Source organism: Methylibium sp. T29-B, from assembly GCF_000576225.1.
In the GTDB taxonomy this organism is placed as follows: domain Bacteria; phylum Pseudomonadota; class Gammaproteobacteria; order Burkholderiales; family Burkholderiaceae_C; genus Methylibium; species Methylibium petroleiphilum.
In genome coordinates this window covers 1-54,337 of record NZ_AZSN01000008.1, presented here as the reverse complement: position 1 = coordinate 54,337, position 54,337 = coordinate 1, and the positions used below count along the sequence as shown (strand labels likewise).

Below are 54,337 nucleotides of genomic sequence, written 5' to 3'. Positions count from 1 at the left end.
CGCCGGCGGCCACCTGCAGGCCCAGCCCGAGGAACTTCTGCCCCGACTGGATGGCCGGGTCCTCGGTGTAGCTGACCACCACGCAGGGCGCCTGGAAGCCTTCGGCCGCCACGCTGCGCAGGCCCTTGCGCACCAGCAGCGCACGCACCTGCTCGCCCAGTTGCTGCTGTTCCGCGCGCACCTTCTCGAAGCCATAGGCCTCGGTCTCGCGCATCACATCGCGCAGGCGGGCCAGCGAATCGGTCGGCATCGTGGCGTGATAGGCGTAGCCACCGGCCTCGTAGGCCTCCATGATCTGTAGCCACTTGCGCAGGTCGCAGGCGAAGCTGGTGCTCTGCGTCCCGTCGATGCGCTCGCGCGCCAGAGCGCTCATCGCGATCAGCGCACAGCAGGGCGACCCGCTCCAACCCTTCTGGGGCGCGCTGACCAGCACGTCGACACCGGTCGCCTGCATGTCGACCCACAAGGTGCCCGATGCAATGCAGTCCAGCACGAACAGCCCGCCGACCTCGTGCACGGCGTCGGCCACGGCGCGCAGGTAGCCATCGGGCAGGATCATCCCGGCCGAGGTCTCGACGTGCGGCGCAAACACGACCGCCGGACGCTCCGCGCGGATCGTGGCCACCACCTCGTCGATCGGCACCGGCGCGAAGGGCGCCTGCGCGCCCGGCCCGGTGCGGCGAGCCTTCAGCACCGTGGCGTCGGAAGCGATGCGGCCCATGTCGAGAATCTGCGTCCACCGGTAGCTGAACCAGCCGTTGCGGATGACCAGAACCTTGCGGTCGGTAGCGAACTGTCGCGCCACCGCCTCCATGCCGAAGGTGCCGCTGCCGGGCACGACGACGGCCGACTTCGCGTTGTAGACGCGCTTGAGCGTGGCCGAGATGTCGCGCATGACCCCCTGGAAACTCTGGGACATGTGGTTGAGGGCACGGTCGGTGTAGACCACCGAGTACTCGAGCAAACCCTCCGGGTCCACGTTCGGCAGCAAGCCAGGCATCGATCACTCCACTGAGAAAAACTGTCTCTGTTGTAGGGGCTGTGGCCGCCATGCGGGCCACGGGTGCCACACGAAAACCTGCCGTCGGCGCAGAGCGCTGCCGAGAGCCGTGCCGGGAGAGGCACACCGCCCACTGTGTACCAAAACATCACTGCAGCACGCTGAGGTCAACCCGAATGACCCGGCTCCCGTTTCGAGCCGTCGCGCTGCGTTGACTGGCCCGCCAACCTCTGCATTGTCTCCTCGGCCGAGAAACCGCGCACGGCGCGGCCCATCCGATCGGACCTCGCATCAGGTGCGGCCTGCGCCCGGAAAGTACTTGCGGATCAGCGCGGGCGTGAACTCGAAGGGTTCGGCGGTGAAGGTGGCCGTGAAACACGACCGCTGCGCATCGCCGTCGACCGGCAGCACGCTCACGTACACCCACTCTCCCGGCCCCTTGTCCCACAGCATGATCTGCACCGGCGCGAACGCGCTGCGGTCGAGCACACGGTAGAGCGACAAGGCCGCGCCCTGGAATCGTTCGCGATCTTCGGGATCCAGCAGCGCGCGCGGGTCGCCCCTGGCGAAGACCAGCGGCGGACTGCCCTCCACGCAGCTGGCCATGACGAGCGCACCGCCATCACGCGCTGCCCCTGAGCCGTTTTCAGCCGCGGAGACGCGAAGCGCCGGCAGAAGGACCAGTGCCGTTGCCACCAGCAGGCCACTCAGCGTGGCAACCGATTCCTTGCTTCCCATCGCGCGCCCTCCGCCGGCAGATCCCCTCGTCGGGTCGATCTTCAGCCGCGGCACCGGAGAAAGCAATGAGGAGTCACGCCAGCGACGGCGCCTCGTTCTATCACTCCACCGTCACGCTCTTCGCGAGGTTGCGCGGCTTGTCGACATCGGTTCCCCGCGCGCAGGCTGTGTGATAGGCCAGCAGCTGCAGCGGCACCACGTGCAGTAGCGGCGACAAGGCGCCGTAGTGCTCGGGCATGCGGATCACGTGCACGCCTTCGCTGCTTTCGATCCGCGTGTCCGCATCGGCAAACACGAACAGCTCGCCGCCGCGTGCGCGCACTTCCTGCAGGTTGCTCTTGAGCTTCTCGAGCAACGCGTCGTGCGGCGCCACGGTGACGACCGGCATCGCGCTGGTCACCAGCGCGAGCGGGCCGTGCTTCAGCTCGCCGGCCGGGTAGGCCTCGGCGTGGATGTAGCTGATCTCCTTGAGCTTGAGCGCGCCTTCCAGCGCCACCGGGTAATGCAGCCCGCGGCCCAGGAAGAGCGCGTTCTCCTTGCGGGCGAACTCTTCCGCCCAGGCCATGACCTGGGGCTCGAGCGCCAGCACGGCCTGCAGCGCCACCGGCAGGTGGCGCAGTGCCTTCAGGTGCCCGGCCTCGGCGTCCTCGCTCAGGCGCCCACGGGTCTTGGCCAGCATCAGTGTGAGCAGGAACAGGCCCGCCAGCTGCGTGGTGAAGGCCTTGGTGGAGGCCACGCCGATCTCGACGCCCGCCCGCGTGATGTAGGCCAGCGAGCACTCGCGCACCATCGCGCTGGTGGCCACGTTGCATACGGTGAGCGTGTGCTTCATGCCCAGCGAGCGGGCATGCTTCAGCGCGGCCAGCGTGTCGGCGGTCTCGCCGCTCTGCGTGATGGTGACGACCAGCGTCTTGGGGTTGGGTACGCTGTCGCGGTAGCGGTATTCGCTGGCCACTTCCACCTGCGTCGGAATCTGCGCGATGGACTCCAGCCAGTACTTGGCGGTGCAGCCGGCGTAGTAGCTGGTGCCGCAGGCCAGGATCAGCACCGAGTCGATCTCCTTGAACACGCGGTGCGCGCCGTCGCCGAACAGCTCCGGCACGATGCCCTGCACGCCTTCGAGCGTGTCGGCAATGGCGCGCGGCTGCTCGAAGATCTCCTTCTGCATGTAGTGGCGATAAGGCCCGAGTTCGGCCGCGCCGGTGTGGGCATGCACGGTGCGCACTTCGCGCTGCACGCGCTCGTGGCGGCCGGTCGTTGCATTGCGCGCCACGATCCAGTGCTTGCCGAGTTGGAGGTCGACCACATCGCCCTCTTCCAGGTAAACGATCTGGTCGGTCACGCCGGCCAGCGCCATGGCGTCCGACGCGAGGAAGCTCTCGCCCTGCCCCACGCCCAGGATCAGCGGCGAGCCTTCTCGCGCACCCACCACGCGGTGCGGTTCGTCGCGGCAGAACACGGCGATGGCGTAGGCGCCCTTGAGCCGCTGCGTGGCCTGCTGCACGGCGTCGAACAGGTCGCCGTCGTACAGCGAATCGATCAGATGGGCGATGACCTCGGTGTCGGTCTGGCTCGCGAAGACGTAGCCGCGCGCCTGCAGTTCGGCGCGCAGGTCGTCATGGTTCTCGATGATGCCGTTGTGCACGAGGGCGATACGCGCCGGCCGCGCAGCATCGGCGCCCGGGCCGCTGGAGAAATGCGGGTGGGCGTTGTGCACCGCCGGCGCACCGTGCGTGGCCCAGCGCGTGTGGGCGATGCCGGTCGTTCCCTGCACTGCGTCGGCGGCCACCTGCACGTCGAGTTCCGCAACGCGCGACGTACTGCGGCTGCGGCGCAGCGCGCCGTCCTGATGCACCGCGACTCCGCAGGAGTCATAGCCCCGGTACTCGAGCCGCTTCAGGCCTTCGACGAGGATGGGGACGATGTTGCGCGCGCCTACCGCGCCGACGATGCCGCACATGAGATGGCCTTGCTGAGCTGTGGATGGCGCATCCTAGGGACGGCAGCAACAAATATGCTTTCTAAATTCATCATGAAACGGCATAAAAATCTCAAAACTTTCTACAATGAAAATTTAGAGCAAAATTTATTTAATTAGATATAATTTATTTCGTGAACAAGATCACGCTGGATCCCCTCGACCTCCGGCTGCTCGCGCAACTGCAGCGCGACGCGTCGCTCTCGAATCAGGCGCTGGCGGCCGAGGTCCACGTGGCCACGGCCACCACGCACCGCCGCGTCCGACGCTTCCATGCGCTGGGATTGATCGAGCGCGTGACCGCCCAGTTGTCGCCGCAGCGCCTGGCCGACGCCGGCCTGCCGCAACTGCATGCGCTGCTCGAGGTCACGCTCGACGTGCAGACCAGCGAGGGCCTGGACGCGTTCGAGGCACGCGCCGTGGCCGACGCCAGCGTTCAGCAGTGCTGGCGGGTCTCTCCAGGGCCTGACTTCATGCTGGTGGTGGGTGTGCGCGACATGGAGGCCTACCAGGCCTTCACCGCGCGGCTGCTGACGGCCGATGCCAACGTGCGCAACGTGCGGGCCTTCTTCAGCATCAAGCGCGCGAAGTTCGGCAGCGAACTGCCGCTGCCCGCGCGGTGAGCTGCGCCGACCGGCGAGCGCCGCCGCGGCGACCACTCCTCAGTTCGACGCGGATGCCGCGCCTTCCGCCGCGGAAAGCGACTTGTGCAGCGCGGCCGGCGACGTCAATCCGCTCAGCACGTCGTCGTGCGGCAACAGCATCACCACCAGGCCACCGAGACCGAGCCCCAGGGCCACCACGCCGACGGCACCGACCGCCAAGCGCTGGGCGCCGGTGAGGTAGGTGAGCCAGGCTTCCCCGAACGACAAGCCGCCCTCCCGCACGCCGGACGCCAGCAACTGCAATCGCACCCGCAACCCGGGTGCCGGTTGATCTTCAGGATCGCGATAACCCAGGCGGATCTCCTCGCGCCGGATCCACTGGTCGTGGGCGGCACGCCGGTCGGGGTCGAGCAGCACGTCCTGCGCCTTGTTCAAGGCCGTCAGCACCAGCTCATGGCGGACGCTGCCGTGATGGCGATCGGGTGGTACTTCTGCACCAGCGCCTTGTAGGCGGCACGGATCACTTCGGGCGGCGCGTCGGGCGCCACCTTCAGGCGGCCGTAGTAATGGGGGATCTTGGGGCGTCGCATCGGTTTCCGATGCTACTGGCGCGATGTCACGGCATGTCGTGCAGAGTTGGCGCGTCTGCAACCGGAACGATATCCTCCAACCCGCTGTTGCAACTGTGCCGCCGGCGCGCCCACCGTGCCCACGCAAGGCCGCGCGCCCGCTCGGCCCGCCGTTACCGGCGTAACAACTGCTAGCGTTTTTCTGCGGCCGTTGCCAGCCTGCGATCACGGTCTGCCGCGCCCGGGCCACACCCAGTTGCCCAGCCGGCACGTCCTTGCTGATCGTGCTGCCGCCGCCGATCGTGGCGCCCGCGCCCAGCGTGACCGGTGCAACGAGCACGCAGTTGCTGCCCACATGCACGTCGTCGCCGATCACGGTGCGGTGCTTGTTCGCGCCGTCGTAGTTGGCGGTGATGCTGCCGGCGCCGTAGTTCACGCGTTCGCCGACCGTCGCATCCCCCAGGTAGGCCAGGTGGTTGGCCTTGGCGCCGCGCGCGAGCGTGGAATTCTTGACTTCGACGAAGTTGCCGATGTGCACCTCGGCGCCCAGTTCGGCGCCCGGCCGCAGGCGCGCGAACGGCCCGACCAGCGCGCCCGCACCGACCTCGGCACCGTCGATGTGCGTGAACGGATGGATCACCGCACCCGCGGCGATGCGCGCGTCGCGGATCACGCAGTGGGCCCCGATGCGCACGCCGTCGCCGAGTTCGACCCGACCTTCGAAGACGCAGTTGACGTCGATCTCGACATCGCTGCCGCAGCCCAAGGTACCGCGCAGGTCGAAGCGCGCCGGGTCGGCCAGCCGCACGCCGGCCTCGAGCAGTGCCTCGGCCTGCTTGCGCTGCAGACGGCGCTCCAGATCCGCCAACTGCAGCGGGCTGTTGACGCCCAGCACCTCGGTCTCGCTGGCGGGCTGCGCAGCGACCACCGCCACGCCGTCGGCAACGGCCATCGCGACCACGTCGGTGAGGTAGTACTCGCGCTGGGCGTTGTCGTTGGACAGGCGCGCGAGCCAGCGCTTCAGCAGCGCGGTAGGCGCGGCCATCATGCCGGTGTAGACCTCGCGGACGGCGCGCTGTTCCGCGCTGGCATCCTTGTGCTCGACGATGCCGAGCAGCTTCTCGCCCCGCCCGTCGCCGTCACGGAGGATGCGGCCGTAGCCGGTGGGGTCGGCCAGGTCGATGGTCAGCAGCGCGAGCCGTGTGCCGTCGCAGGCATCGACCAGCGCACGCGCCGTCGACGCCTCGATCAGCGGCGTGTCGCCGTTGAGGATCAGGGTGGTGCCGGCATCGTCGAGCAGCGGCACCGCCTGCTGCACGGCGTGCCCGGTGCCGAGCTGCGGCTCCTGCCGCACGAAGGCGAGCGGCGCCGCGGGAAAGGCCGAGCGCATGGCCGCCTCCACCTGCTCGGCGCCATGACCCGTGATCGTGATGAGTCTTTGCGCCCCCAGACCGGCGGCCGTGGCCAGCACGTGCTGCAATAAGGTTCGCCCGGCCAGGGTGTGCAGCACCTTGGGCCGACTCGACTTCATGCGGGTGCCCTTGCCGGCGGCCATGATCACGATGTCCAGCATGCTGATGGTCAGGTGGTTGAGAGGTTGGAGAATTATCGCGGCCTGTGTGCTGTTGGCACTGGGCGGCTGCAGCGCGCTGCGGTTGGCTTACACGCAGGCCGGGGAATTCGCGTACTGGTGGCTCGACGGCTACGTCGATTTCAACGGCGATCAAACGCTGCGCACGCGCGACGCGATCACCCGGTGGTTCGCCTGGCATCGCAGGACCGAGCTACCGGACTATGTGGCGCTGCTCGACCGCGCGGCGGCCGAGGCAGGCCAGGACGCCACGCCCGCCCAGGCCTGCCGCTGGTTCGACGAGGTGCGCCTGCGCATCGATCGCGCTGTCGACCACGCACTGCCCGACACCGCAGCCATTGCCATGAGCTTCAGCCCGGAGCAATTGAATCGCCTGGAACGCAAGCAGGCGAAGAACAACGCCGAGTTCCGAGACGACTTCCTGCAGCCCGACCCGGCCGAGCGGCGCGCGGCGGCGGTCGAGCGCGTGGTCGATCGGGCCGAGCAGCTGTATGGCCGGCTCGACCGCTTGCAGCGCGAGCGCATCGCGCAATCCTTGAGCAAATCGCCGTTCGAGCCGGAACGCTGGCTGGCCGAGCGGCAGCGTCGGCAGCGCGACCTGCTGCTGATCCTGCGGCAGGCGCAGTCCGGCGCACTGTCGGTCACCTCGGCCACCGACGCACTGCGGACTCACTGGCAAGAGGTCAAGCGCTCGCCGGACGACGCCTACCAGAGCTACCAGCGTCGCCTCGACGCGGCGAACTGCGAACTGCTCGCGCAGATCCACAACCGCACGACGCCCGAGCAACGGCACGAGGCCCAGCGCAAGCTCAGAGGGTGGGCGGCCGACCTGCGGCGTCTCGCGACGCCCGCCTGATCGATCAGCGCGCCGAGGGGGGCAACGCCACCGTCACCGTCCGCGGCGTCAGCGCCGGCAGCGGAAAGTCCTTCATCGCCGCCTCGAACATCGCCGGCAGCAGCGCCTCCGAGGTCCAGCGACTCGAATAGGCGGCACGCGTCTCGTAGACGATCTGCTGGCTACGCCGATCACGGATCAGGATGCCGACCTCGCGCTGGTAATCCGGGATGTCGTAATAGTCATAGCCGAACCCCGGTGCATAGCCGAAGCCCGGCCCATGGAAGAACGGTCGGCGCGCGCCGTAGAACCACCAGTCGTTGCGCCAGGCCCAATGGCTCATGTAGGGATCGCGGCGCGCCACCTCGAACACCCGGGCCCCGACCTGGATCAGCACATCGGCCTGCTCGGACGGGACGCGAGTGAAGCCGGCTGCCTCGAGCGCCGGCAGGGCCGCGGCCTCGATGCGGTCCTGCTCGGCCGCGTTCGCCTGTTGCGACGGCAGGCGTTCGACCGCGTAGCTGCCCGGCTTGCGATCGGCCGGCCAGCTCCCTTGGCTGGACACGTCAACGGCCACGCTGTTGAGGCTGGCGCAACCGGCGACGAGCAGCGCCGCGGCGCATGCCGCCAGCGATGCCATGGCGGATCGGGTTCGATGCATGCGGACTCCTTGCCCTGACTCAGCCTTGCCCATGCCAACGGATAGGCATCGCGGCCTCGATGACCGACGCCGCGCCGGGCGGCGCACAGGTCTCGTCGTCATCGAAGGCCTTGTCGCCCAGTTCGTCGGCTCTTCCGGTGGCTTGGAGGGTGGTGAAGGGGTAGAGGTTCCGGTCCTGCAGATGAGAAGGCACCACGTTGGCCAGCGCGCTGGCCATGTTGTCGAGCCGGCCGGGGTGCTGGCGCTCCCAGTCGCGCAGCATCTGCGCGATCTGCTTGCGCTGCAGGTTCTCCTGGCTGCCGCACAGGGTGCAGGGGATGATGGGGAACTGGCGGTGCGCGGCCCACGCTTCCAGGTCGTGTTCGGGCACGTAGGCCAGCGGGCGGATCACGACATGCCGGCCGTCGTCGCTGACCAGCTTGGGCGGCATGCCCTTGAGCTTGGCGCCGAAGAACATGTTGAGGAACAGCGTCTGCAGCATGTCGTCGCGGTGGTGGCCGAGCGCGATCTTGGTCGCCCCCAGCTCACCGGCCACACGGTACAGGATGCCGCGCCTCAGCCGCGAGCACAGGCTGCACATCGTCTTGCCTTCTGGCACCACGCGCTTGACGATGGAGTAGGTGTCCTGGTTCTCGATGTGGAAAGGCACACCGCGGCTCGCCAGGTATTCGGGCAGCACGTGCTCGGGAAAGTCGGGCTGTTTCTGGTCGAGGTTGACCGCGACGAGCGAGAAGTCGATCGGCGCGCGCTGCTGCAGGTTCAGCAGGATGTCGAGCAGCGCGTAGCTGTCCTTGCCGCCCGACACGCAGACCATGAGCTTGTCGCCGGGCTCGATCATGTTGAAGTCGCCGATGGCCTGGCCGACCAGCCGGTGCAGGCGCTTGCTGAGCTTGTTGGCCTCGAAGGCGGGCTTGCCGGCCTGACGTTGCGTGACGCCGGGCTCGATGACGACGGCACTCATGCGTCGCTCTCCTTGATGTGGAACACCTCCACGCCGACCGCAGCGCAGTCGGCGTAGACGTCGGGTTTCTCGGTCGACACGCGTACCGCGCGCACCTGTGGATGGGCCAGCATGCGCGCGGCGATCTCGTCGCACAGCGTTTCCTGCAGCCCGATGTGGCCCTGCGCCACGCGCTCGGCGATGGCGTGGCGGATGAAGTCGTAGTCGACCACCTCGTCGAGCCGGTCGTCGCGCGGCGTGCTGGCCACCAGCGGCACGTACAGATCGACGTCGATCAGCAGCCGCTGCGGACCCACGCGCTCGAAGTCGTGCACGCCGATGCGCACCGGCAGCGCATACGACTTCAGGAACACACGCCGGCACGCCGCCAGCCGGGGATGCAGGGTCCAGTGCGGCACCTCAAACCCCCTCGCGCGCAAGGAACAGCACGTCGCGCGGCTGCGCGGACAGGTGCTGCCCGCCGTCGACCAGCAGCGTGGTGCCGGTGATGGCCGGCGACTCGATCAGGAAGCGCACGGCACGGGCCACGTCCTCGGGCGTCGATGAACGGCGCAGCGGCGTCATCGCGTGTGCGCGCACGAACTCCGTGCTGTCCATCGGGCCCGACGGCAGCGTGACGCCGGGCGCGACACCAACCACGCGCAGCGTGGGCGCGAAGGCCTGCGCCTGCAGCGTGGTCGCCGCCTCCAGCGCGGCCTTCGACAGCGTGTACGAAAAATGATCCGGATTCGGGTTCCACAGCTTCTGGTCGAGCAGGTTGACGACACAGCCACGCCCCGCGCTACCGCTCAGCCGCTGGTGCAGCGCGGCCGCCAGCAGCACCGGCGCGGCGGTGTTGACCTGCCAGTGCTCGGCCATCGACGCGTAGCTGCAGTCCCCTGCGCCGTCGTACTCGAAGCGCGAGGCGTTGTTCACCACCGCGTCGATGCGCCCCATGCGCTCGGCCACGGCAGGCAGCAGCGCGCGGCAGGCGGTCTCGTCGGCCAGGTCGGCCACGAAAGCCTCGGCGCGCGCACCGGCCGCGCGGGCTGCCTGCAGCGTGTCGATCGACTCGTCGCTGGCCCGATGGCTGTGCACCGCCACGTCGAAGCCGTGCGCGGCCAGTTCGAGCGCGATGGCGCGGCCGACGCGCCGTGCGGCACCGGTGACGAGCACCACGGGACGGGAATCGACGCTCATGTCGTGCGGGACAATGGAGGGGTGGAATCGAGCCCCGTCAGTGTAGCCAGCCCCCCTTTGCCGAGCCTGCAAGAGGCCTTGAAAGCGCGGATCGCAACGGAGATCGAGCGCGCCGGAGGCTGGCTCGGCTTCGAGCGCTACATGGAGCTCGTACTGTATGCACCCGGTCTGGGCTACTACGTGCGCGGCGATCGCCAGTTCGGCCTGATGCCGGGCTCGGGCAGTGATTTCGTCACCGCACCCGAGCTGAGCCCGGTGTTCGGCCGCGCCCTGGCGCGCCAGATAGGCCAGGCCCTGGACGCCACCGGTACGCGCGAAGTGTGGGAGTTCGGCGCCGGTTCGGGAGCGCTGGCCACGCAGTTGCTGGAGGCACTGGGCGAACGGATCGACCGCTACGTCATCGTCGACCTGTCCGGAGCGCTGCGCGAGCGTCAGCGAACCACGATCGCCGCGCGGGTGCCGACGCAGCACGCGGCGAAGGCCGTGTGGCTGGACCGCCTGCCGGAGCGGATCGACGGCGTGCTGGTCGGTAACGAGGTGCTCGATGCGATGCCGGTGGCCCTGCTGCACTTCGATGGCCGCCAGTGGCTCGAGCGCGGCGTGGTGTTCTCCGACGGCCGCTTCATGTATGCCGACCGCCCGACCTCACTGCGCCCGCCGCTGGCCGCCGACCGCGTACCTGGCACCACCGTCGAACTGCAGCGCCAGGGCGAGGCCTTCATCCGCACGCTGGCCGCCACGCTCCGGCGCGGTGCGGCCTTCTTCATCGACTACGGTTTCCCCGAGGCCGAGTTCCATCATCCGCAGCGCATCGGCGGCACGCTGATGTGCCACCGCGCGCACCAGGCCGACGGCGACCCGCTGAGCGACGTGGGCGACAAGGACATCACCGCCCACGTCGATTTCACCGGCATCGCGCTGGCCGGCCAGAACGCCGGGCTCGCGGTGCTGGGCTACACCACCCAGGCGCGTTTCCTGATGAATTGCGGCCTGCTCGACGACCTGCAGGGCGCCGACCTGCGCGCCATCGCCGCGGCGCAGAAGCTGCTGACCGAGCACGAGATGGGCGAGCTGTTCAAGGTGATCGGCTTCGCGGCCTGCGAGCCTTTCGATGCGATCGGCTTCGCCCAGGGCGATCGCAGCCACATGCTCTGAGACCGGAACCCCACCATGCTGCGCTGGCTGCTCGTTGTCGTCATCACGCTGGTCGTCTTCAACGGCCTGCGGCCCTGGCTCCAGAAGTTCGGCCTCGGCCGCCTACCCGGCGACCTGAACTTCCGCCTAGGCGGCCGGGAATGGTCGCTGCCGATCGCGACGACGCTGCTGCTGAGCTTCCTGGCCATGGCCGTCGGCGAACTGATCTGACAGGCGCTCCTCAGCGCGTGATCGTCCACTCCTGCCCGCAGCCACGACATCGGACGGCGACCGCATCGGCCTCGGCCTGCGGCCCGGCAGCCACATCGAAGCGGGCATAGGCATCGCACTGCGGGCACACCGCCTGGTTGGCGGTGGTTTCCGCATGCAGCAACAGGAACAGGTAGCGGCGCAACGCCCACAAGCCGATCCCCGCCGACAACAGCACCGAGATACCCGTCACCATCTGGTCGCTCAACGGCGCGCGGCGGTCGTAAACCTCCAAGCCGCCCAGCAGCCCGACCATGCACATGAAGGTGAGCACCAGATGCGCATGGCTGGAGATCAACTCGCGCTCGTACCACTTGCGGAATCCGCGCTTGCGGATCCCATCCGCGAGGTCTGATCGCCACCAGCCCATGGAACACCTCGTTCGATGCGTGCTGCGCATCGCGGCCCGATGCTGGCACAGGCAGGGCGCTGCCCCGAAAACCGTGCGGCACTCGCAAGCCAAGAGAAGGCTCGCTATAATGCGCGGCTTTGGCGCTTTAGCTCAGTCGGTTAGAGCGACGGAATCATAATCCGCAGGTCCGGGGTTCGAATCCCTGAAGCGCCACCAAGACACCCGAGCCCCGCCCCGTGCGGGGCTTCTCGTTTGCGGCGTGGCGTCGGTCCACCCGCATCTGCGGGGCCCGCGAGCGCGGGATTCAGCACGGCTGGGTGCAGGCAGACACTGCGCGCATGCGCCACGACACTCAAGCCTTCAACTGGGACCGCGAGCGGACCGACGACCGGCCGAGCGAGTTCAAGACCTCCACGTCCTATTCGCTGCTGCATGGCGAAGATGACCATGCGCATCGACAACGCCGGGCCCCACCGTCGCGTCACCACAGGAGCGGTGCGTTCAATGCCTGGCGTGCGCTATCCGTGGTGCTGTTCGCCGGCACGGTCGCCATCTATCTGCTTGCCAAACATGTCCGTGGCTGAACAGCTCGACCTCCCCCATTCGGGGCGGACGCCAGTGAGGGATGGTTCGCTGCCGGCGAATCACCGATGCTTCGATTCAACTTTGGCGACCGCCGCCGAAAAGGAGCTCTGGATGAACCTGCAAGAACGTGAGGTCGGCGATTTCCGCATCTACGCCGGCGCCCTGGACGCCGCCCGCGGCGGCTACACGGCCGCGGTCGAGGTGCATCGCGTGCGCGGTGCTGACCAACCGCCCGAAGTGGTGTTCAGCAGCGACCGGGTCTCCGGCGGCCACCGCTTCGAGGCGCCGGCCGCGGCGCTGCGGCATGCGCTCGACATCGGTCACCAGGCGATCCGGCTGCGCGAGGCCGTGGCCTCCTGACATCCGCCGTCAAGGTCCCGGGCAAATGCTCCGGATCACAGTGAGCCCGAAGCCCTGACCAGGTAGCTGGTGGTCGCGGCCTTGGCACGCTTGTCGGCCGCCGCCATGGCGCGCTCGGTCTGCTCGACGATCTCCTTCGCCGTGGCGGCATCGTGGACGAACAGGTTGCGCTTCGCCGAAGCGCGCATCTGCGTCGTGGACTTGCTCATCGCCTCGAGTTCGACCTCGATGCTGCGATCCGCAGAGTTGCCCTTGATCAGTTCACCACTCTCGGTCTTGGCGATGCCTTCGACGGTGACGCCCATCTTGCTCAGGGCCGCGAGCGAGGCCGCCTTCACCTGCGTGGCGCTGGCTGTGAAAGTGCGGTAGCTCGTGCCGCTCGCCGTGTGCGAGACGCCGGCCGAGGCGCCGACGCCGAGTGCGGTGATCGCCAGCGCGCCGCAGCCGGACAGCGACGCCCCCATCCCCACCAAGGCCAGCAAGCGCATCCACGACGCCAGGATCCGACCAGGGTTCGATGACATTCCGCGCTCCGGCACTTGAGAATCGAAGGGGCAAGGCAACTTCCGCGCCATGAGGCGGCATGCGGCCAGGGTCGTTCAAACCTCCCGAAACCTGCCAGCGTTCGTGACGGATCTGGCATCCGCGAAAGTCACCGCCGGTACGTTTTCGAACAAGTCCGACAGGCTCTGCGGGTCACTACAATTTCGAGCTTCCCCCTCTGCAGCCACTGGATCCACACCATGTACCGCTGTGCCCTGCTCGTGCTCGCTCTGAGTGCCCCGTTCGCCGCGTCTGCCCAGGTGCAGCGCAACTTCCCCTACAACGCGCTGCGCGGTGAGATCGCGATGGTGAATCCCCCGACGTGCTGCTCAACGGCAAGCCGGCTCGGCTCGCGCCCGGGGCCAGGCTGCGCGACACCAACAACCTCGTGCAGGTGTCCGGGGCACTGATCGGCCAGCGTTTCATGGCGCACTACACCGTCGACACGCTGGGCCTGGTCAAGGACGTATGGGTGCTGCGCGCCGAAGAGAAAACCGGCCTCTGGCCGAAGACCGCCGACGAGGCCGCGCGCTGGTCCTTCGACCCGGCCGCGCAGGCCTGGACCAAGCCATGAGCGCCGCCGGCACCGGCAAGAAGGTCTTCATCAAGACCTTCGGTTGCCAGATGAACGAGTACGACTCGGACAAGATGGCCGACGTGCTGCGCGCGGCCGAGGGCTATGAGCCCACGACCGACGTGGAGCAGGCCGACCTGATCCTCTTCAACACCTGCTCCGTGCGCGAGAAGGCACAGGAGAAGGTGTTCAGCGACCTGGGGCGCGTGAAACACCTGAAGGCCAGGGGCGTGAAGATCGGCGTGGGCGGCTGCGTTGCCAGCCAGGAAGGCGCGGCACTGATCGAGCGTGCGCCTTACGTCGACGTGGTGTTCGGTCCGCAGACGCTGCACCGCCTGCCGGAAATGCTGGCTCGTCGCGATGCGCAGCAGCGCCCGCAGGTCGACATCAGCTTCCCCGAGATCGAGAAGTTCGACCATCTGCCGCCGGCGCGCGTCGACGGCGCGACCGCCTTCGTCTCGATCATGGAAGGCTGCTCCAAGTACTGCAGCTACTGCGTCGTGCCCTACACGCGCGGCGAGGAAGTGTCGCGGCCGTTCGACGACGTTCTCACCGAAGTGGCCAGCCTGGCCGACCAGGGCGTCAAGGAAGTGACGCTGCTGGGCCAGAACGTCAACGGCTACCGCGGCCGCATGGGCGACACGGCCGAGATCGCCGACTTCGCGCTGCTGCTGGAGTACGTGGCGGAGATCCCGGGCATCGCCCGCATCCGCTACACCACCAGCCATCCGAACGAGTTCTCGCAGCGGCTGATCGACGTGTACGCCCGCGTGCCGCAGCTCGTGAACCACCTGCACCTGCCGGTGCAGCACGGCAGCGACCGCATCCTGAGCGCGATGAAGCGCGGCTACACGTCGCTGGAGTACAAGTCTTCGATCCGCAAGCTGCGCGCGATCCGGCCCGACATCAGCCTGTCGACCGACTTCATCGTCGGCTTCCCCGGCGAGACCGATGACGACCACGCGCGCACGATGAAGTTGATCGAGGACGTGGGCTTCGACCACAGCTTCAGCTTCATCTACAGCGCCCGCCCCGGCACGCCGGCCGCGGCACTGCACGACGACGCGCCGCGCGAACTCAAGCTGGCCCGTTTGCAGCAGGTGCAGGAAGCGATCGAGGCCAACGGCCGGCGCATCGGCCAGAGCCGCGTCGGCACCGTGCAGCGCATCCTCGTCGAAGGGCCGTCGCGCCGGCCTGATCTCAATGCCGGCCACGAGTTGATGGGCCGCACCGAGTGCAACCGCATCGTCAACTTCGCCGGTCCGGCCCGCCTGACCGGACAGCTGATCGACGTGACGATCACCGAGGCCTACCCGCACTCGCTGCGCGGCGAGGTGCTGCTGCGGGAGCGCAGCCCGCAGCCGGCCTGACGGCTGCTGCGCGGCCGCTCAGACGGCCGGCCCCAGCACCGCAAAGAAGTGGCAGGTGCTGCCGGCCAGCACGAACAGGTGCCAGACGAAGTGCCCGAAGCGCAGACGCGAGTCGAGCACGAAGAACACGACGCCCACCAGGTAGGCCAGGCCGCCCGCCAGCAGCCAGGCCAGCATGCCCAGCGGCAGGTCGCGCAACACCGGGCCGGCGGCAAACACCGCGAGCCAGCCCATCGCCACGTAGAGCGCGGTCGACAGCAATGGATTCGCCAGCCGCCGGGTGATCTTGAGCAAGGCGCCGATGACGGCCAGCGCCCACACCAGACCCAGCAGCGTCCAGCCCGGCCCGTCGGGCAGCCGGCCCAGCGCGACCGGTGTGTAGCTGCCTGCGATGAAGAGGTAGATCGCCACATGATCCAGCGTGTTGCACCATCGCTTGGCCCGCCCCGGCGGCAGCGCGTGATACAGCGCGGACGCGAAGTACACCAGGATCATCGTCGCCGAGAACACGCTGACGCCGACCAGCTTCACCGGGCTGCCGTGCCGCGCCGCGAACTCCACGACCACCGGCAAGGACGCCAGCGCCAGCAGCAGCCCGAGGCCATGGCTGACCGCGTTGGCCAACTCCTCGGCGGCAGTCTGTGGGCGCTCGGGCAGGACCATGGCGCACGCTCCGGCTTCTCTGCATCACGGTGCTGCGATGCGATGCCTTGATTGTGCGAAGCGCCGTGCGCAGCGGCGCGGCTCACCCCCGCGAAACGGGCAGCTCAGACAGGGGGCCGGGCGCTGGCCGCGAGCAGCGCGGCGCACAGACGATCCACGTCATCCGGCGTGTGAGCGGCCGACATCGAGATGCGCAGGCGCGCGGTGCCGTCCGGCACCGTGGGCGGGCGGATCGCCGGCACCCAGATGCCCTGGGCATCGAGCGCGGCCATCACCCGCAGCGCCGTGCCGTTGTCGCCCAGCAGCAGCGGCTGGATGGCGCTTTGCGAAGCAGGCGCCGGCCAAGGCAGCGCGGCCAGTCCGCAAGCCAGGCGCGTGCGCAGCTGCAGCAGCCTTTCGCGCCGCCAGCCTTCCGACTCGATGACCTGCAGGCTGGCGCGCAGCGCCTCGGCGATCATGGGCGGCGCACCGGTGGCGAAGAAGAAGGTGCGTGCCTTCTGCACCAGCCACTCGATCACGGCGGGTGCGCCGGCGATGAAGGCCCCCGCAACGCCGGCGGCCTTGCCCAGCGTGGCCATGTAGATCAAGCGTGACGACATCGCGTCGGTCGGCACGCGCCAGTGCGACAGGCTTCCGCGCCCGCCCTCACCGAGCACGCCGAAACCGTGGGCGTCGTCGACGTAGAGCCAGGCGTCATGGCGCTCGCACAGGGCGAGCATCTCCGGCAGCGGCGCCAGGTCGCCGTCCATGCTGAACACCGCGTCGGCCACGACGAGCCGCCGGCGCGCGCCACGCGTCGCGACCAGCGCCCGCTCCAGCGCCGCCAGGTCATTGTGCGGGTAGACCGTGAGGTCGGCCCGCGACAGGCGGGCGCCGTCGATCAGGCAGGCGTGGTTCAGGGCATCGGAGATCAATGCATCGCCGCGCTCGACCAGCGCCGGGATCGCACCGGCATTGGCCGCGTAGCCCGCGTAGAAGTACAGCGCGCGCGGCAGACCGACGAAACGCGCCAGCTCCTGCTCCAGCGCCTCGTGCGCCGGGCTGTGACCGCAGATCAGCGGCGAGGCTGTCGCACCGACACCATAGCGCGCCGCGCCCTGCCGGGCGGCCTCGATCAGTGCCGGGTGCTGCGACAGGCCGAGGTAGTCGTTGCCGGCAAAGGCGAGGCGCGGCTGCGTGTCGGCCTGCACCATCGCGCCGTCGAGCGCCGAGACCACGCGGCGGTGGCGGCGCAGTTGCTGCGTGTCGAGCGCGGCGAGCGCCGACACGAAAACGTCGTGGATGTCAGGCGGCATCGAGAACTGGCTCAGGGGGAAGTTGCAACAGCAGCGTGCCCGGGTCGGCATCGGGCTGCCAGGGCCAGTCGGCCAACAGGGGTGCATCGAGCTGCCGGCGCAGGTAGTCGACGTTGGCGTCCTGCTCCGGCATCGCGGGATCGAGCCGGCTGACGATCCAGCCGGCCAGTGGCAGGCCACGTTGCCGGATCGCGTCACGCGTCAACAGCGCGTGGTTCAGGCACCCCAGGCGCAGGCCGACGACGAGGATCACCGGCAGGCCGAGCGCCGCGGCGAGGTCGGCACCGGTCAGCGTGTCGGACAACGGCACGAGAAAGCCTCCTGCGCCTTCGACCACCACCGCATCGGCTTGCGCGGCCAGCGCGCGGTAGGCCGCGACCAGCGGTTCGATCTCGATCGTTCGGCCGGCGCGCCGCGCGGCGAGGTGCGGCGACATCGCGTCGTGGAGACGCACCGGGTTGTCGAGCGCAGCGGCCACGCGTGCCGTGCCCGCGGCACGCAGCGCCAGCACATCCTCGTTCTCTCGCTCGCCGCCATCGGGCGCCGGCTCGGTGCCTGCCGCGACCGGCTTCATGCCGACACAGCGCGCGTGTCGCGCGCGCAGCGCCCGCAGCAGCGCGACGCTCGCGCGGGTCTTGCCGACCCCGGTGTCGGTGCCGGTCACGAACCAGCCGCGCGCGGCGGGTGTCTGCTGTGCCGTCATGCCAGCGCGACCTCGAGCGCGCGCAGCGCACCGCCGGCCAGTTGCTCCAGCGCCCCGTCGTCCAGCACATAGGGCGGCATGAAGTACAGCGTGTTGCCTATCGGTCGCAGCAGCAGGCCCTGCTCACGCGCCGCGAGGTGGTAGGCGCTGGAGAAACCCGCCACGCCGTCGTCGTCGATGTCCCAGGCCCACAGCATGCCGAGCTGGCGCACCGCGCGCACGCGCGGGTGGGCGTTCAGCGGCTCGCACAGCGCGGTCAGTCGCGCGGCGGTGCGGCGGTTGTGCGCCAGCACCGGCTCGCCTTCGATCGGCTGCTCGAACAGATCGAGCACGGTCAACGCCGCGCGGCAGGCCAGCGGATTGCCGGTGTAGGAGTGCGAATGCAGGAAGCCGCGCGACGCCAGGTCATCGTAGAAGGCCTCGTAGACCGCGTCGGTCGTCAACACCGCCGACAGCGGCAGCGTGCCGCCGGTCAGGCCCTTGGACAGGCAGATGAAGTCGGGCCGGATGCCGGCCTGCTGGTGCGCGAACAGCGTGCCGGTGCGGCCGAAGCCGACCGCGATCTCGTCGCAGATCAGGTGCACCTGGTAGCGGTCGCACAGCGCGCGCGCCAGCCGCAGGTACTCGGGGTCGTGCATGCCGAAGCCGGCAGCGCACTGCACCAGCGGCTCGACGATCAGCGCTGCGGTGCGCTCGTGGTGCCGATCCAGATAGGCCTCGAGCGTCGCCGCACAGTGCCGGGCGTGGGCCACGGCGTCCTCGCCCGGCGCGGCATGACGCGTGTCCGGTGACGGCAGCGCGGCACTCAGGCGCACCAGCGGCGCATAGGCTTCGCGGAACAGCGCGATGTCGGTGACCGACAGCGCACCCACGGTCTCACCGTGATAGCCGCCGGCCAGTCCGACGAACTCGCACTTCTGCGGCCGGCCGCGGTTGCGCCAGCTGTGCGCGCTCATCTTCAGTGCGATCTCGGTGGCCGAGGCGCCGTCGCTGGCATAGAAGGCGTGGCCCAGGCCGGTCAGCGCGGCGAGGCGCTCCGAGAGCTCGACCACCGGCTCGTGCGTCAGGCCGGCGAGCATCACGTGGTCGAGCGTCGCCAGCTGCTCGGCCAGTGCGTCCCGCAGCTGAGGGTGGCCGTGGCCGAACAGGTTGACCCACCAGGAACTGACAGCGTCGAGGTAGCGATGCCCGTCGGTGTCGAACAGCCACGGTCCCTGCGCGCGTGCGATCGCCAGCAGCGGCTCGCGCTCGTGGCGCTTCATCTGCGTGCAGGGGTGCCAGACCGCGCGCCGGCTGCGCTCGGCCAGGGTGTCGGGTCCGCGCGTCATCGCCGGCGATCCGCGAGCACCGGCCGGAAGGTACAGCGGTCCCCACTGCTCTGCCGCCCGACGCTGACGCTGGCGATCGCCGGCACCGTGGTCAGCAGCCGCTCGTGGATGAAGCGGCACAGGTTCTCCAGCGTCGGCAGCCCCAGGCCGGGCACCTCGTCGAGAAAGTGATGGTCGAGCTGCTCACGCACCGTGGCGATGGCGGAACGCAGCAGCGCCAGGTCCACCACCATGCCGGTGGCAGGATCGGCCTCGCCACGGACGGTGACCTCGGCCGTGTAGGTGTGGCCGTGGACACGCCGGCTGCCGTCGGCCTCGTTGCGCTCGACCTGGCGGCGAAGCGTGTGCGCCGACTCGAAATAGAAGGACTGGCTCAGTTCGAACATCTCAGAGGTCCATTGCGCTCTGCGCCACCCGCGACGCACGAGGCGGCAAGGTCCGAGCAGCCGCCGCGGACCGGCTCTGCCGGGCCGCCCCAGCGGCTCCCCCTCGAGGGGAAGCGGCATAGCCGCAACGGGAGTGATTCATATGTTCAGCGGATGCCGAGAAGTTTGTGGGTTTGCAAGCTGAGCTGCCAGCGTGGATGCGCCAGGCACCAGCGCACGGCCCAGTCGGTGTTGGCGGCCAGATCGGGACCGTCCATCGGCTGCACGCGGCGCTGCGCGAAATCGAGTGCGTCGAGTTCACCGAGATCGATGCCGTCCTGCGGCACCACCACCTTCAGCTCCTGGCCCGAGCGCTGCAGCAGCGGCGCACCAGCCTTCGGACTGACGCAGAGCCAGTCGATGCCGGGCGGCGCCGGCACGCTGCCGTTGGTCTCGACCGCGATCTCGAAGCGCTGTGCGTGCAGCGCGTCGATCAACGCGGCATCGACCTGCAGCAGGGGTTCACCACCAGTCAGCACGACGAAGCGGGGACCCGCATCGCCCACGGGCCAATGCGCCGCCACATGCGATGCGAGCGATTCGGCGATGGTGAACTTGCCGCCGCCGGTGCCGTCGGTACCGACGAACTCGGTATCGCAGAAGCGGCAGACCGCATCGGCCCGGTCCGCCTCGCGCCCGCTCCACAGGTTGCAGCCGGCGAAGCGGCAGAACACCGCCGGGCGGCCGGCATGGCTGCCTTCTCCCTGAAGGTATAGAAGACTTCCTTGACCGAGTAAGTCATCGGTTGCGCCTCAATGCCGGCCCCAGCCGGCCCAACCCAGCGCCGCGGCACAAGCCAACACCATGGCGCCGTAGGTCAGCATCGCGCCGTCGCGGCCCGTCAGCAGCAATCCGCCGACCAGGGCCGCCGTGGCAGCCGCGCTGGCCCAGCCGGCCAACCGCCGCAACGGCACGGATTTCAGTGCACGGAACCACACCAGCTTCGCCAGGCCCGCGGCCAAGCCCCCGAGGAGAAGGGCCGGCAGCACGAAGTTGAGCAGATGGGTCAGGGCGTCAAGCGCGGTCATGGGGTGTGCGGGCGGCATCAGAGCCGGGGCCGCTGGCCGTTGCAGAAGGCGCCGATGGCGCTCGAACTGCTGGTAAGTACGGCCGTTGAAGTCGACATCAATTTTATAATCAGGCCATGTCAGTGTTTGCCCTGGGCCTGAACCACACGACCGCGCCTGTGGATTTGCGCGGTCGTTTTGCGTTCACGCTCGAACAACTGGCTCCCACGCTGCAAGGATTTCGCGAACGCCTGACCACAGGGCAACGCCCCGGCACGCCCGAGGCCGCCATCCTCTCGACCTGCAACCGCACCGAGCTGTATTGCGCCGCCGAGCCGCAACTGGTGCGCCCGGCGCTCGAGTGGCTGGCCGGGGTGGGCGGCGTCGGCGCCGACACGCTGAGCCACCACGCCTACATGCTGGAGGGGGGCGAGGCGGCCCGCCACGCCTTCCGCGTGGCCAGCGGACTGGACTCCATGGTGCTGGGCGAACCTCAGATCCTGGGTCAGATGAAGCAGGCGGTGCGCGAGGCCGACGCCGCCGGCACCCTGGGCAGCACCTTGCACCAGCTGTTCCAGCGCAGCTTCGCGGTGGCGAAGGAAGTGCGGACGGCCACCGAGATCGGCACCCACTCCATCAGCATGGCGGCGGCGGCCGTGCGCCTAGCCGCGCAGTTGTTCGAGGATCTGCGCGAGATCCGCGTGCTGTTCGTCGGCGCCGGCGAGATGATCGAGTTGGCCGCCACGCATTTCTCCGCGCGGGCACCGGCCCGCATGGCGGTGGCCAATCGCACGTTGGAACGCGGCGAGCGACTGGCCTCGCGCTTCGGTGCCGAATCGATCCGGCTGTCGGATCTGCCGCAGCGGCTTCACGAGTTCGACGCGGTGGTCTCCTGTACCGCCAGCTCACTGCCGCTGATCGGCCTGGGCGCGGTCGAGCGCGCGCTGAAAGTGCGACGCCACCGCCCGATCTTCATGGTCGACCTGGCCGTGCCGCGCGACATCGAGCCCGAGGTGGCGCGGCTCGACGACGTCTACCTGTACACCGTCGATGACCTGTCGGCCATCGTCCAGAGCGGCGGCGAGAAGCGTCTGGCTGCCGTGGCGCAGGCCGAGGCCATCATCGAGACCGGCGTGCAGAGCTTCGTGCACTGGCTGGGTCAGCGGGGCACGGTGCCGCTGATCCAGGCGCTGAACGCCCAGGCCGACAGCTGGCGCGAGAACGAACTGGTGCGCGCGCGCAAGCTGCTGGCCCGCGGCGAAAGCGTCGACGCCGTGCTCGACGCGCTGTCACGCGGGCTCACGCAGAAGATGCTGCACGGCACGCTGGCCGAGCTGCATGCCTCGGACCCGACCCAGCGTGCTCAGCTCGCCACCACAGTGTCGCGCCTGTTCCTGCGCGGGGCGATCCCGCCCGACGCGGTGCGGCCCAGCGGGCCCCGCGAAGACGATCATCTCGACGGGGTGTAGCCCGCCGGCCGTTGCCGGCTACCGGGAGCCGCAGCGGCTGCCGGTCTGGCGCTCCCCTGCCCACCGATGAAACCCGCCCTGCGCCTGCAACTCGACCGCTACGTCCGCCGTCTCGCCGAGCTCGATTCGCTGCTCGCCGATCCCGCGGTGATGCGGGACGCCGGCGGCTTCCGGGCTCTGAGCCGCGAACACGTCGAGGTGTCGGGCATCGTCGAGCGCCAGCGCCGCCACGCCCAGCGTGAGCGCGACCTGGCGGCCGCCGCGGAAATGGCCTCGGACCCGGAGCTGGCCGCCATGGCCGCGGAGGAAGCCGCGAGCGCGCAGGCCGAGCTCGATCGCCTGGCCACCGAGCTGCAGCGCCTGCTGTTGCCGCGAGACCCGGACGATGCGCGCTCGGTGTTCCTGGAGATCCGCGCCGGCACCGGCGGCGATGAATCGGCCCTGTTCGCCGGCGACCTGCTGCGGATGTACACCCGCTACGCCGAGCGCAAGGGCTGGCGCGTCGAGCTGCTGTCGGCGAGCGACAGCGAGCTGGGCGGCTACAAGGAGGTCGTGGCGCGCATCGAGGGCGACGCGGTGTTCGGTCACCTGAAATACGAATCCGGCGGCCACCGCGTGCAGCGCGTGCCCGCTACCGAGACGCAGGGCCGCATCCACACCAGCGCCTGCACCGTCGCCGTGCTGGCCGAGCCCGACGAAGCGCAGGAGGTGACGCTGAATCCGGCCGACCTGCGCATCGACACCTACCGCGCCAGCGGGGCCGGCGGGCAGCACGTCAACAAGACCGACTCGGCCGTGCGCATCACCCACCTTCCGACCGGGCTGGTGGCCGAATGCCAGGACGACCGCTCGCAACACCGCAACAAGGCCAAGGCCATGGCGGTGCTCGCAGCCCGCCTGCGCGACAAGGACCGGCTGGAGCGGCAAGCCAGGGAAGCAGCCACACGCAAGAGCCTGATCGGCAGCGGCGACCGCAGTGACCGCATCCGCACCTACAACTTCCCGCAAGGGCGACTCACCGACCACCGCATCAACCTCACGCTCTACCAGCTCGGCGCAATCATGGACGGTGACCTCGACCCGGTCGTGAAGGCGCTGGTAGCGGCGCGCGAGGCCGAGTTGCTGGCCGAGCTGGAAATCGGCTGAGGATGAGCTGCCCAGTGCCGCCCCCCGACAGCGTCGCCGCCGCGCTGCTGGCGGCCCGCGAGCGCGGCATCGACCGGCTCGACGCGCAGTGCCTGCTCAGCGCGGTTCTCGCACGCCCCCGCAGCTGGCTGCTGGCGCACGCGGACGAGGCTCTCGATCCCCAGGCAGCCCGTCACTACGACGCCTTGCTGGCGCGCCGCGCTGCTGGCGAACCCTTGGCCTATGTGCTGGGCGAGAAGGAGTTCTTCGGCCTGAGGCTGGAGGTGACGCCCGATGTCCTGATCCCCCGCGCCGATACCGAGACCCTGGTGGAATGGGCGCTCGAGCTGCTGCCCTGCAATGTCGAGACTGCCGTGGCCGACCTTGGCACGGGAAGCGGCGCGATCGCGCTGGCGCTGGCCGCGCGACGCCCCACGTGCCGTGTGACCGCCGTGGACGCCAGCTCGGACGCCCTCGCGGTCGCCGAGCGGAACGGCGGCAGACTTGGCTTGGCGGTCGAATGGCGGCTCAGCGACTGGTTCTCGGCCCTCGAAGGCCGCCGATTCGCGCTGATCGTCAGCAATCCGCCCTACATCGCCGATGGCGACTGCCACCTCGATGCCCTGACACATGAACCGCAGCGTGCGCTCACCTCCGGACCTGACGGCTTGGCAGCGATCCGTCACATCGTTGCGAGCGCCGCGAGCTTCCTGACAGCGGGCGGCTGGCTGCTGATCGAGCACGGCTATGACCAAGCCGAGGCGGTCCAGGCTTTGCTCGGCGTGGCGGGCTTCGAGCACATCGCCATCCGGCATGACCTGGGCGGCCAGCCACGCTGCTCGGGCGGTCGCTGCCGCGACTGAGCCTGGGAGGGCCCCGGCCCCGGTGCGCGGACCGTGCGAAAGATCGCACCGCCACGTGCGTGCCTGTTGCGATCCGACGACCCCGATCCCACAAACCGTCGCAGCGGCGTAGGATCGATTTTCGGAAGGCCCGGATGCAATGCCCGGCGCTTTCCCGGTCTGCCCGAGGAGCTCGCCATGCCTGTGTGCCGCACCTTGTTCCGCCCGACACTGCCCCTGGTCTTCGTGATGGCGGCGGGCGTCACGCCCGCCTGGAGCGGCGAACCCATCACGTCCTCCCCCCACGCCGGTGGCCTCGGACTGCGCGGCAGCGACAGTATCTGGCCCCGTTGGCAAGGCCGGCTCGGACTCATCAGCGGCAGCCCAGCGGCCTTGGCCGGCGGGCGCTACGACCCGGGGCTGGACACCATCACCGCCTACGGCGGGGAACGTCCGCAACAGAGTCTGAGCCTGTTCGGCGACTATTACTTTTTTCAGCGAGGCATCGCCGGCGCAGGCTACAGCGGTGGGCTGCGTGCCACCGGCGGGCTGATCTACGGACCGCGTAGCGCAGCATGGTCCTCGCTGCCGTCAGGCCTGACGGCATTGAGCGGCAGCTTCAGCGCGGTGCGACGCAACTTCAGCCTCGCGAACCCAGGGCTGGGCACGGAGGAGGGCAACAGTTCGGTGCCTTATGTGGGCGTGGGTTACACCGGGCTGCAGTCCTTGCGCGCCACCGGTGGCGGCTGGGGCTTCAGCGCCGACGTCGGTCTGGTGGCGCTGCAACCGCGCTCGGCCGTGCGCTTCGGCCAACAGGGCCTGAGCGACAGCCTGCGCGATCTGCAACTGAGTCCGTTGCTGCAACTCGGCGCCTCATACTCATTCTGACCCGGGTGGGGATTTGCCGCGGCGGCGGCCGACAGCGGCCCGCTTTGCCGTATAACCGCGGCTGTTTCCGAATTCTTGCCGCGAGCCATCATGACCCAGACCACCTCCTCCGACGTCCAGCAGCGCATCGACCAGTTGGTCAAGTCCCACCGCGTGGTGCTGTTCATGAAGGGCAGCGCGCAGTTTCCGATGTGCGGCTTCTCGGGCCGCGCCGTGCAGATCCTGAAGGCCTGCGGCGTCACCGACCTGGCCACGGTGAACGTGCTCGAGGACGACGGCATCCGCCAGGGCATCAAGACTACGCCAACTGGCCCACGATCCCGCAGTTGTATGTGAACGGCGAGTTCGTCGGTGGCTCGGACATCATGGCCGAGATGTACCAGTCCGGTGAACTGCAGCCGCTGTTGAGCACCCAGGCCTGAGGCCCCGCTCCGCACGGCCACCGTCCTGGCCGCCGTCGTCCTGCCTCGCAGGACGACCCTTCACCTGAAGGTACAGCACATGACCCGACGCCTCGTGGTCGGCATCACCGGAGCGACCGGCGCGGTCTACGGCACACGCTTGTTGGCACGCGCTCGCGCGCTGGGCGCCGAGACGCACCTCGTCGTGACGCCGGCCGGCGTGCTGAACGTGCATCACGAACTCGGCCTGGACCGGCAGGCGCTAGAAGCGCTGGCCGATCACGCGCATGCGCCCGGTGACATTGGCGCCTGCATCGCCAGCGGCAGCTTCGCGACCGCGGCCATGGTCATCGCGCCGTGTTCGATGAAGTCGCTGGCCGCCATTGCGCATGGCTTCGGCGACAACCTGCTGACGCGCGCTGCCGACGTGACGCTGAAGGAGCGACGCCGGCTTCTGCTGCTGGTGCGCGAAACACCGTTCAACCTGGCACATCTGCGCAACATGACCGCGGTGTCCGAGATGGGCGGCATCGTGTTCCCACCGTTGCCGGCCTTCTACCACCGGCCGGCGAGCATCGACGAGCTGGTCGACGACACGGTGGAACGAGTGCTCGGCCTGCTGGGGCTCGACGCCGCGACGCCCAGGGCGTGGTCGGGTCTCTGAGGTTCGGAGCCGCTCAGCCGGGCTTGTATTCCCACCGCTTGCGCGCGGCGAACACGGCGTTCGGATACTCGGGGCGGCCGCGACTGCCGTTGTAGCGGCCCAGCGCGAGGTACAGGTCACCGCGCTCGCGGTCGAGGTAATGCCGCAGGATCACGCAGCCGAAGCGCAAGTTGGTCTGCAGATGGAACAGACGGCCGACGTCGCCATCGCCGATGGTTCGCATCCAGAACGGCATCACCTGCATGTAACCGCGCGCGCCGGCCACCGACACCGCGTACTTGCGAAAGCCACTCTCGACTTCCACCAACCCCAGTACCAGCCCCGGATCGAGTCCGGCGCGGCGGCTTTCATACCAGAGGGTTTCGAGGAACTCGACGCGCGTGAGGTGTTCGGCCTTGCGCTTCTGCAAACGCTGGCTCATCGCACCAAGCCAACGCAGGTAGGCGAGCCGTTCCTCGGTGCTGGCGAAGCTCGGGCGCGGCGGTGCCCCGCGAGAGACCGCCGCGGACAGCGCGGTGCGCACCGCATCAGCCAGAGGCTCCTCGATCTGCGATCCGGCACGGGCCGGCGCGGGCGACAGGCCTGCGGCGAGGCCCAGGCCAGCGAACAGGACGAGCCGGCGGGTGCCCTGCATCAGTCGCGCAAGCGCGCACGCAACTGCGCGACCACCTCGCGACTGCCAGCTTGCCGGCCTCGGCCTCCTGCCGGCCCTGCAACTCGACCTGCCCCTCCTTCAGCCCGCGGTCCGAGATCACCACGCGCTGCGGAATGCCGATCAGTTCCCAATCGGCGAACATGGCACCGGGACGCTCACCGCGGTCGTCGAGCATCACGTCCATGCCGAGTGCCTGCAGTTCGTCGTGCAGAGTGTCGGCGGCCTGCCTGACCTCGGCCGAACGGTCGTAACCGATCGGGCAGATGACCACCTCGAAGGGCGCGATCGCGGTCGGCCACACGATGCCTCGCGCGTCGTGGCGCTGCTCGATCGCCGCGCCGAGGATGCGCGTGACGCCGATGCCGTAGCAGCCCATCTCCATCAGCCGCGGCTTACCGGTCTCATCGAGGTAGGTGGCGTTCATCGCGGCGCTGTACTTGGTGCCGAGGTAGAACACGTGGCCGACCTCGATACCACGCTGGATCGCCAGCACGCCCTTGCCGTCCGGCGAAGGGTCGCCCACGACGGCATTGCGGATGTCGGCCACGAGGTCGGGCTCGGGCAGGTCGCGGCCCCAGTTGACGCCGGTGTAGTGGAAGTCGGCGTCGTTGGCGCCGCAGACGAAGTCGCCCATGTGCGCCACCGTCCGGTCGGCGATCACACGCACCGGCTGCTTCAGGCCGATCGGTCCCAGGTAGCCCGGCTTGCAGCCGAAGTGCGCATCGATCTCACCGACGGTCGCGAAGCGAAAGCCCGCCTTCAGGCCTGGCAGCTTGCCGGCCTTGACCTCATTGAGCTCATGATCGCCCCGCACCAGCAGCAGCCAGACGGTGGTCTTGACGATGTCGCCGCCGTCATTGCGATCGTCAGTCGCCAGCACCAGCGATTTCACTGTCTGCGTCAGCGGCAGATTCAGCAGGGCCGCCACATCGGCGCAGGTCGCCTTGCCGGGCGTCGGCGTCTTGGTCAGCGGCTGAATCGGCACCGGCCGTTGCGCGGCGAGCGGCAGACACTCGGCCAGCTCGATGTTGGCCGCGTAATCGCTGGTCGGGCAGTAGACGATCGCATCCTCACCCGTCTCGGCGATGACCTGGAACTCGTGCGAGCGGTCGCCACCGATCGCGCCGGTGTCGGCCGCCACCGCACGGTAGCTGAGGCCGAAACGGTCGAAGATGCGTCCGTAGGCAGCGTACATCGCGTCGTAGCTCCTGCCGGCAGCCGCTTCATCACGGTCGAAGGAGTAGGCATCCTTCATGGTGAACTCGCGCCCGCGCATCACGCCGAAGCGCGGCCGTCGCTCGTCACGGAACTTGGTCTGGATGTGATAGAAATTCTTCGGCAGCTGACGGTAGCTGCGCAGTTCCTGCCGCGCGATGTCGGTGACGACCTCCTCGCTGGTCGGCTGGATGATGAAGTCGCGGTCGTGGCGGTCCTTCACGCGCATCAGCTCGGGCCCCATCTTCTCGAAGCGACCGGTCTCCTGCCACAGCTCGGCCGGCTGCACCACGGGCATCAGCAGTTCGACGGCGCCCGCCCGGTTCATTTCCTCGCGGATGATCGCCTCGACCTTGCGGATCACGCGCAGCCCCATCGGCATGTAGCTGTAGATGCCGGCTCCGAGCCGCTTGATCATGCCGGCGCGCATCATCAGCTTGTGGCTCGTGATCTCGGCATCGGCCGGTGCTTCTTTCAAGGTGGAGACGAAGAACTGGGAGGCTTTCATGGCGTCGGCCGGGGCATGCGAGAGGGAGGCTGCGTGATGAACTGAGGGAGCGATGCCGCCGGGCCGACCCCGCAACCTGGGGCGGAGCGGGCTTGCATCGCGGAAGCCCGGTGCAATAATGAATTCAAGACTGAATTCGAGGTTTCATTATGCTCGACCGTGAAGGCTTCAGGCCCAACGTCGGCATCGTTCTGCTCAACTAGCGGAACCAGGTGTTCTGGGGCAAACGCATACGCACCCACTCCTGGCAGTTTCCGCAAGGCGGCATCAAGTACGGTGAGACGCCCGAGCAGGCGATGTACCGTGAGCTGCACGAAGAAGTGGGCTTGCAGCCCGAGCATGTGCGCATCCTGGCGCGCACGCGCGATTGGCTGCGCTATGAGGTGCCCGACCACTACATCCGCCGCGAGGCCCGCGGTCACTACCGCGGCCAGAAGCAGATCTGGTTCCTGTTGCAACTCACCGGCCGCGACAACGACATGAACCTGCGCGCCTGCGACCATCCGGAATTCGACGCGTGGCGCTGGAACGAGTACTGGGTACCGCTCGAGGTGGTGATCGACTTCAAGCGCGATGTCTACCAGATGGCGCTAACCGAACTGGCGCGCTTCCTGCCACGCGCCAACCACCACAACCGCTACCTGCGCTCGGGCATGCGGGCGCACCGGCGTGAGGACGAAGAGCGCTCCAACGGCGAGGCGCCCATGGAAGCCGCCGACGGTGAGACGACGCCCGAAGGTCCGCGCTGAGGCTCTGCGTCGGCGTCAGCGGTGCCGGCGGTTGAGCAGGCTCAGCCCCACAGCCACCGCCACGAGCGCCACCAGCAACTCGACGCCCACCGGCTCCTCCAGCAGGCCGGCGGCGAAGGCCGCGCCGAACACCGGCGTGAGGAACACGAAAGCCTGCACCTTGGTCGCCGGATAACGCGTGAGCAACCCGAACCACAGCAGATAACTGGCGAAGGTGACGATCACCGCCTGATAGAACAGCGAGCCGATGGCCAGCGCGCTCCAGGCGGCCGGCCAGGGCGCGCCGCTCACCCAGGCAGCCGCCGGCGACAGCAGCGCCGAAACAAGCAGTTGGTAGGCCAGCGTCTTCTCGGGCGCAGCATGGCGCAGCGAACTGAAGCGGATGATCACAGTGGTCAACCCCCACAACGCCGCCGCAACGAGGATCAGCGCATCGCCCAGCCACGGCCAACCGTCCGCTCGAGGCGCAGGCTCGGCAAACGCGAAAGCGACCCCACCGAAGGCGATGGCCAGGCCGAGCGCCTGCAGGGGCCGCAGCCGCTCGGCCGGCACCAGCCACGCGAGCACCAGGGCAACGACGAACGGCGAGGTGTTGATGAACACGACTGACCGGGCGGCCGTCGTGTACTGCAAGCCGACGAAGATGCACCCGAATTCGATGGCGAACAGCAGGCCGGCGAGCAGGCCGGGCCACAGCGTGCCGTCACGCCAGTGCCAGGGAATGCGGCGCCAGCGCATCCAGGCCAGGACCAGCACCAGGGCGACCACGCTGCGAACGGACAACTGGATCAGCGACCCGACCTCGGGCAGCGCGGCTTGATGGCGACTTGGTTCAATCCCCAAAGCGCGCAGCAGCAGACCAGCGCCAGAGCCGCCGGCGCATCGATGCGCGCGGCGCGGGGTTCGCGCTCCGTCGTCACGCGGGGTGCTCCGCACCGCGTCGGGAGCACCGGATGCGGGGGATTCGGGGACAGCCAGAGCGCAGACGCAAGAGTTCTCGTCAGGCCAGCACGAGATTCGTGCGGTGGATCATCTCGGGCTCGTTGCTGTAGCCCAGCAGACTCTCGATCTGTGACGACGGCTTGCGCGCGATCAGCCGCGCCTCGCTGCTCGCGTAGTTGGCCAGGCCCCGCGCGATTTCGATACCGACCTGGCTCCGAACCGCGATCACGTCGCCTCGCACGAACTCGCCCTGCACCTCGACCACGCCGATCGGCAGCAGACTCTTGCCTTCGTCGCGCAGCTTGGCGACGGCGCCGTCGTCGATGACGACCGTGCCGCGCATCTGCAGGTGGTCGGCCATCCACTGCTTGCGCGCCGCGAGCTTGGCAGTGCGAGCGACCAGCAGCGTGCCGATCGCCTCACCGTCAGCGAGTCGCAGCAGCACGTCGGGTTCACGACCCCAGGCGATAACGGTCGAGGCCCCGCTGCTGGCGGCACGCTTGGCGGCCAGCACCTTGGTGATCATGCCGCCACGCCCGAGGCTGGAGCCCGCACCACCTGCCATCCGCTCGAGTTCCGGCGTTCCGGCGACAGCCTCACCGATGAACCGGGCCTGCGGGTCCTTGCGCGGATCGGCGGAGTACAGGCCAGGCTGATCGGTCAGGATCACCAGCGCATCAGCGTCGACGAGGTTGGCGACCAGTGCGCCCAGCGTGTCGTTGTCGCCGAACTTGATCTCGTCGTTGACGACCGTGTCGTTCTCGTTGATGACCGGGATCACCTTCAGTGACAACAGGGTGAGCAGGGTCGAGCGTGCGTTCAGGTAGCGCTCGCGGTCCGCGAGGTCGGCGTGCGTCAACAGCACCTGCGCGCTGCCGATGCCATGCTCCGAAAGCTTGCTCTCGTACATCTGCGCCAGCCCCATCTGTCCGACGGCGGCAGCGGCCTGCAACTCATGAATCTCCTTCGGTCGCGCGTTCCAGCCCAAGCGCTTCATGCCTTCGGCGATCGCGCCGCTGGACACCATCAGCACCTCGCGCCCCTGACCCGCCAGCGACGCGAGCTGGCGGCACCAGTTGCCGATCGCGGCGGCATCGACACCGCGCCCCTCGTTGGTCACGAGGCTGGATCCGACCTTGACGACGATGCGCCTCGCTCCACGCAGCACTTCGGACATGCGGCCTCTACTCTCTCGGTCCGAAACAGGCGCGCTTCAACGGAAGCGCGGGTCATCCGCCTGCGGTGCAAAGCGGGGCTCGTCATCGCTCTCGTCGGCCTCGGGCTCGGCGAAGCGCACGTCGGGATCGACATAGTGGGTCTGATAGCTGGCCACGTGCTGGTAGATCGCCTGCACCAGCGTCTCGCAGCCCTCGCGCGTCAGCGCCGAGATCTCGAAGACCGGCCCCTTCCACTTGAAGCGCTTGACGAAATCCTTCACGCGCGCGGCACGCTCCTCGGCCGGCACGACGTCGAGCTTGTTGAGTACCAGCCAGCGCGGCTTGTCGTACAGCGCCGGGTCGTACTTCTTCAACTCGGCGACGATCGCCTTCGCCTGTGCGACCGGATCGGTGTCGTCGAACGGCGCCATGTCGATCATGTGAAGCAGCAGCCGGGTGCGCTGCAGGTGACGCAGGAAGCGGTGGCCCAGCCCGGCGCCCTCGGCCGCTCCCTCGATCAACCCGGGCACGTCGGCAACGACGAAGCTCTGCTCCGGTCCGACGCGCACCACGCCAAGGTTGGGATGCAGCGTCGTGAAGGGATAGTCGGCAATCTTCGGCCGGGCGTTCGAGATCGCGCTGATCAGCGTGGACTTGCCGGCGTTCGGCATGCCCAGCAGGCCCACGTCGGCGAGCACGCGCAGTTCCAGCTTGAGCTTCTTCTGCTCGCCGGGCCAGCCCGGTGTCTTCTGGCGGGGCGCGCGGTTGGTGCTGGTCTTGTAGTGAAGGTTGCCGAAGCCGCCGTCGCCGCCCTTGGCGATCAGGATGCGCTCGCCCGGCTCAAGCAATTCGGCGACCGGCGCGCCGGTCTCGGCATCGCTGATGATGGTGCCCACCGGCATGCGCATCACGATATCTTCTGCGGCCGCGCCGAACTGATCGGAACCGCGGCCGTGCTCACCATGGCGGGCCTCGTGTCGCCGAGCGAAACGGAAATCTATCAGGGTGTTGAGGTTCCGGTCGGCCACTGCGTAGACGCTACCGCCACGCCCGCCATCGCCACCGTTCGGACCGCCGAATGGGATGAACTTCTCGCGCCGAAAGCTCACGCAGCCGTTGCCGCCGTTGCCGGCGATCACGTCGATGTAAGCCTCGTCAACGAATTTCATGGGGAATGCCTGTTGCTCGAACGAGCCAGTGAGATGTTATCTGGAGCTCTGCAACGAAAAAGCCCCGGCGGGCCGGGGCTTCGTCGCGGCGCCAAGCGCGCTGTCAAACGGGATCGATCGCCACCGTGCGGCGATTGCGCTCGCCCTTGACGGCGAAGCTCACCTTGCCGTCGACAAGCGCGAACAAGGTGTGATCCTTGCCGATGCCCACGTTGCTGCCCGCGTGGAACTGCGTGCCACGCTGACGGACGATGATCGAGCCGGCCTGCACGGCCTGGCCGCCGAAAGCCTTGACGCCGAGCATCTTCGGTTGCGAATCGCGGCCGTTCCGGGTGGAACCGCCACCTTTTTTCTGTGCCATTTCCTAACTCCTTCTCGGTTGCCGTGTCAGCCGTTCACCGTGCTGATTTCCAGCTCGGTGAAGTTCTGGCGGTGACCCTGCCGCTTCTGATAATGCTTGCGGCGACGCATCTTGAAAATGCGCACCTTGTCGTGCCTGCCGTGGGCCACGACCGTGGCCTTGACAGTCGCGCCGGCAACCAAGGGAGTGCCAACTTTGAGGTCCGCGCCGCTTCCGACGGCGAGCACCTGGTCGATCACGATCTCTTGGCCAACGTCCGCAGCAATCTGTTCTACTTTGATTTTTTCGCCGGCAGCAACCTTGTACTGCTTGCCACCGGTTTTTATGAGCGCGTACATATCAGCCCTTTCACTCGAATGACCCGCCTCGGTGCCTGCCGGCCCCCAGACGGTCCCTGCGAAATGCGCAGAGCCTGAGATTGTAGCATCGCTCGGGAGGTCGGCATGCACCGGGTACGCTGGGCGCCCTGAGCCGCAGGTCGCGCGCGATCCCCCTCCCTATAATCGAAACGCTCGAAATTCCTCGAGTTCCTCCTCCTTCAGCGTGACTGCCGTCTCGAACGTCTCCGGGTCGACACTTTCCTTCGCAGACCTGGTCGCCGCCGACATGGGCGAGGTCGATGCGTTGATCCGGCGCCGACTGGCTTCGGATGTCGCGCTGATCAACCAGATATCGCACTACATCATCAGCGCCGGTGGCAAGCGGTTACGTCCAATGCTGGTGCTGTTGTTCGCGCAGGCACTCGGCTTCCGGGGTCCGGAGCGCTTCGAACTGGCGGCGACGGTCGAGTTCATCCACACCGCGACCTTGCTGCACGACGACGTCGTCGACGAGTCCGCGCTGCGGCGCGGACGTGACACGGCCAATGCGCGTTTCGGCAATGCAGCGAGCGTGCTGGTTGGCGACTTCCTTTATTCGCGCGCCTTCCAGATGATGGTCTCCGTGAACCGCATGAGGGTTCTGGAAGTGCTGGCCGACGCCACGAATGTGATCGCCGAGGGCGAAGTCCTGCAGTTGATGAACATGCACGACCCCGACCTGTCCATCGACGACTATCTCCGGGTGATCCGGTTCAAGACGGCCAAGCTGTTCGAGGCCAGCGCTCGGCTCGGCGCCATGCTGGCCGACGCCTCCCCCGGCGTCGAAACCGCGTGCGCCGATTACGGGAGGGCGCTGGGCACCGCATTCCAGTTGGTCGACGACCTGCTGGACTATGAAGGCGCCACGTCGGCACTGGGAAAGAACATCGGCGACGACCTGCGGGAAGGCAAGCCGACGCTGCCCTTGCTGGTGGCCATGACGCGAGGGACGCCGGCGCAAAGGGACGTCGTGCGTGCGGCCATCGAGCAAGGCGAGGTGCAGCGCCTGCCGGAGATCATCGAGATCGTCCGATCCACCGGCGCCTTGGAGGCCACCAGGGAAGTGGCGCGCGCCGAGGTCGCCCGAGCCTGCGAAGCCTTGTCGGTCCTGCCAGACTCGCAGTACCGCGAAGCTCTGCTACACTTATGTGCTCAGTCGACAGAGCGTTCCTCGTGAACCGTTGACCTGAGCAGTCAGCATCGATCTGACCCAATCGGGGTGTAGCTTAGCCTGGTAGAGCGCTACGTTCGGGACGTAGAGGCCGGAGGTTCGAATCCTCTCACCCCGACCATCTTCTGACAGGTTTTGCCAACACAGTCGTGGCGTCTGCACGGCATCGCGTGGTGGATGCTCACATCCGCGGACCTCGGTCGTTTACAGGGCCGCATGAATCGGCGATCATGATTCGGTTGCAGCCCTGACTTCGCCGATTGCCCTGTGGATACCCTCGCCGATGCCCCGCAGAGTTCGCTGTCCGGCGTCGCGCGCGTGCTCGTGCACGCGGGCAAGCTCAACGTCAAGACCGCCGAAGATCTGGTCCGCAGCGCCAAGGAGCAGAAGCGCAGCTTCATCTCGGCGGTCCTGAGCGCTGGCGCCGTCAACCCTTCGGATCTTGCCCATACGCTGTCCAGCGTGCTGGCGATGCCCTTGCTCGATCTGGCGGCGGTCGATCCGCAGCGCCTGCCTCGCAACGTCATCGATGCCAAGCTGGCCACCCAATATCAGGTATTGGTGCTGGGCAAGCGCGGCAACCGCCTCTTCATCGCCGGGGCCGACCCCACCGACCAGGAGGCCGCTGAACGCATCAAGTTCGCAACGCAGCTGACGCCCGAGTGGGTGATCGTCGAGCACGACAAGCTGTCCCGGCTCGTCGATGCAGCTACGACAACGGCCAGCGAGTCTCTCGAGTCGCTGGTCGCCGGTGATTTCGAGTTCGACGTCACCGAGGAAGACACCAGCGCATCCGACGCCGCCGAGGTCACCACCGACGTCGAGGACGCACCGGTCGTTCGCTTCCTTCAGAAGATGCTGATCGATGCGATCAACGCACGAGCCTCCGATCTGCACTTCGAGCCGTTCGAATACAACTACCGGGTCCGCTTCCGCGTCGATGGCGAACTGCGCGAGATCACGCAACCGCCGATTGCCATCAAGGACAAGCTCGCCTCCCGCATCAAGGTGATTTCCCGGCTCGACATTGCCGAGAAGCGCGTGCCGCAGGACGGCCGCATGAAGCTCAAGTTCGGCAGCAAGGCGATTGATTTCCGGGTCAGCACCCTGCCCACGCTGTTCGGCGAGAAGATCGTGATCCGTATCCTCGACCCGTCGAGTGCCAAGCTCGGCATCGAGGCGCTCGGCTACGAGAAGGTCGAGAAAGACCGCTTGCTGGAAGCCATCAAGCGCCCCTATGGCATGGTGCTGGTCACCGGTCCCACAGGCTCCGGCAAGACGGTGTCTCTGTACACCTGCCTGAACATCCTGAACCAACCCGGCGTCAATATCTCCACGGTGGAGGACCCGGCCGAAATCAACCTCCCGGGCGTCAACCAGGTCAACGTCAACGACAAGGCAGGACTGAACTTCTCGGTCGCCTTGAAGGCCTTCCTGCGGCAGGATCCGGACGTCATCATGGTCGGCGAAATTCGCGATCTCGACACGGCGGACATCGCCATCAAGGCGGCGCAGACCGGGCACATGGTGATGAGCACGCTGCATACCAACGACGCGCCGACGACGCTGACCCGCCTGATGAACATGGGCGTCGCGCCGTTCAACATCGCCTCCAGCGTGATCCTGATCACGGCGCAGCGGCTGGCGCGCAAACTCTGCGAGAACTGCAAGGCGCCGGCCGATTACCCTCGCGAGGCGTTGCTTCGCGCCGGCTTCGCTGAATCGGACCTGGATGGCAGTTGGAAGCCCTATCGTGCCGTCGGCTGCTCCAGTTGCAGCAATGGCTACCGGGGGCGTGTCGGCATCTACCAGGTCATGCCGATCAGCGAAGAGATCCAGCGCATCATCCTGACGCAGGGCAATGCGGTCGACATCGCAAAGCAGGCACAGCAAGAGGGCGTGCGCGATTTGCGTCAGTCGGGTCTGGTCAAGGTGCGAGCGGGTGTGACCACCCTGGAAGAAGTCATCTCGGTCACCAACGAGTAAGCCCATTAGGCGGCGGGGAGAGTCGGAGACACCATGGCCACAGCAGCAACGGCTTCGGCGCGAGACATCAAGGAATTCGTCTTCGAGTGGGAAGGCAAGGACAAGAACGGCAAGGTCGTGCGCGGCGAGATGCGAGCCGGCGGCGAGTCGGTCGTCAGCGCGTCCCTGCGCCGCCAGGGCATCCTCGTCAACAAGGTGAAGAAGCGCCGCATGAGCGGCGGCAAGTCCATCAAGCCGAAGGATATTGCGATCTTCACGCGCCAGATCGCGACGATGATGCGCGCCGGCGTTCCCTTGCTGCAGTCCTTCGACATCGTCGCGCGGGGCAGCACCAACCTCGCGTGACCAAGCTGCTGACCGACATCCGCTCCGACATCGAGACCGGCACCAGCCTGTCGTCGGCCTTCCGCAAGCACCCGCTGTACTTCGACGCGCTCTACTGCAACCTCGTCGAGGCCGGTGAAGCCGCAGGTATCCTGGAAACACTGCTCGAGCGGCTGGCGACCTACCAGGAGAAGACGCTCGAGATCAAGCGCAAGATCAAGTCGGCGCTGATCTACCCGGTGGCCGTGCTGGTGGTGGCCTTCGTGGTCGTCGCGGTCATCATGATCTTCGTGATCCCGGCCTTCAAGGAAGTCTTCACGTCCTTCGGAGCCGACCTCCCGGCCCCGACGCTGTTCGTGATGTCCATGTCCGAGATCTTCGTCAGCTACTGGTGGCTGATCTTCGGCGTCATCATCGGCGGCACCTACTTCTTCTTCGAGTCGTGGAAGCGATCCGAGAAGATGCAGAAGACCATGGACAGGCTGCTGTTGAAGCTGCCGGTGTTCGGTGATCTGATCTTCAAGTCGGCCGTCGCTCGCTGGACGCGCACGCTCGCCACGATGTTCGCGGCCGGCGTACCGCTGGTCGAGGCGCTCGACTCGGTCGGTGGCGCCTCTGGCAATGCCGTGTTCGCCGAAGCGACGGAGCAGATCCAGAAGGACGTCTCCACCGGCACGGCACTGACCACCTCGATGCAGGCGACCGGCATCTTCCCCGTGATGGTGCTGCAGATGGCTGCCATCGGTGAGGAATCGGGCGCCCTCGATCACATGCTGTCCAAGGCTGCCGAGTTCTACGAGGCCGAGGTCGATGAGGCCGTCAAGGGCCTGTCGAGCCTGCTCGAGCCGATCATCATCGTCGTGCTGGGCACCATCATCGGCGGCATCGTGGTCTCGATGTACCTGCCGATCTTCAAGCTCGGCCAGGTGGTCTGAGCACGCCCGGAGGCATGTCGTCCGACCTGCAGGGCGTGCTGCTGTCGCCCTGGGCTCTGGGGCTGCTCGGGCTGTGCATCGGCAGCTTTCTCAACGTCGTCATCCACCGCCTGCCACAGATGATGGAGCGGGCCTGGCGACTCGAAAGCGCCGAGCTGCTCGGGGTCACGGCCCCAGAATCTCCCGCGCTCACGCTGGCGAAACCCGCCTCGCGCTGCCCGCAATGCGGTCATCGCATCCGCTGGTTCGAGAATGTCCCGGTGCTGAGCTGGCTGCTGTTGCGCGGACGCTGCTCAGCCTGCAAGACGCCGATCTCTCCGCGCTATCCTCTCTTCGAGATCGCGACAGGGCTGTTGTTCGCCTCGCTGGCCTGGCGTTTCGGCGCGCAACCGACGGTGCTGGCCTGGTGCGCCTTCGTCGCCGTCCTGCTGGCACTGTCCGGCATCGACTGGGACACGACGCTCCTGCCCGACAGCCTCACCTTGCCACTGCTCTGGGCCGGGCTGGTGGCTGCCGCGCTCGGCTGGACGCTGCCGCTCTCGACGTCCGTCTGGGGCGCGGTGTTCGGTTATTTGTCGCTGTGGTCGGTGTACTGGCTGTTCAAGCTCACGACTGGCAAGGAAGGCATGGGCGCGGGCGACTTCAAGCTGCTGGCCGCCCTCGGTGCCTGGCTCGGATGGCAGATGCTGCTTCCCATCGTGCTCGGAGCTTCGTTGATCGGTGCCATCGTCGGCATCGCCATGAAGCTGGCTGGCGCTCTGCACGAAGGTCGCTACGTGCCCTTCGGCCCCTTCCTGGCCGGTGCCGGACTGGTCGTCCTGTACGCAGGCGCCGAGCGCGTGATGGGCTGGCTCGGCTGGGCCTGAGGCTCGATGGGCAGCGAACGCATCAGCTTGCGCATCGGTCTCACCGGCGGCATCGGCAGTGGCAAGAGTACGGTGGCCGCGCTGCTCGAAGGGCGCGGCGCGCTACTGGTGGATACCGATGCCATCGCACGCAGGCTTTCCGCGCCGGGTGGCGCCGCGCTTCCGGCGCTGCGCGCGCAGTTCGGGCCGGACTGCATCGACCGCGCTGACGGAGGTCTCGACCGGGTCTGGATGAGGGCCCAGGCCTTCGCCGACCCCGCCGTGCGTCTGCAGCTCGAGGCCATCCTGCACCCCCTGATCCGCGACGAGACGGAACAGTTCGCACGCGCCGGCGTCGACGCAGCCTGCGTCGTGTTCGACGTACCCTTGCTGGTCGAGTCGGATCGCTGGCGTGATCGCGTCGATCGCGTGCTGGTGGTCGATTGCCCCGAGGAAGTCCAGGTCGCGCGCGTGGCGCGACGGTCCGGCTGGACTCCCGACGAAGTGCGGCGCGTGATGGCTCAGCAGGCCCCGCGGCCCCTCCGCCGAGCTGCGGCCGACGCCGTGATCGACAACCGGGGGGACTCGCTCGATGCGCTACGGACGGTCATCGATGTCCTCTGGAAGCACTGGATGGCTGTAGACCGCTGAGGCTGGGCATTCGCTCGGGGCGAACCCTGTGGAACAATCGGACGCGTTGCAGCGCGCAGGTGGCCCGCCTTGATCCTCTACGAGTACCCTTTGAACGAGAGCATCCGCACGATGCTGCGCCTCGAACACCTGTTCGAGCGGCTCACGGTGCTGGCGGACCGCGAGCCGGCGATCGATCATCACTTCGCCATCGCGACGATCTTCGAGATCATGGATGTTGCATCCCGGGCCGACCTGAAGAGCGACCTGCTCAAAGACCTGGAGCGCCACAAGACGCAACTGGCCCAGTACCGCGGCAATCCCTCGATCTCCGAGGCCGCGCTCGACCAGGTCATCCTGCGCATCGATGAGGCCTTCGCGTCGCTGAACCACCTGCCGGGCAAGGCCGGCCATGCGCTGACCACGAACGAGTGGTTGATGGGCATCCGCAGCCGCATCAGCATCCCCGGAGGCACCTGCGAGTTCGATCTGCCGGGCTACTACGCGTGGCAGCACGAGAGCGTGGCTCACCGCAAGGCCGACCTGCAGCGCTGGATGGCAACGCTGCTGCCGCTCGCCGACGCCCTGAAGGTTCTGATGGCCCTGCTGCGCGAGTCGGGCAGCCCGCACATGGTGTTCGCCGCCGCCGGCCAGTACCAGCAGAGCTTGCCGTCGGGGCGCAGCTTCAGCCTGATGCGGGTGCGTCTTGAAGAGTCGGCCGGGCTGGTGCCGGAGATCAGCGGCCACCGCCTGATGGCGTCGATCCGCCTCATGCGGCAAGATGGTGAAGGCCGGTTGCGGCCCAGCGGCGACGATGTGAGCTTCGAGCTCACGCTGTGCTGACGAGCGCTCTCCTGCGTCGATGACCGGCAGCGACATCCCGCCACGCACCGTGCGCTGCCCGGGCTGCGGGCAGTTCAGCATCTATGCGTCGACCAATCCCTACCGCCCCTTCTGCAGCGAGCGCTGCAAGAACGGTGATCTGGGCGCCTGGGCCAACGAACGCTATCGCGTCGAGGCCTCACCGCCGGTGGAAGGCGACGACGCCGAGCACTGAAGCATCGGGCTGCGCGCTAGTCCGCGTGGGTGCTGCCCGAAAACGCCTGCTCCTCGGCCAGCCAATTCAGCACCGGCACCGTTCCCGGCAGGATCGGGCGTACCTCGACCGGCAGCATCTGCCAACGCGCCGCCTGCCGTTCGCGCATCTCCAGTTCGCCGCTCCACGCGTGCACCTTGCAGAAATGCAACCGGACGCGAGCGTGCGGATAGTCGATCAGCTCCGTTTTCCAGAGTTGCGCGTCGGCAATGCAGATGCCCAATTCTTCCTGCAGTTCGCGGCGCAGTGCCTGCTCGACCGTTTCACCGGCCTCCAGCTTGCCGCCCGGAAATTCCCAGTAGCCGGCATACACCTTGCCGTCCGGCCGCGAGGTCATCAGGAAGCGCCCCTGCGCGTCGAACAGCACCCCGACCGCCACATCGACCGGCATGCGCTCGCTCACCCCGGCACCTCGTCGCGCTGACGGCCGCGCCCCGCGTAGTCACGCGCGAACTGCCAGGCCACCCGGCCCGAGCGCGAACCCCGCTCCAGCGCCCAGACCAGCGCCTCGGGTCGCGCCGCGGCGATGTGGTCCGCGTTGGCGCCGAAGGCGCTCAGCCACTGCGCGACGATCGCCAGGTACTCGTCCTGACTGAACGGATAGAAGCTGATCCACAACCCGAAGCGTTCGGACAGCGAGATCTTCTCCTCCACCACCTCGCCGGGATGCACCTCGCCATCCTCGGTGTGCTGGTAGCTGAGGTTCTCCTTCATGTATTCGGGCAGCAGGTGGCGGCGGTTGGACGTCGCCACGATCAGCACGTTGTCGCTCGACTGCGCCACCGAGCCGTCGAGGATGGACTTCAGCGCCTTGTAGCCCGGCTCGCCCTCGTCGAAGCTGAGGTCGTCGCAGAACACCAGGAAGCGCTCGTCGCGTTCGGCCACCAAGTCGACGATGTCGGGCAGATCCACCAGATCGGCCTTGTCGATCTCGATCAAGCGCAGTCCGCGCGGCGCGAACTCGTTCAGGCAGGCCTTCACCAGCGAGGACTTGCCGGTCCCACGCGCGCCGGTCAGCAGCACGTTGTTGGCCGGCCGGCCGCTGACGAATTGCTCGCTGTTGCGCACCAGGCGCTCCTTCTGGGGCTCGACCTCCTTCAGGTCGGCCAGCCGGATCGATGCCACGTGCCGGACCGGCTCCAGCCAGCCGCCTCCCAGCAGCGAGGCACCCCGCCGGCGGTAGCGGAAGGCGATCGATGCCGACCAGTCCGGCGCCGTCACCGGCCGGGCGCCCGGCCCCGGCAGCAGGGCATCGAGCCGCGCGAGCACGCGCTCGGCCTGCTGCATCAAGGAAAGAAACTCGGGATTCATGGCCGCCGAGTGTAGGGGCGGGCGCCGAAGCCCCTCGCCGGGGCGGGGCCGGATCAGGTGGCGAGTTGCCGCAGTGCCGCGTCGAGGTGTTCGCTCGGCAGGCGCTTGAAGCCCGAACGCGCATAGCGCTGCAAGCGGCCCAGCACGAAGCTGACGAGGACCGAAGCCTGCGCCTGGGCATCGACGGTCGGCGTCTGCGACCCGCCGGCCTCGGCCAACGCTCGCAGGCTCTGTCGCAGCTGCGACTCGAAGCGATCGAAGAACTGGTTCATGCGCGCCGTCAGGCGCTCGTTCTCGAACACCAGGCATCGCCCGCCATCACGCGTGACATGCCGGGGTTCTTCTCGCCGAACTGCAGCAGCACGGTGGTCATCTTGTGCACCTGATCGCGCGGATCGGTGTCGCGCTCGACGATCTGGTTGACCAGCGTGAACACGCTGCTCTCGATGAAATCGATCAGCCCCTCGAACATCTGCGCCTTGCTGGCGAAGTGCCGGTACAGCGCCGCTTCGCTGACGTCGAGCTTGGCCGCCAGGGCCGCCGTCGTGATGCGCTCCGCACCGGGCTGTTCCAGCATGGACGCCAGCGTCTGGAGGATCTGGATGCGGCGCTCGCCCGGCTTGGGCCGCTTGCGCACGGGTGCTGCGGCGGCGACCCCCTCGGCGGGCGTGTCGTCGGCGGCATCCAGCGGCTCAGGGATCGGCGTGTCGGACATGCGCGCGGGCGGGGAGGAAGTGGGTGGCTAGCGTCGAAAGCGAGCGAATTCTTGCATACACATAAGCGGGCTTTCGACGCAAGCGCGCACCTACTTCGGGTCCATGAGCATTGCGCCACACATATCGCTGCATCCAGACGGTGCGCAGTCCGACGGCGCGCGCCGCGCGCTGGTGGGCCAGCGTGTCCTCGACCAGCACGCACTGCGCCGGCCGCAATTTCAGCCTCGCCAGCACCACCCGGAACATGCGTGCATCGGGCTTGGGGCGCAGATGACCGAACAGGCGCATGCCTTCGATGCTGACGATGCCCTCGAAGCAATCCGCCAGGTCGAGCGCCGTCAGCACGCGCTTGGCGTAGCTGGCCGGCGCATTGGTCAGCACGAACTTGCGCCCCGGCAACGCTCGCAACGCAGCGCGGTCACGCGGGCTCCCGCGCAGCCGTTGCTCGAGGTCCGGCAGGCGGTGGGTGTGCTCGAGGAAGTGCGCGGCGCGAATGCCGTGATGCCGCTCCAGCCCCAACAACGTGGCGCCGTAGCGGCGCCAGTAGTCGAGCCGCAGGAAGTCGGCCTGCGCCGCGTCGACCCGAAGCGCCTGCGCGATGTAGTCGTTCATCGCCTCGTCGAGCAGGCCGAACGCCGCGTGCGAGGCGTCGTGCAGCGTGTTGTCGAGGTCGAACAGCCAGACGACCGGCCGGCCGGCGGCAGCCACTGCTCAGTGCGACCGGATCATCGTGCCGTAGGCCTGGTCGCTCAGGATCTCGAGCAGCATCGCATGCGGCACCCGGCCGTCGATGATGTGCACCGCATTGACGCCGCTCTTCGCGGCATCCAGCGCGCCGGCGATCTTCGGCAGCATGCCGCCGCTGATCGTGCCGTCGGCGAACAGTTCGTCGATCTCGCGGGCCGACAGGTTGGTGAGCAGCTTGCCCGCCTTGTCGAGCACGCCCGGCGTGTTCGTCAGCAGCATCAGCTTCTCCGCCTGCAGCACGGTGGCCAGCTTGCTCGCCACCATGTCGGCGTTGATGTTGTAGCTCTCGTTGTGCTCGCCGAAGCCGATGGGGCTCACGACCGGGATGAACTGGTCGTCCTGCAGCGCCTTGACCACCGCGGGGTCGATGGCGGTGATCTCGCCGACCTGGCCGACGTCGTGCTCGATGCTGGGGTCGTCCTTGTCCACCATCTTCAGCTTGCGCGCCCGGATCATGCCGCCGTCGCGGCCAGTGAGCCCGACCGCCTTGCCGCCCACCGCGTTGATGAGACCGACGATGTCCTGCTGCACCTCACCGCCGAGCACCCACTCGACGACCTCCATCGTTTCCTCGTCGGTCACGCGCATGCCCTGGATGAAGGTGCCCTTCTTGCCCAGGCGCGACAGCGCCTCGTCGATCTGCGGCCCGCCGCCGTGCACGACCACCGGGTTCATGCCCACCAGCTTGAGCAGCACGATGTCCTCGGCGAAGTCCTGCTGCAGCGCGGGGTCCGTCATGGCGTTGCCGCCGTACTTGATGACCAGCGTCTTGCCGTGGAACTTGCGGATGTAAGGCAGAGCCTGCGCGAGGATCTCTGCCTTGTCGCGCGGAGCGATGTTCGGCAGGTCGGACGAGGGGGCGGGAACGGGTGGGGCCATGACGGGATCTCCGAACTCAGGGTCTGTCGCAAGAGATTCTAGGGTTCGCCCTAGTCCAGCGCCTGCACCGGACCGTGCGCCGCGGAACTTTTCGCCGCAGCCCCGGCTCAGTCTGACGCATACTTTTGTCCTCATGCGCCGCGCCACCTGGATCCTCTACCTGATGCTGGCCCTGCTGCCTTTGCGCAGTTGGGCGGTGGCCTCCATGGGCCTGCCGCAGGTCACCGAGGCGCCCGCCGTCGCACTCTCCGCAGACCACCACACCGCCACATCCGGGGCGGCGCTGCCGCCCTGCCATCAGGGCGATGAGAATGGCGCCGCGCCGTCGAACTGCCAGTCCTGCGACTGGTGCCACGCAGCGATCGGCATCGTGCCGCACGGTGAATCGGCCACGGTCGCCCTGCCGGCCGAGGCGCCAATTCCCGCGCTCGCACGCGATACCGGCCAGCCCGCGATCGGCGGGCTCGACCGCCCTCCCCGAACCGTCCTCGCCTGACGCGGCCCGACGGGCGTGTGCCTCGGCACGCGCTCGCGAGCGCCGCCGCCTCGATCCCGGCCGGTCCCGACCGCCCGGACCTCGAACGTGTTCCCGCGAGGATGCTCCATGGCTCTGTCCCGATCGCACTGCTGGTTGCCGGTTGCCCTGCTGGCCTGCTCCCTGGCCGCTGTGGCCACCGAACGCCCCGACCCGCTGAACGCCAGCGCGGCCGTCCCGACCTTCACCCCTCCATCGGCGTTCACCGGCTACAGCCGCCACGGCGACACGAGGCTGCAGTCCTGGAAGGACGCGAACGACGCGGTCGGCCGCATCGGGGGCTGGCGCGCCTATGCGCGCGAGGCATCGCAGGCCTCGCGGCCGGCAAACGCTGCGCCGGTCACGCCCGCCGCGAGTGAATCGACCGGAGCCCCGTCGACGCCCCACGGCGCTCCTCATCACCATCACTGAGAAGCGAGCGATGACGACACCACGACACGCCTGCGCCGCAGCGGCCCGCGGCCTGCCGCTCGTGCTGGCGAGCCTCGCGCTGGCCGGCTGCGCCTCGTTCAGCCCCGATGGCGGCTTCGACACCGTCGAGCAGGTGGCCCAGGAGCGTCTCGGCAAGGACGTCGTCTGGGCCCGGACTGCCGAGAATCAGAACCGCATCGATACCCGCGTGGCCGAACTGCTCACGCGTCCACTCACGGTCGACGATGCGGTGCAGGTCGCGCTGCTCAACAACAAGGGGCTCCAGGCCCGGTTCTTCGAGCTGGGCATCGGCGAGGCCGAGCTGGTGCAGGCCAGTCGCCTGCCGAACCCGGGCATCAGCTTCGGCCGACTGAAACGCGGCGACGAGATCGAACTCGAGCGCGGCTACCACCTCAATCTCGCGCGGCTGCTGGCGATGCCGCTCGTGCGCCAGGTCGAGGAGCGGCGCTTCGCACAGACCCGCGGCGTCGTCACGTTGCAGCTGCTGTCGCTGGCGTCCGAGGCCCGCAAGGCCTACTTCAACGCGGTCGCCGCCGAGGAGACGGTGCGCTACCGGCGCCAGGTGCAGCAGGCGGCCGAGGCCGGCGCCGAACTGGCTCGGCGCATGGCCGAAGTCGGCAACTTCAACAAGCTGCAGCGCCTGCGCGAGCAGGGCTTCTACGCCGACGCGACGCTGGGCATGGCTCGAGCCGAGCACGCCGCGCTGGCCTCGCGCGAGAGACTGACGCGGTTGATGGGCCTGTGGGGCCCGCAGACGCGCTTCCAGTTGCCCGAGCGGCTGCCCGACCTGCCAGAGGCTCCGACGGATCAGCCCGAGATCGAGCGCGCCGCACTGGCTCAGCGCCTGGACGTCCAGGGGGCCAAGCTCGCGGCGGAGCAGACCGCGAAGAGCCTCGGTCTCACGAAGACGACGCGCTTCGTCAACGTGCTGGAGCTGGGCTGGGCCCACAACAGTTCGAACGAGGAACCGACGCAGACGGGTTGGGAGCTGGGGCTGGAGCTGCCGCTGTTCGACTGGGGCGGAGCGCGCGTCGCGCGCGCCGAGGCGGTCTACATGCAGGCGCTGAACCGCGCTGCCGAGACGGGGGTCAACGCCCGCTCGGAAGTGCGCGAGGCCTATGGGGCTTATCGCTCGGCCTGGGACATCGCGCGTCACCACCGCGACGAGATCGTGCCGCTGCGCCAGCGCATCGCTGAAGAAAACGTGTTGCGCTACAACGGCATGCTGATCGGCGTGTTCGAGCTGCTCGCGGATGCACGCTCGCAGATCGCCGGCGTCAACGCCTGCATCGAGTCGCTGCGCGACTTCTGGCTGGCCCAGGCCGATCTCGAGATGGCACTGATCGGCAAGCCCGGACTCTCGAGCAGCAGCGGCATGGCGCTCGGCACCGGCATGGCGGCCGGCAGCGCCGATGCCAGCGTCGGCCGCCACTGAAGCCCAACAAGGACACACCCATGGTTTCCCGACGCAACTTCCTCGGCCGTGCCGGCGCGGTCACTGCGGCCGTCAGCGCCGCCGCCGTCAGCAAGGTCGCGATGGCCGCGCTGCCCGAACCGGTGATGCAGCACTCGCCCGACACGCTGCCTCCGCTGGTGCCCGAGAGCGGCCGGCCCTACAAGCCGGTCGTCACGCTGAATGGCTGGACACTGCCCTGGCGCATGAACAACGGCGTCAAGGAGTTCCACCTGGTCGCCGAACCGGTGGTGCGGGAGATGGCCCCCGGCTTCAAGGCGCATCTTTGGGGCTACAACGGCCAGAGCCCCGGGCCGACGATCGAGGTGGTGGAAGGCGACCGCGTGCGCGTCTTCGTCACCAACAAGCTGCCCGAGCACACCACCATCCACTGGCACGGCCAGCGCCTGCCCAACGGCATGGACGGCGTCGGCGGGCTCACGCAGCCCGCCATACAACCCGGCAAGACCTTCGTCTACGAATTCGTCGCGCGCCGCCCCGGCACCTTCATGTACCACCCGCATGCCGACGAGATGGTGCAGATGGCGATGGGCATGATGGGCTTCTGGATCACGCACCCGAAACAGAAGCACCCTCTGATCGACGAGGTCGATCGCGACTTCGTGTTCCTGCTCAACGCCTACGACATCGATCCCGGTGCCTACACGCCGAAGGTCATGACGATGCTCGACTTCAACCTGTGGAGCTGGAACAGCCGCGTGTTCCCGGGCATCGACACGCTCAACGTCCGCAAGAACGATAAGGTGCGCATCCGCATCGGCAACCTGACGATGACCAACCACCCGATCCACCTGCACGGCCACGAGTTCGCGGTCACCGGCACCGACGGCGGGCCGACGCCGAAGGGCACGCGCTGGCTTGAGGTGACCACCGACGTGGCGGTGGGCCAGATGCGCCAGATCGAGTTCCGGGCCGACGAGGAAGGCGACTGGGCCTTCCACTGCCACAAGAGCCACCACACGATGAATGCCATGGGGCACGGTGTGCCGACGATGATCGGCGTCGACCACCGCGAGGTGGTCTCGAAGATCACGCAGCTCGTACCCGACTACATGGTGATGGGCGAGCGCGGCATGGCCGACATGGCCGAGATGCCGATGCCGCTGCCCGACAACACCGCGCCGATGATGAGCGGCGCCGGCCCGTTCGGCTCGGTCGAGATGGGCGGCATGTTCACGATGCTCAAGGTCCGGAAGGACCAGAAGCCGGGCGACTACAAGGACCCGGCTGGTTCAGGCACCCGGCCGGGACGATGGCCTACGAGTGGACCGGCGCACTGGCCGAGCCGGCACGCTTCAAGGCCGAGAGCACCAGTGCGATGCCCGCGAAGAACATGCCGGCGACCGACATCGAGGTCCAAGTGCGCAAGCCGGCGCGTGGCGGTGGCGGCCACGCCGGCCATTGAGCTCGACATCAAGCCCGATCACCACCCATGACGAGGACCTCCATGCTGAACATTGAAACCCTGCTGTTGGCGGCGCTGGTCGCCACCTCCGGCCTCGCCCGGGCCCATGGCGATGCCGAGCCTGCGAAGAAGCCCGCTGTCGCCAAGAAGGAACAGAAGGACTGGGGCATCGCCGGTGACGCCAAGGCCGCGCGGCGGACGATCGAAGTGAGGATGCTAGACAGCATGCGCTTCAGCCCCGAGCGGCTCGACGTGAGGCAGGGTGAAACGGTTCGTTTCGTCTTCCGCAACGACGGCAACTTGATGCACGAGTTCGTGATCGGCACCCGGGCCGAGAACGACGCGCACGCCGCGCTGATGATGAAGTTCCCGGACATGGAGCACGACGAGCCCTACATGGCGCACGTCGGTCCGGGGCAGACCGGCGAGATCGTCTGGACCTTCAACCGCCGCGGCGAGTTCGACTTCGCCTGTCTGATCGCCGGGCACTACCAGGCCGGCATGGTCGGCAGGATCGTCGTGGCCGATGCGCGCACATCCAAGGAGTGAATGACCATGAAGCACCGACATCAGGACAATCGACGCCGGACCTTGAAGGCTCTCGCCGCGCTGTTCGCAACCCCAGCGCTGCCGGCGGCTGCCGCCGCCGGCAAGCCGCTCGTCGACGTCTGGAAGAGCCCGACCTGCGGCTGCTGCAAGGACTGGATCCGACATCTCGAGGCCCACGGCTTTATGGTGCGTGCCCACGACGACGGCAACACCGATGCGCGGGCCCGGCTGGGCATGCCGCTGCGCTACGGCTCCTGCCACACCGCGAGCGTGGGCGGCTATGCGGTCGAGGGCCATGTGCCGGCGCGCGAGGTGTGGCGGCTGCTGAGGGAGCGGCCACAGGCCGTCGGGCTGGCCGTGCCGGCGATGCCGATCGGCTCGCCCGGCATGGACGGCCCCGAGTACGGTGGCCGCCGGGATCCCTACGAGGTGCTGCTGGTGCAGAGCGACGGCCGCTCGACCGTCTACCAGGCCTATCCCTGAACGGAACTTGCAACACGGAGCCACCCGATGATGAAAAGCCACATGACCGCCCTGCTGCTCACCGTCGTCACGACGCTGGCGAGCGCCCAGCCCCTGATCGACGGCGAGGTGCGCAAGGTCGATGCCGCGCAGAACAAGATCACGCTCAAGCACGGCGAGATCAAGCACCTCGACATGCCGCCGATGAGCATGGTGTTCCAGGTCAAGGACCCGGCACTGCTGGCCAGGGTGAAGGTGGGCGACAAGGTGCGCTTCGGCGTCGACCGGATCGACGGGGTCTACACGGTCACGGCGATCGAGAGCGCGAGATGAGATCGACCACGGCCCGGGGCTGCCTCGCCGCCGCCGCGCTGATCGCGCTCGTCAGCGGCGCCCGTGCCGGCCCGATGGGCTTCGACGGCAGCCAGATGGCGATGGGCGACTTCGGCCCGAACTGGCGCGAGGCCTGGGTCAACCATGCCTACACGCCGCGCGACGCGATCGGCATCGGCGGCCTGTTCATGCGCTCGGACGACGAGCGCATGACGCGCGATGTCGCCGAACTCACCTACACGCGCCTGATGGCTCGGTGGAACCTGCCGCATGCCCAGGCCAACGCCTGGCTCGTAGTCGGCGCCGGCGGCATCCGCGGCAACGACTACGCGGGCACGCGCACGCTGCTGGCGCCCGGCATCCAGCTCGACTACGAGACCACGCGCGTCTATGTCGCCGCCTTCGGGCGCCTGTACCGCGCCGAAGGCATTCGCCACGACTACGCCGCCGTGCGCGCCGGCTTCTCTTTCTACGAGGCCGCGTACGAGGAGACCCAGCCCTGGCTCATCGTCGAGGCGCGGCACATGCGCGGCCTGTCGGAGCGCGTCGAGATCACGCCGATGCTCCGGCTGATCGACAAGGGCTATTTCGTCGAGGCGGGCCTGAACACCGAGAAGCAGGCCCGCTTCAATTTCATGTACATCTTCTGAACCGAAGGAAACTCATCATGAGAACCTTGCTGATACTGGCCACCGCGGGCCTGTTCGTGGCCTCTGCGCAGGCCGCGCCCACCACCAGGATCACCGTCAACGGCATGGTCTGCGCCTTCTGCGCGCAGGGCATCGAGAAGAAGCTGACCGCCATGCCGCAGACGCGCGCGGTCTACGTCGATCTCGGCGAGAAGATCGTCGCGGTCGAGGCCCGGGAAGGGCAGACGATCGACGTCGACAAGGTGCGCGCCGAGATCAAGGACGCCGGCTACGACGTGGTCAAGGTCGAGTCGGTCGAGCAGTCGGTCGAAGAGCTGCGCGCCGCCGCAGCCAAGGCGAAGAAGAAGTGACGCCCCTCGCTGCGCCGCAGGCCGGGCCCGACGGGCGCACGGGTCTGCGTGCGGGCACCTGGGGCGCCTTCGCCGCGCTACTGGCGAGCAGCGGCACGCTGGTGTGCTGCGCGCTGCCGGCCCTGCTGGTGGCACTGGGCGCCGGTGCGGTGCTGTCGTCGCTGGTCGCCGCGGTACCGCAACTGGTGTGGCTGAGCGAGCACAAGGCGCTGGTGTTCGGCTTCGCCGCGCTAATGCTGGGCGTTGCCGGCGCGCTGCAATGGCGGCAGCGTCATGCACCCTGCCCGATCGATCCGTCGCTGCGCGACGCCTGCCTGCGCACGCGTCGCACCTCCCGCCGCGTGTACGCCGTGTCGGTTGCTCTGTTTGCCATGGGGGCGTGGTTCGCCTTCGTGCAACCCCTGCTGTCGGCCGGCTAAGCTAGGACCCATGCACGCGCACGACCTCAGCCCCTGGCAGCATCGTCACGACTTCGCCGCCGACCGCGGGGCCGCGGAGCGTCGCACTCACTGGGTGATCGGCATCACGCTCGCGATGATGGTCGCCGAGATCGCGGCTGGCTGGTGGTGGCACTCGATGGCCCTGCTGGCCGATGGCTGGCACATGGGCACGCACGCCGCCGCCATCGGCGTGGCGGCGCTGAGCTACGCGCTGGCGCGGCGCTGGGCCGGCGATGCCCGCTTCTCGCTCGGGCCGTGGAAGGTGGAGGTGCTGGGGGCCTACACCAGCGCCGTGCTGCTGGGCGTGGTGGCGATCGGCATCGCGGTCGAGTCCGGCCTGCGCCTGTGGGCGCCGGAGCCGGTGTCCTACGACGAGTCGCTGGTCGTCGCTGTGATCGGGCTGGCCGTGAATGCGGTGTGCGCGAAGCTGCTGCACGGCGGCCACGACCACACGCACGGAGCGGGGCACGCCGGCCACGGCCATGGCCCCCACGAACACCACGCACACGCCGCCGAACACGCTGCACACGCCCATGACCACGCCGACGGCAAGGACCTGAACCTGCGCGCCGCCTACCTGCACGTGCTGGCCGATGCCGCCACCTCGGTGTTGGCGATCGGCGCGCTGCTGGCCGGCAAGTACGCCGGCTGGGTGTGGGTCGACCCGCTCGTCGGCCTGCTGGGCGCGGCGCTGATCGCGGTCTGGTCGTTCGGCCTGCTTCGGCAGACGTCGACCATCCTGCTCGACCGTGAGATGGACCATCCGCTCGCACAGAAGGTGCGCGAGCGGCTCGAATCCGACGGCGACGCGCGCGTGGCCGACCTGCACCTGTGGCGCGTCGGCGATGCGCAGTTCGCTTGCCAGGCCACGCTGGTGGCCGACGCGCCGCTCGCCGCCGACCACTACCGCGACCGGCTGGACGGACTGGCTGGGCTGGCGCATGTGTCGATCGAGATCAACCGCTGCCGCGGAGCATCGCCCCCCGCCGCGCACGGCCACGGCCACGCGCACTGAAGTCCGCACCGGCCGCGACGGGCGGAGCGGCGCTTGCGCCGCCCCTCAGAAGTGGATGCCGCGCATCATCTGCTGCAGCGCCACCGCCTCGGCCGAGAGCTGCGGCTTCGCGCCTTTCTCGCCCTTGGCTGCCTCGCTGTCGGGGAACATGCGGAAACTGGTGTTCATGACGATCTGCGCTACGCGCGGCGCCAGCGCGTGTAGCACCTGGCCGGCGGTGCCCAGGCGGGTGGCAATGCGCACCGGCTTGTAGACGCAGGCCTGGGCGATCATGTCGGCCGCCTCCTCGGGCGCGAGCGTCGGCACGTTGTTGTAGATCTTGGTCGGCGCGATCATCGGCGTGCGCACCAGCGGCATGTTGATGGTCGTGAAGCTGATGCCGGTGTCGGCGTACTCGCTGGAGGCGCAGCGCGTCCACGCATCGAGCGCGGCCTTGCTCGCCACATAGGCCGAGAAGCGCGGGGCATTGGTCAGCACGCCGATCGAGCTGATGTTGACGACATGGCCCTTCCTCTTGGCCACCATGCCCGGCAGCACGCCCATCGTCACGCGCAGGCAGCCGAAGTAGTTGAGCTGCATCGTGCGCTCGAAGTCGTGGAAACGCTCGTAGCTGTTCTCGATCGCGCGGCGGATCGAGCGGCCGGCGTTGTTGATGAGGAAGTCGACGCCGCCATGCTCGGCCTGCAGCGCCTCGAGGAAGGCCTTGCAGCCGGCCTCGTCGGCGATGTCGACTGAATAGCTGAACACCCGGGCCTCCTTGCCGGCAAACGCCTTGATCTCCTTCACGGCCTCGTCGAGCTTGTCGGCGTCGCGCGCACAGATCACCGTCACCGCGCCGGCCTCGGCGAACTTGCAGGCTGCCGCCAGGCCGATGCCCGAGCTGCCGCCGGTGACCAGCACCACCTTGCCGCCGACCGTGCCGCGAAGGCTGCGGTCGATGAAGAGATCGGGATCGAGATGGCGCTCCCAGTAGTCCCACAGCCGCCAGGCGTAGTCCTTCAGGTTCGGGCACTCGATGCCGCTGCCCTTCAGCGCCGCCTGCGTGTCGCGGCAGTCGAAGCGGGTCGGGTAGTTGACGAAGGTCAGCATGTCCTCGGGCAGGCCCAGGTCCTTCATCACGGCGTTGCGGATGCGGCGCACCGGCGCCAGCGCCATCAGCCCCTTCTTCACGCTCTTGGGAATGAAGCCGAGCAGCGCCGCGTTGACGAACAGGTTCATCTTCGGCGCATGGGCGGCCTTGCCGAAGATGTCGAGCACGTCGCCGACGCGGTAACCGACCGGGTCGACCAGGTGGAAGCACCGGCGGTCGAGCTCCAGCTTCGCATGGCTGATGTGGTCGAGCGCCGCGACGACGAAGTCCACCGGCACGATGTTCACGCGCCCGCCTTCCAACCCCACCGCCGGCATCCAGGGCGGCAGCAGCTGGCGCATGCGCTGGATCAGCTTGAAGAAATAGTAGGGGCCGTCGATCTTGTCCATCTCGCCGGTGGTGGAGTCGCCGACCACCATCGCCGGGCGGAACACGGTCCACGGCAGCTTGCATTCCTTGCGCACGATCTTCTCGGACTCGTGCTTGGTCATGAAGTACGGATGGTCCAGGCCCTCGGCCTCGTCGAACATGTCCTCACGGAACACGCCCTCGTACAACCCGGCCGCCGCGATCGACGAGACGTGGTGGAAGTGCCCGGCCTGGATCGCCTGCGCGAACTCCACCGCGCTGCGCGTGCCCTCGATGTTGACCTGCACCTGCGCGGCCTCGTCGGCGCCCAGGTCATAGACCGCGGCGAGGTGGTAGATCGCATCGATGCGACCCTTCAGCGCCTTGATTGCATCGGCGGCCACCCCCAGCTTCTTCGCCGTCAGGTCGCCGTAGACCGGCACCGCGCGGGCCTTGGCAGCGCCGCTGAGACCCCAGTAGGCCAGCAGTTCGGGCAGCTTGCGCTCGCTCTCGGGCCGCAACAGAAAGTGCACGGTCGAGCCGCGCCGGTCGAGCAGTTTCCTGACCAGCCGCTTGCCGATGAAGCCGGTGGCCCCGGTGACGAAATACTGCATGCCATCCTCCTTGCTGTTGCTGCCGCGGGTGCCTGCTCATTCTTGTCCACCGCGGGCGGTGCACGATCGCCCCGCAGCGCGTGCCGCGCTCGGGACTTTCCCGGGGCGCCTGATGCACCCGGACGATTCGCTCGCCTTTAGGCTGCGACTTCTAGCCCGCGCTTCTATAGTGCCTCCGGCGAGGGCTTCGCTGTGAAGCGCCGCGCCGGATCCACAAGGAACACAAGCATGGTCAAGAAGCTGCAGAAACTCGCGGACAAGCAGAGTGCCGCCGCGGGCACACCTTCGATGGCACAACTGTTCGACAGCCAGCTCGCGAACTCGGTCAAGGACTCGGCCCAGCAGATCTGGCAGGCCGGGCTCGGCGCGTTCGCCAAGGCCCAGGGCGAAGGCGGCAAGGTGTTCGAGTCGCTGGTGAAGGAAGGTGTCTCGATCCAGCGCAGGACCCAGGCGGCCGCGGAAGAGAAGCTGGGTGAGGTGAGCAACCGCATGACGAAGCTGTCCGACGACGTGCAGGCGCGCGCCGGCCAGCAGTGGGACAAGCTCGAATCGATCTTCGAGGAGCGCGTCGCGAAGGCGCTGGGCAAGCTCGGCGTGCCGTCGAGCAAGGACATCGATGCGCTGATCCATCGCATCGACACCCTCAGTGCCAACGTGGCCCGCCTGTCCAAGGCCCCTGCGGCCCGCAAGGCGGCACCCGCCAAGACGGCCGCGAAGGCCGCCGCACCCCGCAAGGCCGCCGCCAAGCGCGCCGCTCCGCGCAAGCGCGC

57 protein-coding genes, 2 tRNA genes and 7 pseudogenes (1 of these 66 cut by a window edge) are annotated in these 54,337 nt (G+C 68.1%); 36 read left to right on the top strand and 30 right to left on the bottom strand.

Annotated features, from left to right (window positions below; all coding sequences use genetic code 11):
- From Y694_RS02855 to glmS, 3 genes are all read right to left on the bottom strand, one after another.
- Nucleotides 1-1,000: the 5' portion of an aminotransferase class V-fold PLP-dependent enzyme gene (locus tag Y694_RS02855; protein WP_036229649.1), read on the bottom strand. 128 nt of this gene lie to the left of the window's left edge; 1,000 of the gene's 1,128 nt are visible here — the first part of the coding sequence; it begins with the start codon at nt 998-1,000; its stop codon lies off the left edge, out of view.
- Between the two features lie 291 nt (nt 1,001-1,291).
- Nucleotides 1,292-1,792 (bottom strand): hypothetical protein, encoded by a 501-nt coding sequence (locus tag Y694_RS02850; protein WP_152543376.1) that lies wholly within the window; start codon nt 1,790-1,792, stop codon nt 1,292-1,294.
- Between the two features lie 46 nt (nt 1,793-1,838).
- A complete protein-coding gene (glmS, locus tag Y694_RS02845) occupies nt 1,839-3,698 on the bottom strand; it encodes a glutamine--fructose-6-phosphate transaminase (isomerizing) (protein WP_036229647.1) in 1,860 nt (619 codons plus the stop codon).
- Nucleotides 3,699-3,850: 152 nt separating this feature from the next.
- Between glmS and Y694_RS02840 the strand changes: the two genes are divergently transcribed.
- On the top strand, nt 3,851-4,339 hold the full coding sequence (locus Y694_RS02840; RefSeq protein WP_036229646.1) for an Lrp/AsnC family transcriptional regulator: 489 nt from the start codon (nt 3,851-3,853) through the stop codon (nt 4,337-4,339).
- A 750-nt stretch (nt 4,340-5,089) separates the two neighbouring features.
- On the opposite strand, the pseudogene glmU reads toward Y694_RS02840, so the two are convergent.
- Nucleotides 5,090-6,463: pseudogene (gene glmU, locus Y694_RS02835) on the bottom strand (bifunctional UDP-N-acetylglucosamine diphosphorylase/glucosamine-1-phosphate N-acetyltransferase GlmU); the annotation flags it as partial.
- A gap of 46 nt (nt 6,464-6,509) precedes the next feature.
- Here glmU and Y694_RS02830 point away from each other — a divergent pair.
- Entirely contained in the window at nt 6,510-7,337 is an 828-nt protein-coding gene (locus Y694_RS02830) for a DUF6279 family lipoprotein (protein WP_051495526.1), read from the top strand.
- Between the two features lie 4 nt (nt 7,338-7,341).
- Here the strand turns inward: Y694_RS02830 and Y694_RS02825 are convergent, their stop codons facing one another.
- The 4 genes from Y694_RS02825 to Y694_RS02810 are packed head-to-tail and all read right to left on the bottom strand — an operon-like array spanning nt 7,342 to nt 10,117.
- Nucleotides 7,342-7,977: a DUF4136 domain-containing protein gene (locus tag Y694_RS02825; RefSeq protein WP_011828155.1), complete on the bottom strand. Its 636-nt coding sequence runs from the start codon at nt 7,975-7,977 to the stop codon at nt 7,342-7,344.
- A gap of 19 nt (nt 7,978-7,996) precedes the next feature.
- Nucleotides 7,997-8,938 carry a tRNA 2-thiocytidine(32) synthetase TtcA gene (ttcA, locus tag Y694_RS02820; protein ID WP_011828154.1) on the bottom strand — a complete coding sequence of 314 codons (942 nt, stop codon included), beginning with the start codon at nt 8,936-8,938 and terminating at the stop codon, nt 7,997-7,999.
- Nucleotides 8,935-9,336 (bottom strand): dihydroneopterin aldolase, encoded by a 402-nt coding sequence (locus Y694_RS02815; RefSeq protein WP_036229644.1) that lies wholly within the window; start codon nt 9,334-9,336, stop codon nt 8,935-8,937. Before Y694_RS02815 ends, ttcA begins: the two co-directional genes overlap by 4 nt.
- A gap of 1 nt (nt 9,337) precedes the next feature.
- A complete protein-coding gene (locus Y694_RS02810) occupies nt 9,338-10,117 on the bottom strand; it encodes an SDR family oxidoreductase (RefSeq protein WP_036229643.1) in 780 nt (259 codons plus the stop codon).
- Nucleotides 10,118-10,195: 78 nt separating this feature from the next.
- On the opposite strand from Y694_RS02810, the gene Y694_RS02805 reads away from it, so the two are divergent.
- Nucleotides 10,196-11,272: a class I SAM-dependent methyltransferase gene (locus tag Y694_RS02805; protein ID WP_152543377.1), complete on the top strand. Its 1,077-nt coding sequence runs from the start codon at nt 10,196-10,198 to the stop codon at nt 11,270-11,272.
- Nucleotides 11,273-11,287: 15 nt separating this feature from the next.
- Nucleotides 11,288-11,482 carry a DUF2905 domain-containing protein gene (locus Y694_RS02800; RefSeq protein ID WP_011828150.1) on the top strand — a complete coding sequence of 65 codons (195 nt, stop codon included), beginning with the start codon at nt 11,288-11,290 and terminating at the stop codon, nt 11,480-11,482.
- Between the two features lie 10 nt (nt 11,483-11,492).
- Here the strand turns inward: Y694_RS02800 and Y694_RS02795 are convergent, their stop codons facing one another.
- Complete coding sequence (locus tag Y694_RS02795; protein ID WP_011828149.1) at nt 11,493-11,891, bottom strand: hypothetical protein; 399 nt, start codon at nt 11,889-11,891, stop codon at nt 11,493-11,495.
- 121 nt (nt 11,892-12,012) lie between these two features.
- Here Y694_RS02795 and Y694_RS02790 point away from each other — a divergent pair.
- The 3 genes from Y694_RS02790 to Y694_RS02780 all read left to right on the top strand — a co-directional run bounded on the left by Y694_RS02790 (nt 12,013) and on the right by Y694_RS02780 (nt 12,818).
- Nucleotides 12,013-12,089 (top strand) — tRNA-Met (locus Y694_RS02790).
- Between the two features lie 122 nt (nt 12,090-12,211).
- Nucleotides 12,212-12,457 carry a hypothetical protein gene (locus Y694_RS02785; protein ID WP_036229640.1) on the top strand — a complete coding sequence of 82 codons (246 nt, stop codon included), beginning with the start codon at nt 12,212-12,214 and terminating at the stop codon, nt 12,455-12,457.
- 112 nt (nt 12,458-12,569) lie between these two features.
- Entirely contained in the window at nt 12,570-12,818 is a 249-nt protein-coding gene (locus tag Y694_RS02780; RefSeq protein WP_041929503.1) for a hypothetical protein, read from the top strand.
- Between the two features lie 35 nt (nt 12,819-12,853).
- Here Y694_RS02780 and Y694_RS02775 read toward each other — a convergent pair whose 3' ends face one another.
- The gene (locus Y694_RS02775) at nt 12,854-13,342 is read right to left on the bottom strand and encodes a DUF3568 family protein (RefSeq protein ID WP_011828134.1); all 489 of its coding nucleotides are present in this window, start codon (nt 13,340-13,342) and stop codon (nt 12,854-12,856) included.
- A 341-nt stretch (nt 13,343-13,683) separates the two neighbouring features.
- On the opposite strand from Y694_RS02775, the gene Y694_RS02770 reads away from it, so the two are divergent.
- Both Y694_RS02770 and miaB read left to right on the top strand, forming a co-directional pair.
- Nucleotides 13,684-13,935 (top strand): hypothetical protein, encoded by a 252-nt coding sequence (locus Y694_RS02770; RefSeq protein WP_231497506.1) that lies wholly within the window; start codon nt 13,684-13,686, stop codon nt 13,933-13,935.
- Nucleotides 13,932-15,305 (top strand): tRNA (N6-isopentenyl adenosine(37)-C2)-methylthiotransferase MiaB, encoded by a 1,374-nt coding sequence (gene miaB, locus Y694_RS02765; RefSeq protein WP_036229637.1) that lies wholly within the window; start codon nt 13,932-13,934, stop codon nt 15,303-15,305. Before Y694_RS02770 ends, miaB begins: the two co-directional genes overlap by 4 nt.
- Before the next feature lie 18 nt (nt 15,306-15,323).
- On the opposite strand, the gene trhA is transcribed toward miaB, so the two are convergent.
- From trhA to Y694_RS02730, 7 genes and pseudogenes are all read right to left on the bottom strand, one after another.
- Entirely contained in the window at nt 15,324-15,968 is a 645-nt protein-coding gene (gene trhA, locus Y694_RS02760; protein WP_011828131.1) for a PAQR family membrane homeostasis protein TrhA, read from the bottom strand.
- Nucleotides 15,969-16,072: 104 nt separating this feature from the next.
- The gene (gene bioF / locus Y694_RS02755) at nt 16,073-17,263 is read right to left on the bottom strand and encodes an 8-amino-7-oxononanoate synthase (RefSeq protein ID WP_036229635.1); all 1,191 of its coding nucleotides are present in this window, start codon (nt 17,261-17,263) and stop codon (nt 16,073-16,075) included.
- Entirely contained in the window at nt 17,253-17,966 is a 714-nt protein-coding gene (bioD, locus tag Y694_RS02750) for a dethiobiotin synthase (protein ID WP_036229634.1), read from the bottom strand. Before bioD ends, bioF begins: the two co-directional genes overlap by 11 nt.
- Nucleotides 17,963-19,294, bottom strand: a complete 1,332-nt coding sequence (gene bioA / locus Y694_RS02745; RefSeq protein WP_036229632.1) for an adenosylmethionine--8-amino-7-oxononanoate transaminase — start codon at nt 19,292-19,294, stop codon at nt 17,963-17,965. The genes bioD and bioA overlap by 4 nt, the downstream gene beginning before the upstream one ends.
- Nucleotides 19,291-19,680, bottom strand: a complete 390-nt coding sequence (locus Y694_RS02740) for a 6-carboxytetrahydropterin synthase (protein WP_011828127.1) — start codon at nt 19,678-19,680, stop codon at nt 19,291-19,293. The genes bioA and Y694_RS02740 overlap by 4 nt, the downstream gene beginning before the upstream one ends.
- A 146-nt stretch (nt 19,681-19,826) precedes the next feature.
- Nucleotides 19,827-20,461, bottom strand: a pseudogene (gene queE, locus Y694_RS02735) (7-carboxy-7-deazaguanine synthase).
- A 10-nt stretch (nt 20,462-20,471) separates the two neighbouring features.
- Complete coding sequence (locus Y694_RS02730) at nt 20,472-20,747, bottom strand: hypothetical protein (RefSeq protein ID WP_036229630.1); 276 nt, start codon at nt 20,745-20,747, stop codon at nt 20,472-20,474.
- 116 nt (nt 20,748-20,863) lie between these two features.
- Here Y694_RS02730 and hemA point away from each other — a divergent pair, with 116 nt between their 5' ends.
- From hemA to Y694_RS02700, 6 genes and pseudogenes are all read left to right on the top strand, one after another.
- Nucleotides 20,864-22,195, top strand: a complete 1,332-nt coding sequence (hemA, locus tag Y694_RS02725) for a glutamyl-tRNA reductase (RefSeq protein ID WP_036229627.1) — start codon at nt 20,864-20,866, stop codon at nt 22,193-22,195.
- Nucleotides 22,196-22,261: 66 nt separating this feature from the next.
- Nucleotides 22,262-23,341: a peptide chain release factor 1 gene (prfA, locus tag Y694_RS02720; RefSeq protein WP_011828123.1), complete on the top strand. Its 1,080-nt coding sequence runs from the start codon at nt 22,262-22,264 to the stop codon at nt 23,339-23,341.
- 2 nt (nt 23,342-23,343) lie between these two features.
- Nucleotides 23,344-24,183: a peptide chain release factor N(5)-glutamine methyltransferase gene (prmC, locus tag Y694_RS02715; protein ID WP_036229624.1), complete on the top strand. Its 840-nt coding sequence runs from the start codon at nt 23,344-23,346 to the stop codon at nt 24,181-24,183.
- Between the two features lie 177 nt (nt 24,184-24,360).
- Nucleotides 24,361-25,050, top strand: coding sequence for a hypothetical protein (locus Y694_RS02710; RefSeq protein ID WP_036229620.1), 690 nt, complete (start codon nt 24,361-24,363; stop codon nt 25,048-25,050).
- 90 nt (nt 25,051-25,140) lie between these two features.
- Nucleotides 25,141-25,472 (top strand): annotated as a pseudogene (grxD, locus tag Y694_RS02705) (Grx4 family monothiol glutaredoxin).
- Between the two features lie 79 nt (nt 25,473-25,551).
- Nucleotides 25,552-26,115: a UbiX family flavin prenyltransferase gene (locus tag Y694_RS02700; RefSeq protein ID WP_036229617.1), complete on the top strand. Its 564-nt coding sequence runs from the start codon at nt 25,552-25,554 to the stop codon at nt 26,113-26,115.
- A gap of 13 nt (nt 26,116-26,128) precedes the next feature.
- On the opposite strand, the gene Y694_RS02695 is transcribed toward Y694_RS02700, so the two are convergent.
- A complete protein-coding gene (locus tag Y694_RS02695) occupies nt 26,129-26,749 on the bottom strand; it encodes a lytic transglycosylase domain-containing protein (RefSeq protein ID WP_011828118.1) in 621 nt (206 codons plus the stop codon).
- Complete coding sequence (locus Y694_RS02690; RefSeq protein WP_081771185.1) at nt 26,643-28,493, bottom strand: proline--tRNA ligase; 1,851 nt, start codon at nt 28,491-28,493, stop codon at nt 26,643-26,645. The genes Y694_RS02695 and Y694_RS02690 overlap by 107 nt, the downstream gene beginning before the upstream one ends.
- 149 nt (nt 28,494-28,642) lie before the next feature.
- Here Y694_RS02690 and Y694_RS02685 point away from each other — a divergent pair.
- Nucleotides 28,643-29,242: pseudogene (locus Y694_RS02685) on the top strand (RNA pyrophosphohydrolase).
- A gap of 15 nt (nt 29,243-29,257) precedes the next feature.
- Here the strand turns inward: Y694_RS02685 and Y694_RS02680 are convergent.
- The 5 genes from Y694_RS02680 to rplU all read right to left on the bottom strand — a co-directional run bounded on the left by Y694_RS02680 (nt 29,258) and on the right by rplU (nt 33,209).
- On the bottom strand, nt 29,258-30,085 hold the full coding sequence (locus Y694_RS02680; protein ID WP_310732189.1) for a DMT family transporter: 828 nt from the start codon (nt 30,083-30,085) through the stop codon (nt 29,258-29,260).
- Between the two features lie 157 nt (nt 30,086-30,242).
- Nucleotides 30,243-31,361 carry a glutamate 5-kinase gene (proB, locus tag Y694_RS02675; protein ID WP_036229614.1) on the bottom strand — a complete coding sequence of 373 codons (1,119 nt, stop codon included), beginning with the start codon at nt 31,359-31,361 and terminating at the stop codon, nt 30,243-30,245.
- A 36-nt stretch (nt 31,362-31,397) separates the two neighbouring features.
- The gene (gene cgtA, locus Y694_RS02670) at nt 31,398-32,510 is read right to left on the bottom strand and encodes an Obg family GTPase CgtA (RefSeq protein WP_011828113.1); all 1,113 of its coding nucleotides are present in this window, start codon (nt 32,508-32,510) and stop codon (nt 31,398-31,400) included.
- A gap of 103 nt (nt 32,511-32,613) precedes the next feature.
- The gene (rpmA, locus tag Y694_RS02665) at nt 32,614-32,871 is read right to left on the bottom strand and encodes a 50S ribosomal protein L27 (protein WP_011828112.1); all 258 of its coding nucleotides are present in this window, start codon (nt 32,869-32,871) and stop codon (nt 32,614-32,616) included.
- Nucleotides 32,872-32,897: 26 nt separating this feature from the next.
- The gene (gene rplU, locus Y694_RS02660) at nt 32,898-33,209 is read right to left on the bottom strand and encodes a 50S ribosomal protein L21 (protein WP_011828111.1); all 312 of its coding nucleotides are present in this window, start codon (nt 33,207-33,209) and stop codon (nt 32,898-32,900) included.
- Between the two features lie 205 nt (nt 33,210-33,414).
- Between rplU and ispB the strand changes: the two genes are divergently transcribed.
- The 8 genes and pseudogenes from ispB to Y694_RS02620 all read left to right on the top strand — a co-directional run bounded on the left by ispB (nt 33,415) and on the right by Y694_RS02620 (nt 40,178).
- Entirely contained in the window at nt 33,415-34,407 is a 993-nt protein-coding gene (gene ispB, locus Y694_RS02655; protein WP_011828110.1) for an octaprenyl diphosphate synthase, read from the top strand.
- Between the two features lie 38 nt (nt 34,408-34,445).
- Nucleotides 34,446-34,522: transfer RNA gene (locus tag Y694_RS02650), tRNA-Pro, on the top strand.
- 146 nt (nt 34,523-34,668) lie between these two features.
- Nucleotides 34,669-36,387 carry a type IV-A pilus assembly ATPase PilB gene (gene pilB / locus Y694_RS02645; protein WP_036229607.1) on the top strand — a complete coding sequence of 573 codons (1,719 nt, stop codon included), beginning with the start codon at nt 34,669-34,671 and terminating at the stop codon, nt 36,385-36,387.
- 33 nt (nt 36,388-36,420) lie between these two features.
- Nucleotides 36,421-37,646 (top strand): annotated as a pseudogene (locus Y694_RS02640) (type II secretion system F family protein).
- A 14-nt stretch (nt 37,647-37,660) separates the two neighbouring features.
- Nucleotides 37,661-38,512, top strand: a complete 852-nt coding sequence (locus Y694_RS02635; protein ID WP_011828107.1) for an A24 family peptidase — start codon at nt 37,661-37,663, stop codon at nt 38,510-38,512.
- Between the two features lie 6 nt (nt 38,513-38,518).
- Nucleotides 38,519-39,142, top strand: a complete 624-nt coding sequence (gene coaE / locus Y694_RS02630) for a dephospho-CoA kinase (RefSeq protein WP_011828106.1) — start codon at nt 38,519-38,521, stop codon at nt 39,140-39,142.
- A gap of 69 nt (nt 39,143-39,211) precedes the next feature.
- Entirely contained in the window at nt 39,212-39,964 is a 753-nt protein-coding gene (zapD, locus tag Y694_RS02625) for a cell division protein ZapD (protein ID WP_011828105.1), read from the top strand.
- A 19-nt stretch (nt 39,965-39,983) separates the two neighbouring features.
- Nucleotides 39,984-40,178 (top strand): DNA gyrase inhibitor YacG, encoded by a 195-nt coding sequence (locus tag Y694_RS02620; protein ID WP_011828104.1) that lies wholly within the window; start codon nt 39,984-39,986, stop codon nt 40,176-40,178.
- Between the two features lie 16 nt (nt 40,179-40,194).
- On the opposite strand, the gene Y694_RS02615 is transcribed toward Y694_RS02620, so the two are convergent.
- The 5 genes and pseudogenes from Y694_RS02615 to argB form a co-directional block, all read right to left on the bottom strand.
- Nucleotides 40,195-40,608 (bottom strand): NUDIX domain-containing protein, encoded by a 414-nt coding sequence (locus Y694_RS02615; RefSeq protein ID WP_011828103.1) that lies wholly within the window; start codon nt 40,606-40,608, stop codon nt 40,195-40,197.
- Between the two features lie 8 nt (nt 40,609-40,616).
- Nucleotides 40,617-41,528, bottom strand: a complete 912-nt coding sequence (locus tag Y694_RS02610) for an ATP-binding protein (RefSeq protein WP_036229602.1) — start codon at nt 41,526-41,528, stop codon at nt 40,617-40,619.
- 53 nt (nt 41,529-41,581) lie between these two features.
- A pseudogene (gene slmA, locus Y694_RS02605) lies at nt 41,582-42,243 on the bottom strand (nucleoid occlusion factor SlmA).
- Nucleotides 42,221-42,952: a pyrimidine 5'-nucleotidase gene (locus tag Y694_RS02600; RefSeq protein WP_011828100.1), complete on the bottom strand. Its 732-nt coding sequence runs from the start codon at nt 42,950-42,952 to the stop codon at nt 42,221-42,223. The pseudogene slmA and the gene Y694_RS02600 overlap by 23 nt, the downstream one beginning before the upstream one ends.
- Nucleotides 42,953-42,955: 3 nt before the next feature.
- Nucleotides 42,956-43,870: an acetylglutamate kinase gene (gene argB, locus Y694_RS02595; protein ID WP_011828099.1), complete on the bottom strand. Its 915-nt coding sequence runs from the start codon at nt 43,868-43,870 to the stop codon at nt 42,956-42,958.
- Between the two features lie 133 nt (nt 43,871-44,003).
- Between argB and Y694_RS02590 the strand changes: the two genes are divergently transcribed.
- From Y694_RS02590 to dmeF, 11 genes and pseudogenes are all read left to right on the top strand, one after another.
- Complete coding sequence (locus Y694_RS02590; protein WP_011828098.1) at nt 44,004-44,366, top strand: hypothetical protein; 363 nt, start codon at nt 44,004-44,006, stop codon at nt 44,364-44,366.
- A gap of 108 nt (nt 44,367-44,474) precedes the next feature.
- Nucleotides 44,475-44,816 carry a hypothetical protein gene (locus tag Y694_RS02585; protein WP_011828097.1) on the top strand — a complete coding sequence of 114 codons (342 nt, stop codon included), beginning with the start codon at nt 44,475-44,477 and terminating at the stop codon, nt 44,814-44,816.
- Between the two features lie 10 nt (nt 44,817-44,826).
- The gene (locus tag Y694_RS02580) at nt 44,827-46,272 is read left to right on the top strand and encodes a TolC family protein (RefSeq protein ID WP_036229596.1); all 1,446 of its coding nucleotides are present in this window, start codon (nt 44,827-44,829) and stop codon (nt 46,270-46,272) included.
- A gap of 20 nt (nt 46,273-46,292) precedes the next feature.
- Nucleotides 46,293-47,716, top strand: a pseudogene (locus tag Y694_RS02575) (multicopper oxidase family protein).
- Nucleotides 47,717-47,758: 42 nt separating this feature from the next.
- Entirely contained in the window at nt 47,759-48,265 is a 507-nt protein-coding gene (locus Y694_RS02570; protein ID WP_036229593.1) for a cupredoxin domain-containing protein, read from the top strand.
- Entirely contained in the window at nt 48,266-48,748 is a 483-nt protein-coding gene (locus tag Y694_RS02565) for a DUF411 domain-containing protein (RefSeq protein ID WP_051495525.1), read from the top strand. It abuts the gene before it with no gap.
- Between the two features lie 27 nt (nt 48,749-48,775).
- On the top strand, nt 48,776-49,060 hold the full coding sequence (locus Y694_RS02560; RefSeq protein WP_152543378.1) for a copper-binding protein: 285 nt from the start codon (nt 48,776-48,778) through the stop codon (nt 49,058-49,060).
- Nucleotides 49,057-49,710 (top strand): hypothetical protein, encoded by a 654-nt coding sequence (locus tag Y694_RS02555; protein ID WP_036229590.1) that lies wholly within the window; start codon nt 49,057-49,059, stop codon nt 49,708-49,710. Before Y694_RS02560 ends, Y694_RS02555 begins: the two co-directional genes overlap by 4 nt.
- Before the next feature lie 17 nt (nt 49,711-49,727).
- Complete coding sequence (locus Y694_RS02550; RefSeq protein WP_036229588.1) at nt 49,728-50,060, top strand: heavy-metal-associated domain-containing protein; 333 nt, start codon at nt 49,728-49,730, stop codon at nt 50,058-50,060.
- Nucleotides 50,057-50,479 carry a hypothetical protein gene (locus Y694_RS02545; protein ID WP_231497504.1) on the top strand — a complete coding sequence of 141 codons (423 nt, stop codon included), beginning with the start codon at nt 50,057-50,059 and terminating at the stop codon, nt 50,477-50,479. The genes Y694_RS02550 and Y694_RS02545 overlap by 4 nt, the downstream gene beginning before the upstream one ends.
- A gap of 10 nt (nt 50,480-50,489) precedes the next feature.
- Entirely contained in the window at nt 50,490-51,515 is a 1,026-nt protein-coding gene (gene dmeF / locus Y694_RS02540) for a CDF family Co(II)/Ni(II) efflux transporter DmeF (RefSeq protein WP_036229587.1), read from the top strand.
- Between the two features lie 45 nt (nt 51,516-51,560).
- Here the strand turns inward: dmeF and Y694_RS02535 are convergent, their stop codons facing one another.
- Nucleotides 51,561-53,567, bottom strand: a complete 2,007-nt coding sequence (locus tag Y694_RS02535) for an SDR family oxidoreductase (protein ID WP_036229584.1) — start codon at nt 53,565-53,567, stop codon at nt 51,561-51,563.
- 228 nt (nt 53,568-53,795) lie between these two features.
- Here Y694_RS02535 and Y694_RS02530 point away from each other — a divergent pair.
- The coding region (locus Y694_RS02530) for a phasin family protein (RefSeq protein WP_036229582.1) at nt 53,796-54,337 on the top strand (542 nt) is incomplete at its 3' end.

What these genes read in the sequence shown, in the direction of transcription:
- glmS (WP_036229647.1), bottom strand. Translation starts at nt 3,698, where the DNA reads ATGTGCGGCATCGTCGGCGCGGTAGGCGCGCGCAACATCGTCCCCATC.
- Y694_RS02825 (WP_011828155.1), bottom strand. Translation starts at nt 7,977, where the DNA reads ATGCATCGAACCCGATCCGCCATGGCATCGCTGGCGGCATGCGCCGCG.
- ttcA (WP_011828154.1), bottom strand. Translation starts at nt 8,938, where the DNA reads ATGAGTGCCGTCGTCATCGAGCCCGGCGTCACGCAACGTCAGGCCGGC.
- Y694_RS02810 (WP_036229643.1), bottom strand. Translation starts at nt 10,117, where the DNA reads ATGAGCGTCGATTCCCGTCCCGTGGTGCTCGTCACCGGTGCCGCACGG.
- Y694_RS02800 (WP_011828150.1), top strand. Translation starts at nt 11,288, where the DNA reads ATGCTGCGCTGGCTGCTCGTTGTCGTCATCACGCTGGTCGTCTTCAAC.
- Y694_RS02795 (WP_011828149.1), bottom strand. Translation starts at nt 11,891, where the DNA reads ATGGGCTGGTGGCGATCAGACCTCGCGGATGGGATCCGCAAGCGCGGA.
- Y694_RS02785 (WP_036229640.1), top strand. Translation starts at nt 12,212, where the DNA reads ATGCGCCACGACACTCAAGCCTTCAACTGGGACCGCGAGCGGACCGAC.
- Y694_RS02780 (WP_041929503.1), top strand. Translation starts at nt 12,570, where the DNA reads ATGAACCTGCAAGAACGTGAGGTCGGCGATTTCCGCATCTACGCCGGC.
- Y694_RS02775 (WP_011828134.1), bottom strand. Translation starts at nt 13,342, where the DNA reads ATGTCATCGAACCCTGGTCGGATCCTGGCGTCGTGGATGCGCTTGCTG.
- miaB (WP_036229637.1), top strand. Translation starts at nt 13,932, where the DNA reads ATGAGCGCCGCCGGCACCGGCAAGAAGGTCTTCATCAAGACCTTCGGT.
- trhA (WP_011828131.1), bottom strand. Translation starts at nt 15,968, where the DNA reads ATGGTCCTGCCCGAGCGCCCACAGACTGCCGCCGAGGAGTTGGCCAAC.
- bioF (WP_036229635.1), bottom strand. Translation starts at nt 17,263, where the DNA reads ATGCCGCCTGACATCCACGACGTTTTCGTGTCGGCGCTCGCCGCGCTC.
- bioD (WP_036229634.1), bottom strand. Translation starts at nt 17,966, where the DNA reads ATGACGGCACAGCAGACACCCGCCGCGCGCGGCTGGTTCGTGACCGGC.
- bioA (WP_036229632.1), bottom strand. Translation starts at nt 19,294, where the DNA reads ATGACGCGCGGACCCGACACCCTGGCCGAGCGCAGCCGGCGCGCGGTC.
- Y694_RS02740 (WP_011828127.1), bottom strand. Translation starts at nt 19,680, where the DNA reads ATGTTCGAACTGAGCCAGTCCTTCTATTTCGAGTCGGCGCACACGCTT.
- Y694_RS02730 (WP_036229630.1), bottom strand. Translation starts at nt 20,747, where the DNA reads ATGACCGCGCTTGACGCCCTGACCCATCTGCTCAACTTCGTGCTGCCG.
- hemA (WP_036229627.1), top strand. Translation starts at nt 20,864, where the DNA reads ATGTCAGTGTTTGCCCTGGGCCTGAACCACACGACCGCGCCTGTGGAT.
- prfA (WP_011828123.1), top strand. Translation starts at nt 22,262, where the DNA reads ATGAAACCCGCCCTGCGCCTGCAACTCGACCGCTACGTCCGCCGTCTC.
- prmC (WP_036229624.1), top strand. Translation starts at nt 23,344, where the DNA reads ATGAGCTGCCCAGTGCCGCCCCCCGACAGCGTCGCCGCCGCGCTGCTG.
- Y694_RS02710 (WP_036229620.1), top strand. Translation starts at nt 24,361, where the DNA reads ATGCCTGTGTGCCGCACCTTGTTCCGCCCGACACTGCCCCTGGTCTTC.
- Y694_RS02700 (WP_036229617.1), top strand. Translation starts at nt 25,552, where the DNA reads ATGACCCGACGCCTCGTGGTCGGCATCACCGGAGCGACCGGCGCGGTC.
- Y694_RS02695 (WP_011828118.1), bottom strand. Translation starts at nt 26,749, where the DNA reads ATGCAGGGCACCCGCCGGCTCGTCCTGTTCGCTGGCCTGGGCCTCGCC.
- Y694_RS02690 (WP_081771185.1), bottom strand. Translation starts at nt 28,493, where the DNA reads ATGAAAGCCTCCCAGTTCTTCGTCTCCACCTTGAAAGAAGCACCGGCC.
- proB (WP_036229614.1), bottom strand. Translation starts at nt 31,361, where the DNA reads ATGTCCGAAGTGCTGCGTGGAGCGAGGCGCATCGTCGTCAAGGTCGGA.
- cgtA (WP_011828113.1), bottom strand. Translation starts at nt 32,510, where the DNA reads ATGAAATTCGTTGACGAGGCTTACATCGACGTGATCGCCGGCAACGGC.
- rpmA (WP_011828112.1), bottom strand. Translation starts at nt 32,871, where the DNA reads ATGGCACAGAAAAAAGGTGGCGGTTCCACCCGGAACGGCCGCGATTCG.
- rplU (WP_011828111.1), bottom strand. Translation starts at nt 33,209, where the DNA reads ATGTACGCGCTCATAAAAACCGGTGGCAAGCAGTACAAGGTTGCTGCC.
- Y694_RS02635 (WP_011828107.1), top strand. Translation starts at nt 37,661, where the DNA reads ATGTCGTCCGACCTGCAGGGCGTGCTGCTGTCGCCCTGGGCTCTGGGG.
- coaE (WP_011828106.1), top strand. Translation starts at nt 38,519, where the DNA reads ATGGGCAGCGAACGCATCAGCTTGCGCATCGGTCTCACCGGCGGCATC.
- Y694_RS02620 (WP_011828104.1), top strand. Translation starts at nt 39,984, where the DNA reads ATGACCGGCAGCGACATCCCGCCACGCACCGTGCGCTGCCCGGGCTGC.
- Y694_RS02615 (WP_011828103.1), bottom strand. Translation starts at nt 40,608, where the DNA reads ATGCCGGTCGATGTGGCGGTCGGGGTGCTGTTCGACGCGCAGGGGCGC.
- Y694_RS02610 (WP_036229602.1), bottom strand. Translation starts at nt 41,528, where the DNA reads ATGAATCCCGAGTTTCTTTCCTTGATGCAGCAGGCCGAGCGCGTGCTC.
- argB (WP_011828099.1), bottom strand. Translation starts at nt 43,870, where the DNA reads ATGGCCCCACCCGTTCCCGCCCCCTCGTCCGACCTGCCGAACATCGCT.
- Y694_RS02590 (WP_011828098.1), top strand. Translation starts at nt 44,004, where the DNA reads ATGCGCCGCGCCACCTGGATCCTCTACCTGATGCTGGCCCTGCTGCCT.
- Y694_RS02585 (WP_011828097.1), top strand. Translation starts at nt 44,475, where the DNA reads ATGGCTCTGTCCCGATCGCACTGCTGGTTGCCGGTTGCCCTGCTGGCC.
- Y694_RS02580 (WP_036229596.1), top strand. Translation starts at nt 44,827, where the DNA reads ATGACGACACCACGACACGCCTGCGCCGCAGCGGCCCGCGGCCTGCCG.
- Y694_RS02570 (WP_036229593.1), top strand. Translation starts at nt 47,759, where the DNA reads ATGCTGAACATTGAAACCCTGCTGTTGGCGGCGCTGGTCGCCACCTCC.
- Y694_RS02565 (WP_051495525.1), top strand. Translation starts at nt 48,266, where the DNA reads ATGACCATGAAGCACCGACATCAGGACAATCGACGCCGGACCTTGAAG.
- Y694_RS02560 (WP_152543378.1), top strand. Translation starts at nt 48,776, where the DNA reads ATGATGAAAAGCCACATGACCGCCCTGCTGCTCACCGTCGTCACGACG.
- Y694_RS02555 (WP_036229590.1), top strand. Translation starts at nt 49,057, where the DNA reads ATGAGATCGACCACGGCCCGGGGCTGCCTCGCCGCCGCCGCGCTGATC.
- Y694_RS02550 (WP_036229588.1), top strand. Translation starts at nt 49,728, where the DNA reads ATGAGAACCTTGCTGATACTGGCCACCGCGGGCCTGTTCGTGGCCTCT.
- dmeF (WP_036229587.1), top strand. Translation starts at nt 50,490, where the DNA reads ATGCACGCGCACGACCTCAGCCCCTGGCAGCATCGTCACGACTTCGCC.
- Y694_RS02535 (WP_036229584.1), bottom strand. Translation starts at nt 53,567, where the DNA reads ATGCAGTATTTCGTCACCGGGGCCACCGGCTTCATCGGCAAGCGGCTG.